Origin of the sequence: Streptomyces anulatus, from assembly GCF_000721175.1 — a bacterium.
Taxonomy (GTDB): Bacteria; Actinomycetota; Actinomycetes; order Streptomycetales; family Streptomycetaceae; genus Streptomyces; species Streptomyces anulatus_C.
Map to the genome: position 1 here is coordinate 1 of NZ_JOEZ01000024.1, position 56,501 is coordinate 56,501.

The 56,501-nt window shown below is 71.3% G+C and carries 54 protein-coding genes (1 of these 54 running past the window's edge); 7 read left to right on the forward strand and 47 right to left on the reverse strand.

All coding sequences use genetic code 11. From position 1 onward, the window contains the following. Positions 1 to 33: 33 nt before the first annotated feature. The 9 genes from IG90_RS0125965 to rpsB form a co-directional block, all read right to left on the reverse strand. Positions 34 to 1,104 (reverse strand): ABC transporter ATP-binding protein, encoded by a 1,071-nt coding sequence (locus IG90_RS0125965; protein ID WP_051860255.1) that lies wholly within the window; start codon positions 1,102 to 1,104, stop codon positions 34 to 36. A 5-nt stretch (positions 1,105 to 1,109) separates the two neighbouring features. Next, positions 1,110 to 2,735, reverse strand: coding sequence for an ABC transporter permease (locus IG90_RS0125970; protein WP_030589303.1), 1,626 nt, complete (start codon positions 2,733 to 2,735; stop codon positions 1,110 to 1,112). Positions 2,736 to 2,818: 83 nt separating this feature from the next. After that, entirely contained in the window at positions 2,819 to 3,916 is a 1,098-nt protein-coding gene (locus IG90_RS0125975) for a thiamine ABC transporter substrate-binding protein (RefSeq protein ID WP_030589306.1), read from the reverse strand. Between the two features lie 299 nt (positions 3,917 to 4,215). Then, positions 4,216 to 5,322 carry a dual-specificity RNA methyltransferase RlmN gene (gene rlmN / locus IG90_RS0125980; protein WP_030589309.1) on the reverse strand — a complete coding sequence of 369 codons (1,107 nt, stop codon included), beginning with the start codon at positions 5,320 to 5,322 and terminating at the stop codon, positions 4,216 to 4,218. Positions 5,323 to 5,424: 102 nt separating this feature from the next. Further along, positions 5,425 to 6,510, reverse strand: coding sequence for a phosphatidate cytidylyltransferase (locus IG90_RS0125985; RefSeq protein WP_030589312.1), 1,086 nt, complete (start codon positions 6,508 to 6,510; stop codon positions 5,425 to 5,427). Further along, entirely contained in the window at positions 6,510 to 7,067 is a 558-nt protein-coding gene (gene frr / locus IG90_RS0125990; protein WP_030589315.1) for a ribosome recycling factor, read from the reverse strand. The genes IG90_RS0125985 and frr overlap by 1 nt, the downstream gene beginning before the upstream one ends. Positions 7,068 to 7,188: 121 nt before the next feature. Continuing rightward, the gene (gene pyrH, locus IG90_RS0125995; RefSeq protein WP_030589318.1) at positions 7,189 to 7,965 is read right to left on the reverse strand and encodes a UMP kinase; all 777 of its coding nucleotides are present in this window, start codon (positions 7,963 to 7,965) and stop codon (positions 7,189 to 7,191) included. Positions 7,966 to 8,126: 161 nt separating this feature from the next. Next, positions 8,127 to 8,963, reverse strand: coding sequence for a translation elongation factor Ts (gene tsf / locus IG90_RS0126000; protein WP_030589321.1), 837 nt, complete (start codon positions 8,961 to 8,963; stop codon positions 8,127 to 8,129). 99 nt (positions 8,964 to 9,062) lie between these two features. Beyond that, entirely contained in the window at positions 9,063 to 10,004 is a 942-nt protein-coding gene (rpsB, locus tag IG90_RS0126005; protein WP_030589323.1) for a 30S ribosomal protein S2, read from the reverse strand. Positions 10,005 to 10,326: 322 nt separating this feature from the next. On the opposite strand from rpsB, the gene IG90_RS0126010 reads away from it, so the two are divergent. Beyond that, complete coding sequence (locus tag IG90_RS0126010; RefSeq protein ID WP_030589326.1) at positions 10,327 to 10,989, forward strand: murein hydrolase activator EnvC family protein; 663 nt, start codon at positions 10,327 to 10,329, stop codon at positions 10,987 to 10,989. Here the strand turns inward: IG90_RS0126010 and IG90_RS0126015 are convergent. The 17 genes from IG90_RS0126015 to IG90_RS0126095 all read right to left on the reverse strand — a co-directional run bounded on the left by IG90_RS0126015 (position 10,979) and on the right by IG90_RS0126095 (position 23,907). Then, positions 10,979 to 11,536, reverse strand: coding sequence for a TetR/AcrR family transcriptional regulator (locus IG90_RS0126015; RefSeq protein WP_030589330.1), 558 nt, complete (start codon positions 11,534 to 11,536; stop codon positions 10,979 to 10,981). The two genes, IG90_RS0126010 and IG90_RS0126015, sit on opposite strands and share 11 nt — an antisense overlap. Positions 11,537 to 11,641: 105 nt before the next feature. Next, positions 11,642 to 12,478, reverse strand: coding sequence for an RNA polymerase sigma factor WhiG (gene whiG / locus IG90_RS0126020; RefSeq protein WP_030085080.1), 837 nt, complete (start codon positions 12,476 to 12,478; stop codon positions 11,642 to 11,644). Positions 12,479 to 12,732: 254 nt separating this feature from the next. Next, positions 12,733 to 13,845: a DNA-processing protein DprA gene (gene dprA / locus IG90_RS0126025; RefSeq protein ID WP_030589334.1), complete on the reverse strand. Its 1,113-nt coding sequence runs from the start codon at positions 13,843 to 13,845 to the stop codon at positions 12,733 to 12,735. A 128-nt stretch (positions 13,846 to 13,973) separates the two neighbouring features. Further along, complete coding sequence (locus IG90_RS0126030; RefSeq protein ID WP_030589337.1) at positions 13,974 to 15,593, reverse strand: YifB family Mg chelatase-like AAA ATPase; 1,620 nt, start codon at positions 15,591 to 15,593, stop codon at positions 13,974 to 13,976. Further along, on the reverse strand, positions 15,593 to 15,952 hold the full coding sequence (locus IG90_RS0126035) for a YraN family protein (RefSeq protein ID WP_030589340.1): 360 nt from the start codon (positions 15,950 to 15,952) through the stop codon (positions 15,593 to 15,595). The genes IG90_RS0126030 and IG90_RS0126035 overlap by 1 nt, the downstream gene beginning before the upstream one ends. A 161-nt stretch (positions 15,953 to 16,113) precedes the next feature. Further along, a complete protein-coding gene (locus IG90_RS0126040; protein WP_003965949.1) occupies positions 16,114 to 16,422 on the reverse strand; it encodes a DUF2469 domain-containing protein in 309 nt (102 codons plus the stop codon). Positions 16,423 to 16,487: 65 nt separating this feature from the next. Then, entirely contained in the window at positions 16,488 to 16,976 is a 489-nt protein-coding gene (locus IG90_RS0126045; protein ID WP_030589343.1) for an NUDIX hydrolase, read from the reverse strand. After that, a complete protein-coding gene (lepB, locus tag IG90_RS0126050; RefSeq protein WP_030589346.1) occupies positions 16,973 to 17,728 on the reverse strand; it encodes a signal peptidase I in 756 nt (251 codons plus the stop codon). The genes IG90_RS0126045 and lepB (IG90_RS0126050) overlap by 4 nt, the downstream gene beginning before the upstream one ends. 50 nt (positions 17,729 to 17,778) lie before the next feature. Further along, positions 17,779 to 18,675: a signal peptidase I gene (gene lepB, locus IG90_RS0126055; protein WP_030589349.1), complete on the reverse strand. Its 897-nt coding sequence runs from the start codon at positions 18,673 to 18,675 to the stop codon at positions 17,779 to 17,781. Continuing rightward, positions 18,578 to 19,654 carry a signal peptidase I gene (lepB, locus tag IG90_RS0126060; protein WP_030589352.1) on the reverse strand — a complete coding sequence of 359 codons (1,077 nt, stop codon included), beginning with the start codon at positions 19,652 to 19,654 and terminating at the stop codon, positions 18,578 to 18,580. Before lepB (IG90_RS0126060) ends, lepB (IG90_RS0126055) begins: the two co-directional genes overlap by 98 nt. Beyond that, positions 19,647 to 20,417 (reverse strand): signal peptidase I, encoded by a 771-nt coding sequence (gene lepB, locus IG90_RS0126065; protein ID WP_030589355.1) that lies wholly within the window; start codon positions 20,415 to 20,417, stop codon positions 19,647 to 19,649. Before lepB (IG90_RS0126065) ends, lepB (IG90_RS0126060) begins: the two co-directional genes overlap by 8 nt. A gap of 45 nt (positions 20,418 to 20,462) precedes the next feature. Beyond that, a complete protein-coding gene (rplS, locus tag IG90_RS0126070) occupies positions 20,463 to 20,813 on the reverse strand; it encodes a 50S ribosomal protein L19 (RefSeq protein WP_030589358.1) in 351 nt (116 codons plus the stop codon). Positions 20,814 to 20,943: 130 nt separating this feature from the next. After that, on the reverse strand, positions 20,944 to 21,765 hold the full coding sequence (gene trmD, locus IG90_RS0126075; protein WP_030589361.1) for a tRNA (guanosine(37)-N1)-methyltransferase TrmD: 822 nt from the start codon (positions 21,763 to 21,765) through the stop codon (positions 20,944 to 20,946). After that, positions 21,765 to 22,352: a ribosome maturation factor RimM gene (rimM, locus tag IG90_RS0126080; protein WP_030589362.1), complete on the reverse strand. Its 588-nt coding sequence runs from the start codon at positions 22,350 to 22,352 to the stop codon at positions 21,765 to 21,767. The genes trmD and rimM overlap by 1 nt, the downstream gene beginning before the upstream one ends. Positions 22,353 to 22,476: 124 nt before the next feature. Then, positions 22,477 to 22,716, reverse strand: coding sequence for an RNA-binding protein (locus IG90_RS0126085; RefSeq protein ID WP_003965959.1), 240 nt, complete (start codon positions 22,714 to 22,716; stop codon positions 22,477 to 22,479). 2 nt (positions 22,717 to 22,718) lie between these two features. Further along, positions 22,719 to 23,159, reverse strand: coding sequence for a 30S ribosomal protein S16 (rpsP, locus tag IG90_RS0126090; protein WP_018960735.1), 441 nt, complete (start codon positions 23,157 to 23,159; stop codon positions 22,719 to 22,721). A 157-nt stretch (positions 23,160 to 23,316) separates the two neighbouring features. Beyond that, positions 23,317 to 23,907 (reverse strand): hypothetical protein, encoded by a 591-nt coding sequence (locus tag IG90_RS0126095; RefSeq protein WP_030587823.1) that lies wholly within the window; start codon positions 23,905 to 23,907, stop codon positions 23,317 to 23,319. A 452-nt stretch (positions 23,908 to 24,359) separates the two neighbouring features. Between IG90_RS0126095 and IG90_RS0126100 the strand changes: the two genes are divergently transcribed. Further along, positions 24,360 to 25,244, forward strand: coding sequence for a methyltransferase domain-containing protein (locus IG90_RS0126100; RefSeq protein WP_030589365.1), 885 nt, complete (start codon positions 24,360 to 24,362; stop codon positions 25,242 to 25,244). An 82-nt stretch (positions 25,245 to 25,326) separates the two neighbouring features. Here the strand turns inward: IG90_RS0126100 and ffh are convergent, their stop codons facing one another. The 5 genes from ffh to nsdA all read right to left on the reverse strand — a co-directional run bounded on the left by ffh (position 25,327) and on the right by nsdA (position 33,342). Continuing rightward, on the reverse strand, positions 25,327 to 26,874 hold the full coding sequence (gene ffh / locus IG90_RS0126105; protein ID WP_030589367.1) for a signal recognition particle protein: 1,548 nt from the start codon (positions 26,872 to 26,874) through the stop codon (positions 25,327 to 25,329). A gap of 131 nt (positions 26,875 to 27,005) precedes the next feature. Then, positions 27,006 to 29,465 carry a [protein-PII] uridylyltransferase gene (locus tag IG90_RS0126110; protein WP_030589369.1) on the reverse strand — a complete coding sequence of 820 codons (2,460 nt, stop codon included), beginning with the start codon at positions 29,463 to 29,465 and terminating at the stop codon, positions 27,006 to 27,008. A 29-nt stretch (positions 29,466 to 29,494) separates the two neighbouring features. Next, positions 29,495 to 29,833, reverse strand: coding sequence for a P-II family nitrogen regulator (locus IG90_RS0126115; protein ID WP_003965965.1), 339 nt, complete (start codon positions 29,831 to 29,833; stop codon positions 29,495 to 29,497). After that, positions 29,830 to 31,182 (reverse strand): ammonium transporter, encoded by a 1,353-nt coding sequence (locus tag IG90_RS0126120; protein ID WP_030589371.1) that lies wholly within the window; start codon positions 31,180 to 31,182, stop codon positions 29,830 to 29,832. Before IG90_RS0126120 ends, IG90_RS0126115 begins: the two co-directional genes overlap by 4 nt. 684 nt (positions 31,183 to 31,866) lie before the next feature. Continuing rightward, positions 31,867 to 33,342 (reverse strand): transcriptional repressor NsdA, encoded by a 1,476-nt coding sequence (gene nsdA / locus IG90_RS0126125; RefSeq protein WP_030589374.1) that lies wholly within the window; start codon positions 33,340 to 33,342, stop codon positions 31,867 to 31,869. Positions 33,343 to 33,767: 425 nt separating this feature from the next. Here nsdA and IG90_RS0126130 point away from each other — a divergent pair, with 425 nt between their 5' ends. Further along, complete coding sequence (locus tag IG90_RS0126130; RefSeq protein WP_030589376.1) at positions 33,768 to 34,415, forward strand: bifunctional DNA primase/polymerase; 648 nt, start codon at positions 33,768 to 33,770, stop codon at positions 34,413 to 34,415. Positions 34,416 to 34,492: 77 nt separating this feature from the next. Here IG90_RS0126130 and ftsY read toward each other — a convergent pair whose 3' ends face one another. Further along, positions 34,493 to 35,701, reverse strand: a complete 1,209-nt coding sequence (gene ftsY, locus IG90_RS0126135) for a signal recognition particle-docking protein FtsY (RefSeq protein ID WP_030589378.1) — start codon at positions 35,699 to 35,701, stop codon at positions 34,493 to 34,495. Between the two features lie 192 nt (positions 35,702 to 35,893). Between ftsY and IG90_RS0126140 the strand changes: the two genes are divergently transcribed. Next, on the forward strand, positions 35,894 to 36,871 hold the full coding sequence (locus IG90_RS0126140) for an LLM class flavin-dependent oxidoreductase (protein WP_030589380.1): 978 nt from the start codon (positions 35,894 to 35,896) through the stop codon (positions 36,869 to 36,871). 40 nt (positions 36,872 to 36,911) lie between these two features. Here IG90_RS0126140 and IG90_RS0126145 read toward each other — a convergent pair whose 3' ends face one another. From IG90_RS0126145 to IG90_RS39770, 4 genes are all read right to left on the reverse strand, one after another. After that, the gene (locus IG90_RS0126145; protein WP_030589382.1) at positions 36,912 to 38,330 is read right to left on the reverse strand and encodes a sugar porter family MFS transporter; all 1,419 of its coding nucleotides are present in this window, start codon (positions 38,328 to 38,330) and stop codon (positions 36,912 to 36,914) included. A 205-nt stretch (positions 38,331 to 38,535) separates the two neighbouring features. Then, a complete protein-coding gene (locus IG90_RS0126150; protein WP_030589385.1) occupies positions 38,536 to 42,276 on the reverse strand; it encodes an AAA family ATPase in 3,741 nt (1,246 codons plus the stop codon). 323 nt (positions 42,277 to 42,599) lie between these two features. Next, complete coding sequence (locus tag IG90_RS0126155) at positions 42,600 to 42,812, reverse strand: hypothetical protein (RefSeq protein WP_003965973.1); 213 nt, start codon at positions 42,810 to 42,812, stop codon at positions 42,600 to 42,602. A 437-nt stretch (positions 42,813 to 43,249) separates the two neighbouring features. Beyond that, a complete protein-coding gene (locus IG90_RS39770; RefSeq protein ID WP_003965974.1) occupies positions 43,250 to 43,531 on the reverse strand; it encodes an acylphosphatase in 282 nt (93 codons plus the stop codon). Between the two features lie 220 nt (positions 43,532 to 43,751). On the opposite strand from IG90_RS39770, the gene IG90_RS0126165 reads away from it, so the two are divergent. After that, the gene (locus IG90_RS0126165) at positions 43,752 to 44,744 is read left to right on the forward strand and encodes a CAP domain-containing protein (protein ID WP_030589390.1); all 993 of its coding nucleotides are present in this window, start codon (positions 43,752 to 43,754) and stop codon (positions 44,742 to 44,744) included. Between the two features lie 86 nt (positions 44,745 to 44,830). Continuing rightward, complete coding sequence (locus tag IG90_RS0126170) at positions 44,831 to 45,217, forward strand: winged helix-turn-helix transcriptional regulator (RefSeq protein ID WP_030589393.1); 387 nt, start codon at positions 44,831 to 44,833, stop codon at positions 45,215 to 45,217. Here the strand turns inward: IG90_RS0126170 and mutM are convergent. The 9 genes from mutM to IG90_RS0126215 form a co-directional block, all read right to left on the reverse strand. Continuing rightward, positions 45,190 to 46,050, reverse strand: coding sequence for a bifunctional DNA-formamidopyrimidine glycosylase/DNA-(apurinic or apyrimidinic site) lyase (gene mutM, locus IG90_RS0126175; RefSeq protein WP_030589396.1), 861 nt, complete (start codon positions 46,048 to 46,050; stop codon positions 45,190 to 45,192). The two genes, IG90_RS0126170 and mutM, sit on opposite strands and share 28 nt — an antisense overlap. A gap of 151 nt (positions 46,051 to 46,201) precedes the next feature. Next, positions 46,202 to 47,026: a ribonuclease III gene (gene rnc / locus IG90_RS0126180; RefSeq protein ID WP_030589399.1), complete on the reverse strand. Its 825-nt coding sequence runs from the start codon at positions 47,024 to 47,026 to the stop codon at positions 46,202 to 46,204. Between the two features lie 19 nt (positions 47,027 to 47,045). Continuing rightward, positions 47,046 to 47,219 (reverse strand): 50S ribosomal protein L32, encoded by a 174-nt coding sequence (rpmF, locus tag IG90_RS0126185; RefSeq protein WP_003965982.1) that lies wholly within the window; start codon positions 47,217 to 47,219, stop codon positions 47,046 to 47,048. A 2-nt stretch (positions 47,220 to 47,221) separates the two neighbouring features. Beyond that, positions 47,222 to 47,797, reverse strand: a complete 576-nt coding sequence (locus IG90_RS0126190) for a YceD family protein (RefSeq protein WP_233436080.1) — start codon at positions 47,795 to 47,797, stop codon at positions 47,222 to 47,224. A 255-nt stretch (positions 47,798 to 48,052) separates the two neighbouring features. After that, entirely contained in the window at positions 48,053 to 49,171 is a 1,119-nt protein-coding gene (locus IG90_RS0126195; protein WP_030589404.1) for a F0F1 ATP synthase subunit B, read from the reverse strand. 99 nt (positions 49,172 to 49,270) lie between these two features. Beyond that, positions 49,271 to 49,750, reverse strand: coding sequence for a pantetheine-phosphate adenylyltransferase (gene coaD, locus IG90_RS0126200; RefSeq protein WP_206433952.1), 480 nt, complete (start codon positions 49,748 to 49,750; stop codon positions 49,271 to 49,273). A 26-nt stretch (positions 49,751 to 49,776) separates the two neighbouring features. Beyond that, positions 49,777 to 50,361 carry a 16S rRNA (guanine(966)-N(2))-methyltransferase RsmD gene (gene rsmD / locus IG90_RS0126205; protein ID WP_030589410.1) on the reverse strand — a complete coding sequence of 195 codons (585 nt, stop codon included), beginning with the start codon at positions 50,359 to 50,361 and terminating at the stop codon, positions 49,777 to 49,779. Between the two features lie 140 nt (positions 50,362 to 50,501). Then, complete coding sequence (gene recG, locus IG90_RS0126210) at positions 50,502 to 52,724, reverse strand: ATP-dependent DNA helicase RecG (RefSeq protein WP_206433891.1); 2,223 nt, start codon at positions 52,722 to 52,724, stop codon at positions 50,502 to 50,504. Between the two features lie 57 nt (positions 52,725 to 52,781). Further along, on the reverse strand, positions 52,782 to 54,524 hold the full coding sequence (locus IG90_RS0126215) for a DAK2 domain-containing protein (protein ID WP_030589417.1): 1,743 nt from the start codon (positions 54,522 to 54,524) through the stop codon (positions 52,782 to 52,784). A gap of 258 nt (positions 54,525 to 54,782) precedes the next feature. Between IG90_RS0126215 and rpmB the strand changes: the two genes are divergently transcribed. Continuing rightward, positions 54,783 to 54,968: a 50S ribosomal protein L28 gene (rpmB, locus tag IG90_RS0126220; RefSeq protein ID WP_003965989.1), complete on the forward strand. Its 186-nt coding sequence runs from the start codon at positions 54,783 to 54,785 to the stop codon at positions 54,966 to 54,968. A gap of 74 nt (positions 54,969 to 55,042) precedes the next feature. Here the strand turns inward: rpmB and thiD are convergent, their stop codons facing one another. Continuing rightward, complete coding sequence (thiD, locus tag IG90_RS0126225; protein WP_030589420.1) at positions 55,043 to 55,852, reverse strand: bifunctional hydroxymethylpyrimidine kinase/phosphomethylpyrimidine kinase; 810 nt, start codon at positions 55,850 to 55,852, stop codon at positions 55,043 to 55,045. A 17-nt stretch (positions 55,853 to 55,869) separates the two neighbouring features. Then, positions 55,870 to 56,501: the 3' portion of a thiamine-phosphate kinase gene (locus IG90_RS0126230; protein WP_030589423.1), read on the reverse strand. 349 nt of this gene lie beyond the right edge of the window; the window shows 632 of its 981 coding nt (coding positions 350–981); the start codon falls outside the window, past its right edge; the stop codon is at positions 55,870 to 55,872.

The window sequence follows — 56,501 nt, forward strand, 5'->3', positions numbered from 1 at the left end:
GATGTCGCAATCCACACCGAACCCGGAAGGCCCTCACTCGTTCAAGATCCCTAAGCCGTGGGATCCGTCACCAACCTCCATGGACAGAACACCTAGCACCACCGTCTCCGCCGCGTCGAAGCGGACGCCCACGACCGCGCCCTCGTCCGGGGTGTCCCGCAGGGCGCATTCGGCCTCCAGCACCGGCGCGTTCTCGGGCAGCAGGCGTACGGTCACGTGGTTCCCCCGGAAGGTGCGGACGCCGACCGTGCAGCGCAGGCCGTCCTCCGGGGCGCCGATCAGGACGCCGGCGGGCCGGACGAGCAGATCGACCTCGCCCTGCGGGGAGCCGTCGGGCACCGGGACCTTGCCCCAGGCGGTGGCGGCGGCCTGTCCGGTCACGGTCGCCGCGGTGACGTTGTCGAAGCCGAGGAACCGGGCGACGAACGCGGAGGCGGGGCGCTGCCAGACGTTCAGCGGGCTGCCCTCCTGCGCGATCCGGCCGCCCCGCATCACGACGACCTGATCGGCGAGCGCGAACGCCTCGCCCTGGTCGTGCGTGACGGCCAGCACGGTCGTGCCCAACTCCTGGAAGAGCGTGCGCAGCTCGACGACGAGCCGTTCGCGGAGGCTGCGGTCGAGCTGGCCGAGCGGCTCGTCCAGCATCAGGAGCTTCGGGCGCGGGGCGAGGGCCCGGGCCAGGGCGACGCGCTGCTGCTCGCCGCCGGACAGCGCGGCGACGGCGCGGCGTTCGGCCCCGGGCAGACCGACCAGCTCCAGCAGTTCGTGGACCCGGTGCTCGGCCTCGGCCCGTCCTGCGCCGTGCATCCGGAGCCCGAAGGCGACATTGGCGCCGACATCACGGTGCGGGAAGAGCTGGTGGTCCTGGAACATCAGCCCGAGCCCGCGCCGGTGGACCGGGACGCCCGCCTGGTCCCGGCCCGCCAGCAGGACCCGGCCGCCGTCCATGGGCTGGAGTCCGGCGACGGCCCGGAGCAGGGTGGACTTCCCGCTGCCGCTGGGACCGAGCAGGCAGACGATCCGGTGGTCGGCGACCTCCAGGTCCACCGCGTCCAGCGCCGTCCGCCCGCCGAACCGTACGGTGGCTGCCTGCAAGCTCAGCATGTCGTTCAGAACTCCCCGGATCGGTCGGTGCGGATACGTTCGAGGAGCAGCAGCGACACCGCGCACACCAGCATCAGGATCGTGCTGAGGGCCATCGCCTGCCCGTAGTTGAGCTCCCCCGACCGGCCCAGCAGCCGGGCCACGGCCACCGGCAGGGTCGGGTTGTCCGGCCGCGCGATGAAGACCGTCGCGCCGAACTCCCCGAGGGAGACGGCGAAGGCGAAGCCCGCCGCGACCAGCAACGCCCTTCGCACCAACGGTAGATCGACCTCCCGCCAGGCCCGCAGTGGCGAGGCCCCCAGCACGGCGGCGGCCTCCCGCAGCCGGTCGTCGACCGCGCGCAGCACGGGCAGCATGGTCCGTACGACGAAGGGGACACCGACCAGTGCCTGGGCCAGCGGGACCAGGATCCAGGAGGTCCGCAGGTCGAGCGGCGGCTTGTCCAGGGTGATCAGGAAGCCGAAGCCGACGGTGACGGCGGACACTCCGAGCGGCAGCATCAGCAGCGCGTCGAAGCCCCGGACCAGCCGTCCCGCCCGCCGGGTCAGGGCCGCCGCCGCGAGCCCGCCGACGACGAGGGCGATGAGCGTCGCGACGAGCGCGTACCGCAGGGAGTTGCCGACGGCCTCCAGCGGCGGGACCAGGAAGGTGGAGGAGCCGCCGGACCCGGCCGACTGGAGGGCCCGGTAGTACCCGAAGCCGTACCCCCGGGCGCCGTCGGCTCCGTCGAGGGAACGCTCCACCAGCACCCCGAGCGGCAGCAGGATCAACAGCAGTGCCGTGAGCAGGACACCGCCGAGCAGCGCCCACTGTCCGGGGCCGCGGGGCCGGCGGGAGGTCTGCGCCGGGTCGACGAGCTTCAGCGCCCGCTCCCGGCGGCGTACGGTCGCGGCGTGCACGGCGAGGATCCCGCCGACCGCGGCGAACTGCACCAGGGTCAGCACGGCGGCCGTCGGCAGGTCCAGCAGTTGCGCGGTCTGCCGGTAGATCTCCACCTCCAGGGTGGAGTACGCCGGTCCGCCGAGGATCTGCACGACGCCGAAGGAGGTGAAGGTGAAGAGGAAGACCATCAGCGCGGCGGCGGCGACGGCCGGGGCGAGCGCGGGCAGCGTCACCCGGCGGAAGGCGGCGAACCGTCCGGCGCCGAGCACCCGGGCGGCCTCCTCCTGCCGGGGGTCCAGCTGGGACCAGAGCCCGCCCACCGTGCGTACGACAACGGCGTAGTTGAAGAAGACATGGGCCAGCAGGATCGCCCACACGGTCGTGTCGAGGCGGACGCCCCACAGCTCGTCGAGGAGCCCGCTGCGTCCGAGCAACGCCAGGAACGCGGTGCCGACGACGACGGTCGGCAGCACGAACGGCACGGTGACGACTGCCCGCAGCACCTGCTTGCCCGGGAAGTCGAACCGGGCGAAGACATACGCGCCGGGCAGGGCGATCAGCAGAGTGAGCGCGGTCGAGGCGAGGGCCTGCCAGGTCGTGAACCAGAGGACGTCGAGGATGTCCGGGCGGGCCAGTACCTCGCTGATCCGCCCGAACTGCCAGTCGCCCTCAGCCTTCAGCCCGCGGCCGACGATCGCGGTCACGGGATAGGCGAAGAACAGCGCGAAGAACGCGACGGGCACGGCCATCAGGCCGAGCCGCACAGCGGCCTGGCGCCGCCCGGACCCGCCACCGGCGGTCCGGACGGCCTCGGCTGCCTTCGCCTCCGGGTCTACTTCAGGACCAGCGACTGCCACGACCGGATCCACTGCTCACGGTTGGCGGTGATCTTCTCGGGCGCGACGGTGGGCGGCGCCTCGACGCTCTCGCCGAACTTCGTGAACAGCTCCGGCAGCTTCGCGTCCTTCACGACCGGGTTCACGAACATGTTCAGCGGCATGTCCTCCTGGAACGTCTTGCTGATCAGGAAGTCCAGCAGCGCCTTGCCGCCCGGCTCGTTCTTCGCCCCGGTCAGCAGCCCCGCGTACTCGGTCTGCCGGAAGCAGGTGCCGGTGGCGACCCCGGTGGGGGCCTCCTTCGGCTGCGGGTCGGCGTAGAGCACCTCGACGGGCGGGCTGGAGGCGTAACTGACGACCAGCGGCCGGTCCGCGTTGGCCTTCCTGCCGCCCGCGGAGCCGGAGAACTCCTCGTTGTACGCCTGCTCCCAGCCGTCGACGACCTTGACGCCGTTGGCCTTCAGCTTCTTCCAGTACGCCTCGTAGCCGTCCTCGCCCCGGGCGGCGATGGTGCCGAGGAGGAAGCCCAGACCGGGCGAGGAACTCGCGGCGTTCTCGGTGACCAGGAGGTTCTTGTACGCGGGCTTCAGCAGGTCCTCGAAGGTCTTCGGCGGCGCGAGCTTCTTGTCGGCGAAGTACTTCTTGTCGTAGTTGACGCAGATGTCGCCGGTGTCGACGGGCGTCACCCGGTGCTTCTCGTCCGTCTGCGTGTCCGCCGCGACCGTGTCCAGGCCCTTGGCCTCGTACGCGGTGAACAGACCGTTGTCGAGGGCGCGGGAGAGCAGGGTGTTGTCGACGCCGAAGAAGACGTCGCCGCGCGGGGAGCCCTTGGTCAGGATCTCCTGGTTGAGCGCGGCCCCGGCATCGCCGCTCTTGAGGATCTCGACGGTGTAGCCGGTCTCCTTCGTGAACGCCTTCAGCACCTTGTCCGAGACGCTGAAGGAGTCGTGACTGACCAGGGTCACGGTCTTGGATCCGCTGCCCTTGGACGCCCCGGAGCCCGACGGGCCGTCGTCGCTTCCGCAGCCCGCGAGCACGGTGACGCCGAGAGCGGCGGCGAGCGCGGTCGCCGCGTACTTCGTGGTGGTGTTCATGTGATTCCTCCTGGAGGTGACCAGGAAGAGACGCGGCCCCGCCCGCTGTCCGGCGAACCGGAAGAGGGCAGGGCGCAACAGCTTGAGTAAGGTCCGAACTTCCTACCCGGAATGACCCGGGCGAGGTTCAGAGGGTCTGCGGCCAACCTGTCCTTGGTGCCGCACTCTCAGCGCTGTGGCGCTCCCCTGTCGGAATATGAAGTTGATTTCGGCCCAGGCTACACCGGCGGTTTTCGGCCGGGCGAGGTGAGGTCACCAGGCCCGGTGCGGTCGTCGGTGCTTGTCCGGTCGCCGGTCTCTCAGCGCTCGGAGGCCGCCAGCTGCCCGCAGGCCCCGTCGATCTCCTGGCCACGGGTGTCCCGGACGGTGACGGGCACGCCATGGGCCGCGATGGCGTCGACGAACGCCTTCTCGTCCTCGGGCCGGGAGGCGGTCCACTTGGAACCGGGTGTGGGGTTCAGCGGGATCAGGTTGACGTGCACCCGCTTGCCCTTGAGCAGCCGGCCGAGCAGGTCGCCGCGCCAGGCCTGGTCGTTGATGTCCCGGATCAGGGCGTACTCGATGGAGATCCGGCGGCCGGACTTCTCCGCGTACTCCCAGGCGGCGTCGAGCACCTCTCGGACGTTCCACCGGGTGTTGACGGGGACCAGGGTGTCGCGCAGCTCGTCGTCCGGGGCGTGCAGCGAGACGGCGAGGCGGCACTTGAAGCCCTCGTCGGCGAAGCGCAGCATGGCCGGGACGAGACCCACGGTGGAGACGGTGATCCCGCGCTGCGAGAGGCCGAGGCCGTCCGGCTCCGGGTCGGTGAGCCGGCGGATCGCGCCGACGACGCGGTTGTAGTTGGCGAGCGGCTCGCCCATACCCATGAAGACGATGTTGGACAGCCGCGCGGGGCCGCCGGGCACCTCGCCGTCGCGCAGCGCGCGCATGCCGTCGACGATCTGGTGCACGATCTCGGCGGTCGACAGGTTGCGGTCGAGGCCGGCCTGCCCGGTGGCGCAGAAGGGGCAGTTCATCCCGCAGCCGGCCTGCGAGGAGATGCACATCGTGACGCGCTCCGGATAGCGCATCAGGACGGACTCGACGAGCGTCCCGTCGTGCAGCTTCCACAGGGTCTTGCGCGTGGTGTCGTCGTCGCAGCTGATGTGCCGGATCACGGACATCAGCTCGGGGAACAGTGCCTCGGCGAGCTTCTCCCGCGACGCAGCCGGGATGTTGGTCCACTCGGCCGGGTCGTGCGCGTACCGCGCGAAGTAGTGCTGCGAGAGCTGCTGGGCGCGGAACGGCTTCTCACCGGTCGCGGCGACCGCTTCCTTGCGCTCGGCGGGCGTGAGGTCGGCGATGTGCCGCGGCGGCTTCTTGGCTCCGCGGGGCGCGACGAAAGTGAGTTCTCCGGGCTTAGGCATGGTTCATCCAGTGTGGCAGACAGACGGGTGAGGGCCCGCCGCCCTGTGGACGACGGACCCTCACTCGTAGAACGTGCAGGTGAGAAGGGGGGCCAGGCCCGCTCAGCCGGAGCCCACGAACAGCACCAGCAGCAGCCATACGACCGGTGCGGTCGGCAGGAGCGAGTCCAGCCGGTCCATGATGCCGCCGTGACCGGGGAGCAGGGTGCCCATGTCCTTGATCCCGAGGTCCCGCTTGATCATGGACTCGCCCAGGTCGCCGAGGGTGGCGCTGGCGGCGACCGCGAAGCCGAGCAGCAGACCCTGCCACCAGGCGCCGCCGTCGATCAGGAACTCCATGCACAGCGCGCCGGCGACCATCGCGAAGCCCACGGCTCCGAACAGGCCCTCGCGGGTCTTGCCGGGGCTGATGCGCGGGGCCAGCTTGTGCTTGCCGAAGCGCCAGCCGACCGCGTAGGCCCCCGTGTCGCTGACCACGGTGAGGACGAGGAAGGTCAGGACCCGCCACGCCCCGTCGTCCGCCGTCAGCAGCAGGGCGACGAAGGTGGCCAGGAAGGGTACGTAGAACGCCGCGAAGACCCCGGCCGTGACGTCCTTGAGATACCCGTCCGGCGGCTCGGTCATCCGCCAGACCAGCACCGCGAGGGCGGTCAGGGCCATCGCGGTCCAGGCCCCCTCGGGCCCCCGTGCGTAGCCGGCGACGACCATCGCCGCTCCGCCGACGGCCAGCGGCACCAGGGGCGCCTTGATGCCCTTGCTTTCCTGGAGGCGGGAGGTGAGCTCCCACAGGCCGACGACGACGGCGATCACTATGACGCCGACGAAGACGGCCTTCACGATGAACAGCGAGAGGCCGATGACGGCGCCGAGACCCACGCCGACCCCTATGGCGGCGCGCAGATCACGCCCCGCACGCTTCTTCTGCGGCGGTGGCGGCAGCGGGGTGGACATGGGCTCCTGCGGCATCTCGTCACGGAACAGGGGGCCGCTCACGTGAGCGGCAGCCCTGTCCCGGTCGTCGCGGTCGACTGCGTCTCTACCTGCGTCGGGAACGTCCGGCACGTTGGGCATGGGCCGAGTCTGCTGGGCGTCACGCACATCGTGGGCAGGACCCGCCGGGGCAGCGCTCAACTCGGGCGTGCCCCAGTAACCGGCTCCTTGCGGGGCACCCCAGGAAGAGTCGTTCATCAGACTTCGAGCAGCTCGGCTTCCTTGTGCTTGAGCAGCTCGTCCACCTGCGTGACGTACTTCGCGGTGGTGTCGTCGAGCTCCTTCTCGGCGCGGCGCACCTCGTCCTCGCCGGACTCCTTGTCCTTGACGAGCTTGTCGAGGGTCTCCTTGGCCTTGCGGCGGATGGAGCGGATCGAGATCTTGGAGTCCTCGGCCTTGGTCTTGGCGACCTTGATGTACTCCTTGCGGCGGTCCTGGGTGAGCTCGGGGAACGTCACCCGGATGATATTGCCGTCGTTGCTCGGGTTGACGCCGAGGTCGGAGTCGCGGATCGCCTGCTCGATGTTGCGCAGCGCGGTCTTGTCGAACGGCGTCACGACGGCCATCCGCGCCTCGGGAACCGAGAACGAGGCCAGCTGGTTGATCGGGGTCAGCGCGCCGTAGTAGTCGGCGACGATCTTGTTGAACATCGCCGGGTGCGCGCGGCCGGTACGGATCGCGGCGAAGTCCTCTTTCGCGACGACAACGGCCTTCTCCATCTTCTCCTCGGCCTCGAGGAGGATTTCTTCGATCACCACGTGCTCCTGCGTGTCTTGGGTGGGCCCGGCGTCGTCATCGCCGGGCCCTCGGGTCCTGCGTCGCGTCCTCACCTGCACGGTGTCCGACCGGCAGGCCGTTGTCCATCCTGGGGGGCCGTCAGGCCCGGGTGCTCTCGTCGCTGACGAGCGTGCCGATCTTCTCACCCTTGACCGCGCGAGCGATATTGCCCTCGGCTGTCAGCTCGAAGACGAGGATCGGGAGCTGGTTGTCACGGCAGAGCGTGATGGCGGTGGCGTCGGCGACCTTCAGGTCGCGGGTGATCACCTCGCCATACTCCAGCGCGTCGAACTTCACCGCGTCGGGGTTGGTCTTCGGATCGGAGTCGTAGACCCCGTCCACGCCGTTCTTCCCCATGAGCAGCGCCTCGGCGTCGATCTCCAGGGCGCGCTGGGCGGCGGTGGTGTCGGTGGAGAAGTACGGCATGCCCATACCGGCACCGAAGATCACCACGCGCCCCTTCTCCAGGTGCCGTACGGCACGGAGCGGGATGTACGGCTCGGCGACCTGGCCCATGGTGATGGCGGTCTGGACGCGCGAGTCGATGCCCTCCTTCTCCAGGAAGTCCTGGAGTGCGAGGCAGTTCATGACGGTGCCGAGCATGCCCATGTAGTCGGACCGGGCCCGGTCCATGCCGCGCTGCTGGAGCTCGGCACCACGGAAGAAGTTGCCTCCCCCGATGACCACCGCGATCTGGGCGCCGTCGCGTACGACGGCGGCGATCTCGCGGGCGATGGTGTGCACGACGTCGGGGTCGACGCCGAGGCCGCCGCCACCGGCGAACGCCTCACCGGAGAGCTTCAGCATGAAGCGCCCGGAACCCTTGTCGTCGTCATGCTTGTCGTCGGCCTGAATGGCGTCCGCGCCCTTGTCCATGGAAATTCTCCTCGTGCACATACGAAGAAGGCCATTGCCGGTGGGTCTGGTGTCCCTACAGCGGCAATGGCCTCCTCGTCAGATCTGCGGTCGTCCGGCGTGGGTGCGGCCGTCGACTGCACCAGACCCTATCGGGTCCGGTGCTGTTCGCCCGGACGGACTCAGATGCCGACCTTGATGCGCGAGAAGCGCTTCAGGGTGACACCGGCCTCGTCCAGGACCTTCTGAACCGACTTCTTGGCGTCCAGCGCGTACGGCTGGCCGAGGAGGGTGGCCTCCTTGAAGAAGCCGTTGACGCGACCCTCGACGATCTTCGGGAGCGCGGCCTCGGGCTTGCCCTCGGCGCGCGTGGTCTCCTCGGCGACGCGGCGCTCGGCCTCGACGACCTCGGCCGGGACGTCCTCGCGGGACAGGTACTTCGGGGCGAAGGCGGCGATGTGCTGCGCGATGCCCTTGGCCAGCTCGGCGTCGGCCTTGTCCAGCTCGACCAGAACACCGATCTGCGGGGGCAGGTCGGGCATGGTGCGGTGCATGTACACGGAGACGAAGGCGCCGGTGAACTGCGCGAAGCGGTCCAGGACGATCTTCTCGCCGAGGTTGGCGTTGGCCTCGTCGACGTACGCCTGGACGGTCTTGCCGGCCTCGATCTCGGAGGCGAGCAGCGCGTCGATGTCGGCCGGGGAGGTCGCGGCGACGTGAGCGGCGAGCGTGTTGGCGACGGCCTGGAACTTCTCGCCCTTGGCGACGAAGTCCGTCTCGCACTTCAGCTCGAGGATGACGCCGGACGTCTGGTCCTCGGAGACGAGGGAGACGACGGCACCGTTCTCGGCAGAACGGCCCTCGCGCTTGGCGACGCCCTTCTGGCCCTTGATACGGAGCGCCTCGACGGCCTTGTCGACGTTGCCGTCGGCCTCGTCGAGCGCCTTCTTGCAGTCCATCATGCCGGCGCCGGTGAGCTCGCGGAGCTTCTTGACGTCAGCGGCGGTGTAGTTCGCCATGAGTCTGTATGTCTCTCTCGAAGTCTGAAAGATCTACGGGTGAACGGCGGGGGCGACGCTTGTGGCGTCGGCCCCCGCCGTCAGTAGCCGTGACGGGTGTCAGGCCTGCTCGGCGTTCGCGTCGGCGGCCGGGGCGTCGGCGGCCGGAGCCTCGACAGCGGCCTCGGCGACGGCCTCGGCCGGCGTCTGGGCGTCGGCCTCGGCGTCCTTCTCGGTCTCGACGGAGGACTGGACCTCGGCGGCAGCCGCGGTCTCGTCCTTCTTGTCGCCCTCGAGCAGGTCGCGCTCCCACTCGGCGAGGGGCTCGCCGGCGGCCTTCTCGCCCGGCTTCGAGTCACCGGTGGCGGCACCGGAGCGGGCGATGAGGCCCTCGGCGACGGCGTCGGCGATCACGCGGGTGAGCAGGGTGACGGAGCGGATCGCGTCGTCGTTGCCCGGGATCTTGTAGTCGACCTCGTCGGGGTCGCAGTTGGTGTCGAGGATCGCGACGACCGGGATGTGGAGCTTGCGCGCCTCACCGACGGCGATGTGCTCCTTCTTGGTGTCGACGATCCAGACGGCGCTGGGCACCTTCTGCATCTCGCGGATACCACCGAGGGTCTTCTCCAGCTTGGCCTTCTCGCGCGAGAGGACCAGGAGCTCCTTCTTGGTGAGGCCGGAGGCGGCCACGTCCTCGAAGTCGATGAGCTCGAGCTCCTTCAGACGCTGAAGGCGCTTGTAGACGGTGGAGAAGTTGGTGAGCATGCCACCGAGCCAACGCTGGTTGACGTACGGCATGCCGACGCGCGTCGCCTGCTCGGCGATGGCCTCCTGGGCCTGCTTCTTCGTACCCACGAACATGATGGAGCCGCCGTGGGCGACGGTCTCCTTGACGAACTCGTAGGCGCGGTCGATGTACGACAGCGACTGGAGCAGGTCGATGATGTAGATGCCGTTGCGCTCGGTGAAGATGAAGCGCTTCATCTTCGGGTTCCAGCGACGGGTCTGGTGACCGAAGTGGACGCCGCTTTCCAGCAGCTCCCGCATCGTGACGACGGCCATGGCCGTACTCCTTGAGGTGCTCGGTTATCGCGACCGCAGGTTTGCGCTCGCGCCTGACGCCCCGACGCGCCGTGCCACGAGGGACCGAGGAGCGCGGCCACCTCCGAGAAGAGGGAGGTGGCGGGGCGTGCGAAGTCGACCCGGTGACCCGGATCGCCGTAAGAAGTGTACGGGACCGTCTGAGTGCCGGGTGACCGCGATGTCCACAACCAGGTGGCGGCGACGTCCACGGCCGTGTGGCCGCGATGTCCACAACCGGCGAGTAGTCCACAGGAACGGTCCGTGATCCCCGGAATCCTGGCCTCCGGGACATCGTGGCAGCATGCGCCATCAGCCCGGTCCACGCCGCTCCCCCGCCCTCCGCACCCTGCTCCTGTTGCTCCTGATGCCCCCGCTGCTCGCGCTGTGCGGGCAGCTCCCGGCCGGGAGGCCGGCGCCGGGCGGGGCCGTCGCCGTGCCGACCGGGGCCGTGGCGTCCTCACCGGGGCCGGGAGCGGACACCGATGCCGACGGTGGCGGCCGGAGCTGGCCGCTGGCGGGGAGACCCGCGGTGTTACGGGCCTGGGAGCCGCCCGCCGGTCCGTACGGGCCCGGCCATCGCGGCGCGGACCTCGCGGCGGGGCCGGGCGCGCGGGTGCTGGCGGCCGCCGACGGCCGGGTGTCGTTCGCGGGGCGGGTGGCGGGGCGCGGGGTGCTGGCCATCAAGCTGGCCGGCAGCGGTTCGCCACCGCTGCGCACCACGTACGAACCGGTGCGGGCACTGGTCGAGGAGGGCGCGAGCGTGCGGGCCGGGCAGCCGGTCGGAGTGCTGGAGGAGGGGCCGTTCCACTGCGCGGAGGGCTGTCTGCACTGGGGGCTACGGCGCGGGGAGGATTATCTGGACCCACTCTCACTGCTGCCGCCCGCACTGCTGCGGAGGGGGCCCTCGCGGCTGCTGCCGGTGTTCGGAGTGCCGGAGCCGGACGCCGTCCGGGTCAGCCGCTGACACCGCGCAGGACCATCGCGACGACGGTGTCCGCGATGACGCCCGGCTCCTCCGCGACGCCCAGTTCGATACGGCGCACGGCGGCGTCGACCGAACCCTGCAGGAGCATGGCGGCCAGCCTCGGCTGCGTGTTGCCGAGGTCGCCCAGCGCTTCGACGATCATGGCGATCAGCCCGCCGTGCGCGGCCCGGATCTTCTCCCGGGCGCCGGCGTCCAGCTCGCTCGCGGAGATCGCGACGACCGCGCGGTGGCGGCGGTCCCCGACGAGGTCGAGCTGCCGGCGGACATACGCCTCGATCTTCGCCTCGGGCGTCTCGGCGCGCTGCATGGCGTTCTCGACCTCGGCCGCCCAGACGGGGAAGTCGACGGCGCACAGCTCCTCGACGACGGCGGCACGGGAGCGGAAGTACTCGTACACGGAGGACCGGGCGAGGCCCGTGCGCTCGGCGAGTGCGGGGAAGGTCAACGCCTCCGTACCGCCCTCGGACAGCAGGGAGCGCGCGGCGTCCAGGAGGGCGCCGCGCTGCATGGTCCGGTGCTCGGCCACGGAGGCCGCTCGAATCCTGGGCACCCGTCCACTCTACGGCGGCGGACGTGCGAGGGAAGGGTACGGCCGCCGACCGGATGGCCGGAGAGGGCCGGAAAGAGGACGTCAGCGGCCCGCGTCGGCCAGCTTTGCCCGGAGCTGCAGGACGGACTTGGTGTGGATCTGGCTGACCCGGCTCTCGGTCACCCCGAGGACGTTGCCGATCTCCGCGAGGGTGAGGCCCTCGTAGTAGTAGAGGGTCACCACGGTCTTCTCGCGGTCAGGGAGGGTGTTGATGGCCCGCGCGAGCAGTCTTCTCAGCTCGCGGTCCTCGGCGACCTCCACCGGATTGTCGGCGGCGGTGTCCTCCAGGGTGTCCATCAGGCTCAGCCGGTCGCCGCCCTCGCCGCCGACGTGCAGCAACTCCTCCAGGGCGACCACGTTCGCCAGCGACAACTGGCTGAAAACAGCGTGCAGTTCCTCCAGCGCAATGCCCATCTCCGAGGCGACCTCGGCCTCCGACGGCGTACGCCGGAACCGTGCCTCCAGCGTGGCGTACGCGCGCTCCACGTTCCGCGCCTTCTGTCGCACGGACCGCGGGATCCAGTCCAGGGCCCGGAGTTCGTCGATCATCGCGCCGCGGATGCGGGTGATCGCGTACGTCTCGAACTTGATGGCCCGTTCGATGTCGAACTTCTCGATGGCGTCGATGAGTCCGAAGACCCCGGAGGAGACGAAGTCGGCCTGCTCGACGTTGGACGGCAGCCCCACGCTCACCCTGCCCGCGACGTACTTCACGAGCGGCGAGTAGTGCAGGATCAGCTGCTCCCGCAGCCGCTCGTCGCCCGTGGTCTTGTAGGAGCGCCACAACTCGTCGAGGGAGGAGGGGGCGGGAGGGCGCACAGTGCCACGCGCAACCGGTGGTACTGCCGCGCGGTCAGACCCGGAGGTGTGCTGGGGCATGTGGTGCCTTGAGCCGTTCTGCCGTGAAGTGCTGGGGGACTTTTGTCTGGGGCGGAATCCTTGTGAGCGTAGCGTGACTGCGGCGTCGCAGTCCGCGCAGGACGGGAGATCCAGGCCGCGTGATCGCGTGTCGCCGTTCACGCTGTCCGAGCCCGCCGGAGGTCGGGGCCACCGCCGTGGGCGCGGGTCCCGGACAGGTCACCGATCGATCGTGCGAGGTCATCGGCCTTACCTTTTCACCCGAATGCTCCAGGTCAAGTACCGCCTCGCCGCGCGTTGTCGTTGCGTGCCGGAGGAAGCGCCAACCGCCAGCCGTCGCCTTCGCGTTCGACGAACCCCAGTGAGTGCAGTTCGTACAGTCGGCCGAGCGTTTCGTCGGCCGACGTCCCCGCGGTGCGGGCGAGGTCACGGGGGTGGGTGACGCCGTGGTACGGGAGCGCTTCGAGGACCCTCGCGGTGACCGCGTCCAGCTGGTCCCTGGGCAGCACCGGGCCGCGGCGGACCGGCGGGAGGTCGCCGATGTCCCCGACCAGCTCGACGACTTCGTCGGCGTCGGTGACGAGCACACCCTCACCGCGCAACAGCTCGTGGACCCCTGCCGACAGCCCGCTGGTGGCGGGTCCGGGCACCCCCATCGTGAAGCGGCCGAGCCGTTGCGCCTGGCGGGCGGTGACCAGCGAGCCGCTGCGGTATTCGGCCTCGACCACGACCGTTCCCCTGGTCAGTGCGGCGATGACGCGGTTGCGCAGGATGAATCTGCTGCGGGTGGGGTGGGAGGACGGCGGCAACTCGGCGACGAGGAGTCCCTGTTGTGTCAGCCGCCCGAGCAGCTCGGCGTGCCCGCGCGGGTAGGCGACGTCGACACCGCAGGCCAGCACCGCCGTCGTCGCTCCGCCCGCGGCCAGCGCGCCGCGGTGGGCGGCCCCGTCCACCCCGAACGCCGCCCCCGAGACCACCACCCAGCCGCGCTCCGCGAGCCCGGAGCAGAGGGTCGCCGCCATGTGTGCCCCGTACGGGGTGCAGGCCCTCGCGCCGACCACCGCGACCGAGCGCAGGGACCACAGCCGCAGGTCGGGCCGCCCCCGCACCCAGAGCCCGACGGGCCGCGCGTCGCCCAGGTCGTCCAGCTGGCTCGGCCACTCCCGGTCCCCCGGGCAGACGAAGCGCCCGCCCACCGCGGCGACCGCGGCCAGGTCCCGCCCCGGCTCCGCGGCGGCCGCACGCAGCCGGTAGCCCTCGAGCCGTGCGGCGGTCATCCCCGGCAGCTTCGCGGCGGACCCGTCCTCGGCGGTGAGCCTCCGCATGAGTTCGACCGGCCCGGTCCGCCGGAGCCAACGCCCGGCCCGCTCGTCCCCCGGCTCGAACACCCGCGTCAACGCGGCTCTGGCTTCCCGCTCCCGGTCCCGACTCCCGTCCTGGTCGCCGTTGCGGTCCTCGACCCAGTCGCCATCCGGGTCAGTTCCCGGCCCGTGCCGCCGGTCCCCCGTCAGCCCGGTCACCGCTCTCCCGCCCCCATCGGCACCCCGCGCTGGATCCCCGTCCGCAGCTCCAGGGCCACCATCACGTCGGAGGCGTCCGGGCGGTCGGCGCCCCGTAGGTCCGCCACGGTCCACGCCACCCGCAGCACCCGGTCCAGGCCCCGGGCCGTGAGCATCCCGCGTTCCAGGTCCCGCTCCGCCGCCGCCAGCGCCCCCGGGGCCGCGAGCAGCCGGGTCCGCAGCTCATGGCCGGGCACCTCGCTGTTCGTGGTCCACGGGGTGCCGGCCAGCCGCTCGGCCGCCCGCGCCCTGGCGTCCCGTACCCGCGCGGCGACGACGGCCGTCGACTCACCCCGGCTGCCCTGCCCCAGGAGGTCCGCGCGGTCGACCGGCTCCACCTCGACCCGGAGGTCCACCCGGTCGAGCAGGGGCCCGGACAGGCGCGCCTGATAGCGGCGGACCACCGAGGGCGGGCACTCGCAGCCCGCGCCGGTGAGCGAGTGCCGCCCGCAGGGGCATGGATTGGCGGCCAGCACCATCAGGAACCGGGCGGGCAGCCGCACCACCCCCGCCGCCCGCGCGACCACCACGTGTCCGGACTCCAGCGGCTGGCGCAGCGCGTCCAGCGCCTTCGCCGAGAACTCCGGGGCCTCGTCCAGGAAGAGCACCCCGCGGTGGGCCAGGGACACCGCTCCGGGCCGCGGCATCCCGTTGCCCCCGCCGACCAGGGACTGCATGGTCGCCGAGTGGTGCGGGGCGCAGTAGGGCGCCCGGGAGACGAGCGGTTCACCCGGGGGGAGGATGCCCGCCACGGAGTGGACCGCCGTCACTTCGAGGGATTCCTGCCGGGTCAGCGGCGGCAGGACCGCCGACAGCCGCTCGGCCAGCATGGTCTTGCCCGCGCCCGGCGGACCCGAGAACAGCAGATGGTGTCCTCCGGCCGCGGCCACCTCCAGGGCCTGGCGCGGGCGCGGCTGCCCCGCGACGTCCACCAGGTCCGGGCGGTGTCCGTCGCCCCGCGCGGCCGGGGCGAGCCCGGTGCCGAGGCCCGTGCCGGGGATCATGAGGCCGGCCAGTATGGCGTCGGGGCGTCCCTGCCCGCCGACGGGCTCATCGGGCACCGGTTCGTCGCACAGGAAGGCGATGAGCTGGCGCAGGCTCCGGACGCCGAGGACGGAGACCCCCGGCACCAGGGCCGCCTCCCCGGCCGTCTGCTCGGGGACGACGACCTGCTCGTACCCCGCTTCGGCCGCCGCGAGGACGGCGGGCAGCACGCCCCGTACCGGGCGCACCCGGCCGTCCAGACCCAGTTCGCCGATCATCACGACATCGGCGATCGTTGCGGGGTCGATCCGCTCCGCCGCCCCGAGGACCGCACAGGCGACGGCGAGATCGAAGCCCGAGCCGCTCTTCGGCACGGAGGCCGGTGAGAGCCCGACCGTGAGCTTCTTCTGCGGCCACTCGGCCCCGGAATTGACCACGGCGGCCCGCACCCGGTCCCGGCTCTCGACCAGGCTCTTGTCCGGCAGTCCGACCAGGGTGAAGGCCGCCACCCCCGGCTCCAGGTCCGCCTGGACCTCCACCACCACGCCCTCCACGCCGACCAGCGCCACGGAACAGGCTCGCGCGAAGCCCATCAGGACACCCCCCGGGCGTGCTCGGTGACCGGGGCTCCGCGCCGGGGCACGGTCACCCCGATCAGGTCGATGCGGACCCCGCCGGGCGGTGGCCCGCCGTGCCGGTCGAGCCAGATCTCGGCGAGCCGTCGCAGCCGGTCCGCCTTGACCGGGCCGACCGCCGCCATGGGGTGTTCGAACTCATGTGACCTGCGCGTCTTCACCTCGCAGAAGACGAGGGCGTCGCCGTCCCTGGCCACGATGTCGATCTCTCCGGCGCGGCAGCGCCAGTTGCGCTCGACCACCGCCATCCCGGCTTCGGCCAGCAGTCGCGCCGCCAGATCCTCGCCGTACCGCCCGAGTGCCCCCCGTGCGTTCATATCGGCACCACCTCCGGCACCGACTCTGACCCGGCCCGCCCGAAGATGTGGATCTTGGTGGACAACTCCGCGGATGTGGAAAACCCGGCCACCCACACGGGTGACCGGGTCGCTCACTGCAACGCGCGGATCGGCGGTCCGGCGCCGGGGGCCGCGCGGGGTCAGCCTCCCGGAAGTTCCAGATCGCTCTTGTTGAGCTCTTCGATGTTGACGTCCTTGAAGGTCAGCACGCGGACCTGCTTGACGAACCTCGCGGGCCGGTACATGTCCCAGACCCAGGCGTCCGCCATGGACACCTCGAAGAAAACCTCGCCCTGGACGGAGTGCACCTGCATCTCGTAGTCGTTGGTGAGGTAGAAGCGCCGTTCGGTCTCGATCACATATTTGAACAGACCGACGACATCGCGGTACTCCCGGTAGAGCTTCAGCTCCATCTCGGTCTCGTACTTCTCGAGGTCCTCGGCGCTCATGGCATGTTTCCCCTTCAGCCGTGCGTGTCCCCCATTGTGCGTCAGCCTCCGGCGCCCCTGGACGATTAGACGATTTCGGGGGCCAGAACCAGCGGATCACGCGGGGGACCCTCGTCGAGAAGCGTGCGCAGCAGCTCGGCGAGTCTGGTCGGGTACACCGTCTCACGCGTCGCGAGCAGTTCGGCGGAAGTCCACCACCTCAGACCGGCGACGCTGCGCAGCTCCAGGTCGGTGAGGCCCTGCGGGGCGGTGGCGGTCTGTGCCGTACGGGCCAGGAAGTACCACTCGTCCTGGTCCCAGCGCCGTCCGTCGAACGGGAACGAACAGATCCGGGTCCAGAGCAGCGGGCCCAGCTCGATGTCGGTGATCCCGGTCTCCTCGGCGAGCTCGCGGCGGGCCGCCTGCTCCCGGGTCTCATCGCCTTCGAGGCCGCCGCCCGGGGTGAACCACCAGGTCTCGGCCGGGTCGTCCGGCTCGTGGCCGTGCAGCAGCAGAACACGGTCGTCGGGGTCCAGGAGGATCACCCGGGCGACCTGGCGTGCCCCGGAGGTCACCGGACCCCTCCGGCGACCGTCCTGCGGCGGGCGAGGCGCGCCGCCACGGGCCCGGACACCGCTCCGCCGAGGATCAGCACGACGCCCACCAGGATCGCGCCCAGCTGGAGCGGCAGCGGCCCGGCGGCGGACACCCCGCCGGGCAGCGCGGCGAACGAGGCGGGCCGGTCGATCATGCCGTTCATCGGCCAGGCCACCGCGTCCACCCGGGCCTGCACGGCGCTCAGCGGTACGGAGCCACCGCCGGCGTCCTGGAGGTGGACCCGGGAATCCAGGGAGGTGGCCCGTTCGTCGCCGAGCAGGAAGATCTGGCCCTTGGGCACGGTGGCGGAGAAGTCCTGGGGCGAGGCGGGCTCCTCCTTGCCCGGGGCGGCGATGCTCCGGTCGAGGTAGGGCTCGTCGACGGGGGTCCCGTTGACGGTGAGCCGCCCTTCCTTGCCGCAGCAGGCCACCTTGTCGCCGCCGATCCCGACGACGCGCTTCACCATGGGGACGGCACCCCAGGTCTGGTCGGTGAAGACCACCACGTCACCGCGCCGGACGTCGGTGCCGTCTATCCGCTCGGCGAGCACCCGGTCACCGGGGTTCACCGTCGGGGCCATGGAGTCGGTCGGGACGGTGTACGGCTGGTAGACCACCGCCGCCCAGACGAAACCGCCGAGGAAGAGCACGCAGCCGACGGCCACGGCCAAGCCCGACACCATGGCGCCGAGCCGGCCGTGGTCGTCTTCCTTGCGTCCTGTACCGCTCATCCCAGCGCTCCCCCGTCGGAGATCGACAATCGCTGATCCGAGTCGGCACCCTACCCGGCGGTACGCCCGGCGGTCAGCCTCCGGCGGCGCCACAACACGATGGGCACCGCTCCGGCTACGCCCAGTGCCGCCGGCGCCATCGCGGCGGCCGAGTTCAGACCGGGCTGGTCGAAGGTGTCCGGGACCGGGAGGGTCGCCCAGCGGCCCAGCGGCCAGGCGACGACGACGGCGCGGCCGACGACCTCGTCCGTGGAGACCGTGCCCTCTCCCGGGAGCTCCTGGTGGTAGCGCGAGTCCAGGGAGTTCTGCCGGTGGTCGCCCATGACGAAGATCCGGCCGTCCGGCACCTTGATCGGGCCGAAGGGCTTGTCGTTGCACGGGGTGTTCCCCGGGAAGATGAACGACTTCTCGTCCAGGCTCTTCCCGTTGACCGTGACCGGACCGTTCTCCTTGCACTCCACGGTGTCGCCGCCGATCGCGATGACCCGCTTGATCAGGTCCTTCTCCTCGGAGGACGGCATCAGGCCGATGAAGCTCAGGAACTTCTGCACCGCGTTGGGCTCCGGGGTCACGGTGTCCTCCAGCCAGCCGCCCGGGTCGTGGAAGACCACGACCTCGCCGCGCTCCGGCTCCGAGCCGAACCACGGGGTCAGCTTGTCGACCAGCACCCGGTCGCCCCGCTGCAGAGTGTTCTGCATGGAGTCCGAGGGGATCGAGAACGCCTGGACCAGGAACGTCTTGATCAGCAGCGCCAGAACCAGGGCGATGCCGACGAGGAGCGGCAGCTCCAGCCAGAAGGAGCGTTGCCTTCTGGGAGGCCTTCCACCGTCGTCGCCCGGGGTTCCGCCCTCACCCTCCGGCGGGTCCGCCGCCGCGCCCGCGGGAGACTCGTCGCGCTCCGGACGGTCCTCGGGTTCGTCGTGTCCGGATCGTGCGCCGACCGCCAAATCCCCCACATCCACTCCTCAATACGTGCCACGGCCCGCGCCCGATCCGGTGCAGGCCCACCACTCCCATAACGAGCGGGAGTTCCGCAGGGGTCGGGAGCCGGACCATTCCATCGCGATCCGGAGGTGCCACACTATTCGACGGCGCTGGAACCGCTGCCTCCGACGAACGCGCGTCCGGGACCGCGGTGAAGGCGTCGCGCTGCTCCAGGGTGCTCCAGTGGCCGAACGGCCAGGCGATCACGACGGCCCGCCCCACGACCTCTTCCTCGGAGACCGTGCCCCGGTCGGGTTCGTCGAGGTGGAAGCGGGAGTCGGCGGAGTCGGACCGGTGGTCCCCCATCACGAACAGCCGACCCTCGGGGACCTTCACCTCGAACGAGATGGTCGAGGGCCGGTCGTCGGGGTGGAGGTACGTCTCGGCCAGCGGTACGCCGTTCACGGTGACCCTGCCGTCCTCGCCGCAGCACTTCACGGTGTCGCCGCCGACCGCGATGACCCGCTTGATCAGATCCTGCTCGTCGTCGGACGGCAGCAGCCCGATGAAGGTCAGCAGCCCGGTGACCTGCTTGACGCCGATCGGCGGGTCCTTCTTCTGCCCGGGGTTCTCCTGCTGGAGCCAGCCTCCGGGGTCCTTGAACACCACGACGTCGCCGCGCTGCGGCTTCGATCCGAACCACGGGGTCAGTTTGTCCACGAGGACCCGGTCGCCGATCCGGATGGTCTGTTCCATCGACCCGGACGGAATCACGAACGCCTGGACCAGGAACGTCTTCAGGACGAGCGCGATCAGCAGCGCCACGACGACGAGGACGGGTATCTCCTTCACCGCGGACCTGCGGCGCTTGCGCCGGACCTTCCTGGCGAGCCGGCGGCGTTCCGCCCGGGTGGGCAGCGGGCGCGGCCTGGTGGGCCTGGTCCCGGTCGGCAGGGACGCGGCGGGATCGGGTGCGCCGCGCGGACGTCCGCGGTTACCCATGCGCCGCGCCAGGCGCCCGTACGCCACCGAAGGAGCCGGTCCCCTCCAGCGAGCCCGTCCGGGCCGGCGGCCAGCCCAGCCAGTCCACCCGTCCGGTCACCCGCTCGACGGGGACCATCCCGCCGCCGGGCGATCCGAGGTGGTCCCGGGAGTCGCTGGAGCGGCTGCGGTGGTCGCCCATCATCCACAGCGCGCCGGCGGTCACCACGATGTCGAAGGGCGCCCGGGAAGCGGTGTCACCGGGGTACAGATAAGGCTCGTCCACCGTCACACCGTTGACCGCGAGCCTCCCCCGCGCGTCGCAGCAGACGACCCGGTCGCCGCCCACGCCCACCACCCGCTTCACGAAGTCGGTGTCGACGGGCTCCGCGAGCCCCAGGGAGGCCGCCGCCCCGCGCACCAGACCGGTCAGGGGGTTCGCGTCGAGGTCCTCCCGGACGAACGAGCCGGTGCCGTCGAAGACCACCACGTCGCCGCGCTCGGGCTCGGCGCCGAAGCGGTACGCCAGCTTGTTGACGAGGACCCGGTCACCGACCTGCAGCGTGGGTTCCATCGAGCGGCTGGGGATCAGGAAGGGCTGGACCACGTAGGAGCTGAACAGCAGCAGGGCGACGGTGGCCAGGACCGCCCCGGCGAACACCCGCCGCCAGGACAGCACGGAGGCGAGGCGCTCCCGCGTACGCGAAAAGCGCGACCCCTCCCCGGACCCCGCGTCGGGTTCCGGGGAGCGGTCGCGCTCCGAGTGCTGTGCTTGCGTGTCCATCGCGGCCGAAGCTTATCCGGCCGCCCTGTGGACGCGGGCGGCAGCTCAGTTGTCGCGCTTCTCCTTGATCTTCGCGGCCTTGCCGCGCAGCTCACGGAGGAAGTACAGCTTGGCGCGACGGACGTCACCGCGGGTGACGAGCTCGATCTTCTCGAAGATCGGGCTGTGCACCGGGAAGGTGCGCTCGACGCCGACGCTGAAGGAGACCTTGCGGACCGTGAAGGTCTCGCTGACGCCCGAGCCCTGGCGGCGGATGACAATGCCCTTGAACTGCTGGATACGGGAGCGGTTGCCCTCGATCACGCGCACGTGGACGTTGACGGTGTCACCGGCGCGGAACGCCGGGAGGTCCGTACGGACGGAGGCGGCGTTGACGCCATCGAGCAGGGAGGTCATGGTTTCTGCTTTCTTCGCCGATGCCACAGGTCATCGACGGGATGTCGTTGAAGAGTTCGGAGTGCTGATCGCGCCGGGCGGGCGTCTTTCCCCCTGTGGCAGGGGCGCACACCGGACGTACAGCAGCGGCCTATTGTTCCACGGCGGTGGGCCTGCGCCAAAATCGGCCGCCGGGCTCCGGCGCGAAGCCGAGGATGGAGAGGATCTCGCGGTCCTTCTTGTCGAAGACGCTCGCCTCGCACCGCTCGATCAGGTCGGGCCGGTTGAGGGCGGTGCGGGCGAAGGCCTGGTCCCGCCGCCAGCGGGCGATCTTGCCGTGGTGGCCGCTGAGCAGGACGTCCGGGATGGACCGGCCGCGCCACTCGGGCGGTTTGGTGTAGACGGGCCCCTCCAGGAGGTTCGCCATCGCGCCGGGGGCGAAGGAGTCGTCCCGGTGGGACTCGGCGTTGCCGAGGACGCCGGGCAGCAGCCGGGCCACGGCCTCCGTGATCACCAGGACGGCCGCTTCCCCGCCGGCCAGTACGTAGTCCCCGATGGAGACCTCGACGACCCGCAGCCGGGTGGCGTACTCGTCGATCACCCGGCGGTCGATGCCCTCGTACCGCGCCGGGGTGAAGACCAGCCAGGGCTCGGCGGAGAGCTCGACGGCCAGTTCCTGGGTGAACGGGCGGCCGCTGGGTGTGGGCACGACGAGCACCGGGGAGTGCGCCCCGGCCTCGTAGCCGTCGGCCAGGGCCTCGTCCAGCGCCTCACCCCAGGGCTCGGTCTTCATGACCATGCCGGGTCCGCCGCCGTAGGGGGTGTCGTCGACCGTGTTGTGCCGGTCGTACGTCCACTCCCGCAGGTCATGGACGTGGACGTCCAGCACGCCGCGGGCGCGGGCCTTGCCGACGAGGGAGACGTTCAGCGGTTCCAGGTACTCCGGAAAGATCGTGACGACGTCGAGCCGCATCAGCCGCCGCCCTTCGGCGCCTCGTCCGCGTCCCCGGGGACCCCTTCCTCGTCGCGCGAGGAGGCGACCACGGCCTCGCTCTCGTCGATCAGGCCGGGCGGCGGGGTGATGACCACGCGCTGCTCCTCCAGGTCGATCTCCGTGACGATCTCCTCCACGAAGGGGATCATCACCTCGGAGCCGTCGGGGCGCTCCACGATGAACAGGTCCTGCGAGGGCAGGTGGGAGATCTCGGTGATCCGGCCGATCCCGGTGCCATCGGTGAGCACCACGTCGAGGTCGATCAGCTGGTGGTCGTAGAACTCGTCCTCGTCCTCGGGGAGCTCCTCCGGGTCCACCTCGGCGATCAGCAGGGTGTTGCGCAGGGCCTCGGCGCCGCTGCGGTCGCGCACGCCCTCGAAGCGCAGCAGGAGCCGACCGCTGTGGACCCTGCCGGTCTCGATCGTCAGCGGACCCGTCTCCGCCGGTTCGGTGGCCAGGACGGCGCCAGGTCCGAGCCGCAGCTCCGGCTCGTCCGTTCGTACCTCGACGGTGACCTCGCCCTTGATGCCGTGGGCGCGGCCGATCCGCGCGACTACCAACTGCACGCTGTTCTCCGATTGATGGGGTGCGGGACGCCGGCCGGTCGCGGAAACGTCCGGGCGGCCGACGACAAAGGCCGGGGACGGCCCGAAGGCCCTCCCCGGCCCTGGCCGGTGTTCAACTCGCTTATCAGCGAACCTGGTCCACATCGACGAGGTCGACGCGGATCCCACGGCCGCCGATGGCACCCACGACCGTACGCAGAGCGCGAGCGGTGCGGCCGTTACGGCCGATCACCTTACCGAGGTCGTCGGGGTGGACCCGGACCTCCAGCACGCGTCCGCGACGCAGGGTGCGCTCGGCAACCTGCACGTCGTCGGGGTTGTCGACGATGCCCTTCACGAGGTGCTCGAGAGCCTCCTCGAGCATGCTCAGGCCTCGGTCGACTCGGTGGACGCGGGGGCCTCAGCCGCCTCGTCCGCCTTCTTGTCGGACTTCTTGGCCTTGGGGGTGATGGCCTCACCCTTGGCCTCGTCGCCGTCCGAGGTCAGCGCCTCGAACAGCGCGCGCTTGTCAGCCTTGGGCTCCGGCTGCAGCAGCGGCGCGGGGGCCGGGAGGCCCTTGTGGGCCTGCCAGTCACCGGTGAGCTTCAGGATCGCGAGGACCGGCTCGGTCGGCTGGGCGCCGACGGACAGCCAGTACTGCGCGCGCTCTGCGTTGACCTCGATGCGCGAGGGGTTCTGCACCGGGTGGTACAGGCCGATCTCCTCGATGGCCCGGCCATCACGGCGGGTACGGGAGTCGGCGACGACGATGCGGTAGTGAGGCGAACGGATCTTGCCCAGACGCTTCAGCTTGATCTTGACTGCCACGGAAGTGGTGTCTCCTGGTCTATGACGTGGTTGGGCACAACAAGATGCCACGTGGGGTTGCGGTACTCGGAGTGCCCGATGGACGCGTCAGCCGGAGGAGAGAGGGGTCCTGTGCGACTGTCGAGTACAGCTAGCCATTGTGCCACACGCCATCGGCTCACCCCACCGCGACCGCTTCCGGGATCCGGAACGGCTTGCCGCAGCCACCGCAGACGATCGGCGCCTGCGCCAGGACCGACGGGACGACGCGGACGTTGCGTCCGCAGTCGCAGACGGCCTTGACCCGCACACCGCCCCCGGAGGAACCGTGCCGGGCGGCAGGTCCACGGAAGGAGCGCTTGGTGTCGGCGGCGGTGGCGACGGTGTGCGCCTTGAGGGCGCGCTGCAGCCGTTCGGTGGTCGGACGGTACCGGCGCTTGGCCTCCGGATTCAGCGTGACCAGCGAGAATCCGCTGCTGGGGTGGGGTTCCTCGGCATGATCGAGGCCCAGCTCCTCGGCGATCGCGAGGAAGCGTCGGTTGTGGTAGCGGCCGGCGCGGGAGGTGTCTCGGACTCCTCTCGCGGCGGCGATGCCGTGGACTGCCTCATGGAGCAGTCGCTCGAAGGAGAGCTCGGCGCCACAGGCGGACGAGGACTCTCCGATCAGGGACTCGGGCGCGGCAAGATCGGGCAGCTCGGGGTGGTACCGCTGAATGTCGGCCCACGCCTGTGCCAGCTCTGCGGCAAGTACAGGTGGTGTCGTGCTCACGTCGTGACAACGAGCCCGAGGGCCCCGGTGTTCCTATTCCGGGGCATCCCAAATAATTTGCACGTACCAGTCAGTTGCCGTTGATGCGTCCGGACGAGGGCGGGTACGCAGATCTGCGGAGAAGACGCACAGCTCGCACCAAGGTGGTGCACAGCGTGCGGTACGCCCGGCGCTTCGGATGTGAGGTGCGCGGGCGGCTCGCGGTCCTGACGAATCCGCCCGAGAGACTACCCGCCGCCGCGCTCGACGTGCCCGGCGCGGGGTGTCGGGTAAGACTGGGTCGGAGAGCAGACGTGGGACGGGGCGCACGACCGGTGCACGCAAGCACTGCTCCACAACCCCTGGACGGAACGGCGGATGCGCAGTTCTCTGGCTACGGGGGTGCGGAACACACGCACACGGGGGCGTCCACTCGGGCACGACCGACCTCTTGGCGGATTGGGGCACTTTCCATGACACCAACGCTCGTCCGGAACCAGCCGGCCGCGGATGCCTCCGCGCCGGTGGACGCCGGTACCCGCGCACGCGACTGGGCCGAGATCCAGGAACGCATGCTCGCGCCCCTGTACGAGGCGGTGTACGACCGCTTGGAAGTCGGGGCCGCCACCCGGATGCTGTCCCTCGGCTGCGGCTCGGGCCTCGCGATGCTCGTCGCGGCGGCCCGGGGGGCGCACGTCACGGGTGTGGACTCCGACCGGGAACGTCTGGCGCTGGCCCGCGCGCGGCTGCTGCCCGACGGTGGCTGGGACGACGCGCCCGCGCACTCCCCGCATCCGGCCCGCCGTCGGGCCCGGCTGCTGGAGGACGGACGGCCCGCGCCCGCCGGCGCGGACGGCGCTCCGTACAACCTGATCACGGTCTTCGAGCCGATCGGCTGCGCCGCCGGGGACTCCGAGGGGCTGGTGCCGGCGCTGCGGTCGGCTGTGCCGCTGGCCGTCCGGGGCGCCGCGGTGGTACTGACCGGCTGGGGTCCGCCGGAGCGGTGCGCCACGGCGGCGGTGCTGCGGGTGGCCGCACGGCTGGCGGAGTCCGCGCGTCCGTCGCGTGAAGAGCCCGGCAGGTGGCGGCCCACGCTCCGGGACGATCTGGAGGACGTGGCGGCACGGGCCGGGCTGAAGCCGGACGGTTCGGGGCGGGTGTCCTGCCCGTTCGGCTACGCGGACGTGAGCAGCGCGGTGCGCGGGCTGCTGTCCACCGGGCTCTTCGACGCCGCCGTACGGGCCACGGACCGCTCCCAGGTGGAGAAGGAGGTCGCGGAGGCCCTGCATCCGCACCGGCGGCAGGACGGCACGGTATGGATGCCGAACGTCTTCCGCTACCTGGTCTGCGTGACCTGAGCGGCCCGCGTCAGGACGTACGTACAGGACATACGTAAGGGGCGCCCTTGAAGGCGGGCGCCCCTTACGCGTGCTGCTCGGGTCACATGAACTTCTTGAACTCGTCCGGCAGCTCGAAGTTCTTGTCCTCCTGTGCGGGCAGACCGAACGCGCCGCCCTGGGCCGCCTGCTCGCGGCGCTCCGCGGCGGCGGCCTCCTCGGCCTTGCGCTTCATGGGGTTGCCGCTCTTGCGCTTGCCCTTGGCCTGCTTGACCTGCTTCTTCTGGCGGCCGGGACCGCCACCCATGCCGGGCATCCCCGGCATCCCGGGCATGCCACCGCCCTGGGCCATCTTCGACATCATCTTGCGGGCCTCGAAGAAGCGCTCCACCAGACTCTTGACCGCGGAGACCTCGACGCCCGAACCCTTGGCGATACGGGCCCGGCGCGAGCCGTTGATCAGCGTCGGCTCGGCGCGCTCCTTCGGGGTCATCGACTTGATGATCGCGGCGGTTCGGTCGATGTCGCGCTCGTCGATGTTGTTGATCTGATCCTTGATCTGCCCCATGCCGGGCAGCATCCCGAGCAGCTTGGAGATGGAGCCCATCTTGCGGACCTGCTCCATCTGGGCCAGGAAGTCGTCGAGCGTGAAGTCCTTGCCGCCCTTGCTCGACTGCAGCTTCGAGGCCATTTTGGCGGCCTCTTCCTGGCTGAACGTCTTCTCCGCCTGCTCGATCAGGGTGAGCAGGTCACCCATGTCGAGGATGCGGGAGGCCATCCGGTCCGGGTGGAACGCGTCGAAGTCCTCCAGCTTCTCGCCGTTCGACGCGAACATGACCTGCTTGCCCGTGACATGGGCGATCGACAGGGCGGCGCCACCGCGGGCGTCGCCGTCGAGCTTGGAGAGCACCACGCCGTCGAAGCCGACGCCGTCGCGGAAGGCCTCGGCGGTGTTGACCGCGTCCTGACCGATCATCGCGTCGACGACGAAGAGGATCTCGTCGGGGCTGACGGCGTCGCGGATGTCCGCGGCCTGCTGCATCAGCTCCTGGTCGATGCCGAGGCGTCCTGCGGTGTCGACGATGACGATGTCATGGACCTTGGCCTTGGCGAACTCGATGGAGTCCTTGGCGACCTGGACCGGGTCGCCGACGCCGTTGCCCGGCTCGGGGGCGTACACCGCGACGCCGGCGCGCTCGGCGACGACGCTCAGCTGGTTGACGGCGTTGGGACGCTGGAGGTCACAGGCGACGAGCAGCGGGGAGTGGCCCTGGCCCTTGAGCCAGAGGCCGAGCTTTCCGGCCAGCGTCGTCTTACCGGCGCCCTGGAGGCCGGCGAGCATGATCACGGTGGGCGCGGTCTTCGCGAACCGCAGCCGCCGGGTCTCACCGCCGAGGATGGAGACGAGCTCCTCGTTGACGATCTTGACGACCTGCTGGGCGGGGTTCAGCGCCTGGGAGACCTCGGAGCCGCGCGCCCGCTCCTTCACCTTGGCGATGAAGGCCCGGACCACGGGCAGGGCGACGTCGGCTTCCAGCAGGGCGATACGGATCTCGCGTGCCGTGGCGTCGATGTCCGCCTCGGACAAGCGGCCCTTGCCCCGGAGGTTCTTGAAAGTCGCGCTAAGGCGGTCGGAGAGAGTATCGAACACGGCGCTCGTCGGTCCTCAGGGTCGGGGGCGGGGCAGGTCAGTCGCCCTCCAGGGTATCCGTCCGCCGGAGAACACCAAGCCCTCGCCCGGATACGGAGCCGAGCGAGGGCCTGGAGATGCTGTCGTACGCGTCAGCCGAGGGCCTTCTCGACCTCCCTGGCGACCTCGGCGGCCCGGGCCGGGGTCAGGGGTTCGCCGTCGGTACCGGTGACGTAGAAGGCGTCCACGGCGTTGGCGCCGAGGGTGGAGGCATGGGCGCTCCGCACCCGTACCGCGCTCTGTTCCAGGGCCCGGCCGATGCGGTGCAGCAGGCCCGGGGCGTCCTGGGCGCGGACCTCGATGACGGTGGCGCGGCGGGAGCCCGCGGCGGCCACGGTCACCCGGGGCGGTGGGGCCTTCACTCCGCGCCGGCGCGGGTAGGCGGCCTCCCGCTCGGCGAGGCGGGCCCGGATGTCCAGGGAGCCGTCGAGGGCGCGTACGAGGTCGGCGCGGAGGCGGGCGGCCTGCGGGAGGGACCCGTACTCGGCGGCGACCCGCCAGCTGAGCAGCAGCAGGTCCGCCCGCTCCCCCAGCTCGTTGGGGAGCTCCACCGCGCGCAGGTCGGCGGCACGCACGGTGAGCCGGTGCAGGGCGAGGACTCCGGCGGCGGCGGGCAGGACGCCGGGGCGGTCGGGCAGGGCGATGAGGAGCTCCACGCCGACGGGTTCCACTTCGCCGTCCCCGGCGGGCTCCTCGGACTGGGTGTGCAGGGCGAGGACGGGTTCGCCGGTGCGCAGGGCCTCGATGGCGAGGCGTTCGTGCTCGACGCCGGGCGCGGTCTCCTCGGGCTCCTCGGGAAGCTCTCCGGCGAGGACGGCGGCGACGCGCTTGACCAGGTCGGTGACGAGGGAGGCGCGCCAGGAGCTCCAGGCTGCGGGCCCGGTGGCGAGCGCGTCGGCCTCGGTGAGGGCGTGCAGCAGTTCCAGGGTGGAGGCGCTGGAGACGGCTTCGGCCACCGACCGCACGGTGGCGGGGTCGTCGAGGTCGCGCCGGGTGGCGGTCTCGACGAGCAGCAGATGGTGGCGTACGAGGGTGGCGATGACGCCCACGTCGTGCTTGTCGAAGCCGATGCGGGTGGCCATGTCCCGGGCGATGACCTCGCCGGCCACGGAGTGGTCGCCGGGCCAGCCCTTGCCGATGTCGTGGAGGAGGGCGGCGACCAGGAGGAGGTCGGGGCGGTGGACGCGGCGGGTGAGGGAGGCGGCGCGGACGGCGGTCTCCACGAGGTGCCGGTCGACGGTCCAGGTGTGGACGGCGTTGCGCTGGGGGCGGCAGTGGACGCGTTCCCAGTCGGGCAGCAGCCGGGTGATGATCCCTTCCGCTTCGAGCGCCTCCCAGACGCCGACGGTGGCCTCGCCCGCGCCGAGCAACGTGACGAGTTCCTCGCGGGCCTCGGGGGGCCATGGAACCGGCAGCGGCTGGGCGGTGGTCGCCAGGTGGCGGACGAGGTGGCGGGAGAGCGGGAGTCCGGCCTCGGCGGCGGCAGCGGCGGCGCGCAGGGTGAGGACCGGGTCGCGTTCGGGGCGGGCGGCGCGGGCGAGGACCACTTCGCCGTCCGCGTCCACCACGCCGTCGGCGAGCGGGGTGCGTTCGGGGGCGGGCCTGGAGCCGAGGCCGCCGCTGAGCATGGCGCGGAGCTTCGGGCGGACCGAGCGGGCGCGCAGGACGCGGTTGACCTCGCGCCAGGTGACGTCGGTGGCGTACGAGACGGTGCGGGCGGCCTCGTAGACCTTGCGCAGCAGTACGTCGGCGTCGAGGAGGCCGAGGGCTTGGGCGACCTGGTCCTGTTCCTGGAGGGCGAGCCGGTCGGTGGCGCGCCCGGTGGTGAGGTGGAGGGCGTCGCGGGCGTCCAGGAGGGTGCGGCGGGCCTGGTCAAGCCCTTCGCGGGGGGCGTCGGCGACCCAGGACGCGGCCACCGCGCGCAGGGCGGTCGCGTCGCGGAGGCCGCCGCGGGCCTCCTTGAGGTCGGGTTCCAGCAGGAACTGGAGCTCGCCCATCCGTTCCGCGCGTTCCTGGCAGAGCTCGTGGAGGGCGGGGAGGCGTCCGGGGGCCTGGTTGCGCCAGTCGGCGAGGATCGCGGTGCGCAGGGAGGTGACGAGGCCGAGGTCGCCGGCGACCGGGCGGGCGTCCAGCAGGCCGAGCTGGACCTTGAGGTCCTCGCCGGCCGTTCTCCGGGCCTCGCCGGGGGTGCGTACGGAGTGGTCGAGGGCCAGGCCCAGGTCCCACACCGGGTACCAGATGCCGTCGGCGAGGGCTGCGAGGGCCGCCGGGCCGGCGCTGCCGTCGTGCAGGAGGAGCAGGTCGAGGTCGCTGCGCGGGGAGAGCTCGCCGCGGCCGTAGCCGCCGACGGCGACGAGGGCGGCGCCCCGCACTCCGGCGCGTGTCGCGGCGGCGGTGAACAGGCCGGTGAGCCATTCGTCGGTGAGGTGGGCGAGGGCCGCACGGCGCGGCGGCCCGGACCGCGCCTCCTGCTGGAGGAGGCGCAGCCGGGCCGCCGCATAGCCGCTGGGTCCCGAGCCTTCGGTTCCGGTGGTCACTTCGCTACTCGTCACCCAGCTGCCTTCCGTTTGCGGGCCGTCGGTCAGAGGGCGTCCGGGCCGCGCTCGCCGGTGCGTACGCGGACGGCGGTCTCGACCGGGACGCTCCAGACCTTCCCGTCCCCGATCTTGCCGGTCCGGGCGGCCTTGACGACGACCTCGATGAGCTGTTCGGCGTCCTCGTCCTCGACGAGGACCTCGATGCGGATCTTGGGCACCAGGTCGACGGTGTACTCGGCGCCCCGGTAGACCTCGGTGTGGCCGCGCTGCCGCCCGTAACCGCTGGCTTCGGTGACGGTGAGCCCCTGGACGCCGAAGGCCTGGAGGGCCTCCTTGATCTCGTCCAGCCGGTGGGGCTTCACGACCGCGGTGATGAGCTTCATGCGTCCACCTTCTTTGCCTTCGGTGCTGCCGTCGGGTCCGTCGCGGGGGCGGTGCTGCGGGAGACCGTGCCGCCGCCGGCGCCGCTGAAGTCGTAGGCCGTCTCGGCGTGCTCGACCTGGTCGATGCCGGAGATCTCGTCGTCCTCGGAGACCCGCATCCCGATCGTCTTGTGGAGCAGGAGGGCGATGAGGGCGGAGACGACCAGAGAGTACGCGAGGACGGCGACGACGCCGACGACCTGCTTGCCGAGCTGTTCGAGGCCGCCGCCGTAGAAGAGGCCCTTGGCGTCGGACTGGACGCCGCCGGTGGCGAAGAAGCCGACCAGGATGGAGCCGATGATGCCGCCGACGAGGTGGACGCCGATGACGTCGAGGGAGTCGTCGTAGCCGAACTTGTACTTCAGGCCGACCGCCATGGCGCACAGGACACCGGCGATGGCGCCGACCGCGATCGCGCCGAGCGGGCTGACGGAACCACCCGCGGGGGTGATGGCGACGAGTCCGGCGACCGCGCCGGAAGCGGCGCCCAGGGTGGTGAAGGAGCCGTGGCGCAGCTTCTCGTAGACGAGCCAGCCGAGGACGGCCGCGGCGGTGGCGACCTGGGTGTTCAGGAACATGACCGCGCCGACGCCGTCGTCGTTGCCGAGCCAGGATCCGGCGTTGAAGCCGAACCAGCCGAACCACAGGAGGGCCGCGCCGAGCATGACGAGCGGCAGGCTGTGCGGCCGCATCGGGTCCTTCTTGAAGCCGACGCGTTTGCCGATGACCAGGATGACGCCGAGGGCGGCGGCGCCGGCGTTGATGTGGACGGCCGTACCGCCGGCGAAGTCGATCACGCCCATCTCGAAGAGCCAGCCGCCCGCGCCCCAGACCCAGTGGGCGACGGGGAAGTAGACGACGCTGACCCACAGGACGATGAACACCGCCCAGGCCGTGAACTTCACCCGGTCGGCCAGGGCGCCGCTGATCAGGGCCGGTGTGAGGACGGCGAACATCAGCTGGAAGACGGCGAAGACGTACACCGGGATGGTGTAGCCGTCCCAGAGCTCGGTGACACCGATGTTGCTGAGGCCGACGTAGTCGGAGCTCCAGCCGATGACCGAGCCGACGTCGGAGCCGAAGGCGAGGCTGAATCCGTAGAGCACCCACAGGATCGTGACGATCCCGAGGCTGATGAAGCTCATCATCAGCATGTTGAGGGTGCTCTTGACGCGGACCATGCCTCCGTAGAAGAAGGCCAGGCCGGGGGTCATGAGCATCACCAGGGCCGAGCAGATGAGCATGAACCCGGTGTTGGCGGCAGACAGCTCGGGGGCGTCTGCGGCAAGCGTCGTGATGCCTGGGGGCATCTGCGTCTCCTCGTCGTCGGTGCGGCCGCGGCGTGCGGGGGAATGCTGCGGGACCACTGGGGAAAAGGTGCGGGCCGGTTATGAGCCATGAGGTTGGCCGAGCACCGTTTCCGGGGATGCCGCACGATGTTTCGCGAGCGTGACGAAGCGGGATCGCGTGTTACGGCCGAATGAATCCGGGGTGGCGCGTCCGGTGCCCTGCCCAGGGTCTTTCGTTCGGATCAGGCCGGATCAGGGAGCGGGGTCCGGTGCGTGCAGCTGCAAGGCGGAGGAGGGAGTCACTGCGGAGCATTGGCGACTGACGACAACGCCGCAGATGCACGCACCGGACCCCGCGAGCCCGGCCTGGTCCGCACGAGAGGCCCTAGTGCCGCGTCAGCCAAGGTTTGCCCGGTGAGGAGCGGCGTCAGGTGCGTGCTCTCGGCGCGCCGGCCGGAAGCCCTCGTACTGGACGTACTCGGGCTTTCGGCCGGTGCGGCGAGAGTGCGTGCCCGGCGTCGCGACGGGGCGAACCTTGGCTGACGCGGCACTAGCATGCAGCGCACGCCGCATACGGTGCGGTTGAAACGCCCAGGGGCCGGAAGACACGAAACCGGCCACGGCGACCCTCCGTGTGACCAGGCGATGGGGGAGCCGGGTCGGGCTGCAGGAAAGGGGCGCCGCGGCCGGAGCCGGGGGTGCCGGTCAGACCGCTTCGGCGGTCTCCGGCAGCTGCTCGTGGAGCAGCTCGGTGAGCCGGGCGACGTCGGCGACATCGCCGAAGTCCCTGGCAGCGGTGTCGACGGTCTTGCGCAGGCGGGTGTTCACCCGTTCGGAGCGGACCTTCTTGGCGATCCTCAGGGCGCGGGTGGCGAGCACGGTGGACTCCTCGGGCTCGCGCTGGAGGAGGTGGACGGTGGCCATGCCGATGAGGTTGAGCGCGTAGGAGCGCTGGTGCTCGTCGTCCTCGCCGAACAGCTCGACGGCCTTGTCCATGACGGGCTGGGCGAGCGAGGCGTAGGTGGGGCTGCGGCCGGCTACATAGGCCAGGTCGCGGTAGGAGTGGGCGTTCTCGCCGTTCAGCTCGGCCTCGGAGAAGAAGCGGATCCAGTCGGGCTCGGGCTCGCCGTCGAGACCGGCGTCCAGGAAGGTGTCCTCGGCCATCCGGACGGCCCGCTTGCACTTGCTGGGCTGGCCCATGTTGGCGTAGGCGCGGGCCTCCATCGCATACAGCATGGCCTGCGTACGGGAGGTGGCGCAGTCGCGGCTGCCGTACTGCGCGAGGTGGATCAGCTCCAGGGCGTCGTCGGGGCGGCCCAGGTGGATCATCTGGCGGCTCATGCTGGAGAGGATGTAGCTGCCGAGCGGCTTGTCCCCGGCCTCCTTGGCGGCGTGCAGGGCGAGCACGAAGTACTTCTGGGCGGTGGGCTGGAGGCCGACGTCGTAGCTCATCCAGCCCGCCAGCTCGGCCAGTTCGGCGGCGCAGCGGAAGAGCCGCTTGGCGGTGGGCCCGGGCTGGGGCTCCTGGAGCAGGTCGGTGACCTCGTGCAGCTGCCCGACGACGGCCTTGCGGCGCAGTCCGCCGCCGCACTGGGCGTCCCACTGCCGGAACATCGCGGTGGTCGACTCCAGCAGGTCCAGCTCGGGCCGGGAGAGCCGGGAGGGGCGGTGGGCGGCGGCCGGGGCCTCCGGCTCGCCGGGGCTCTGGGCGGGGGCGGGCACCAGCCAGCGCTGCATCGGCTCGATGAGGGCGGGCCCCGCGGCCAACGCCAGCGAGCTGCCGAGGAAGCCGCGCCGGGCGAGCATCAGGTCGCTGCGGGAGAACTCGCTGAGCAGGGCGACGGTCTGGGGGCCGGCCCACGGCAGGTCGACACCGGCCACCGAGGGTGACTGGTGGGCGGTGCGCAGCCCGAGCTGCTCGACGGCGACGACGGCGCCGAAGCGCTCCGAGAACAGTTCGGAGAGGATGCGCGGGATCGGCTCCCGCGGCTGCTCCCCGTCGAGCCAGCGCCGTACCCGGGAGGTGTCGGTGCTGATGTGGTGGGCGCCCATCTGCCGCGCCCGCCGGTTCACCTGGCGCGCCAGCTCACCCTTGGACCAGCCACTGCGTACGAACCATGACCCCAACTGCCCGTTGGGGCGCTTTCCGGCATCCGTACCGCCTGCGCCGCCGCCACTCACTGGAACGCCCCCATCCCGCTGAAACCTCATCGCGCGAACCAATATCAGAATGTCGTGCATCGGTGCTGTCCGTAGGGGAGTTGAACACCCTCGAACAGGAAATCGGGTTGCCCATGGCATACCCGTGGGTGCACATGCTCCCAGGGTTCGTGTACCGACGGTAATCCTACGATCACCCCTCCCGCGAGGGGGATTGAGGAAACGCCACCATTCGCCACCCCTTCGAATGAACCCGACTGCCGCCGGGCGCGCTTGACTTGACCGACCAGGACCGGGGGCGAGCGGACGGAAGCACTCGGGGGCGCGCACACCGTGTCGCACCCCTTTGCGCTACCGCGCACGCCACTCGATCGAGTTTCAGCGACGGAGGGTTACCCGAGGACGCGGGTCGTAACCACCGGCGAGCCGGACCCGTTGGAGGGGGCATGGGCTTCACGATCGGCGGCATCCGGGAGATGCGATCCGGTGCGCGGCGACGCCACCGCGGCACCGCGGGCACGGCGGTGGCCGAGTACACAGGGCTGTGGGGCTGGGCGGTGACACCCGGAGCGCGGGCCGAGGCCGGCTCCTGCTCGTGCGGCGAGACGGCCTGCCCGGCGCCGGGAGCCCACCCGCTGGGCTTCGCCCGGGAGGTCCCTGCGGGCACCGGCCTGGACCGCGCGTCGGACGCCTGGGCCGAGACACCGGGAGCGGCGATGCTGCTGCCGGTGGGCCGCTCCTTCGACATCCTGGAGGTCGCGGAGCAGGCCGGGCGGCGAGCACTGGTGCGGATGGAGCGGATGGGGCTGCCGTCGGGGCCGGTCGCGGTGACGCCGACCGGGCGGGCGCAGTTCTTCGTCGCACCCGGGGCCGCCACCGAGCTGCCCGAGCTGCTCTACCGGATGGGCTGGGACGACGCCGCCCTCGACCTGCGCGCTCTCGGTCCGGGGACGCACATCACCGCCCCGCCCTCCGACCTCGGCGGCCTCGGCCCGGTCCGCTGGCTGCGGCCCCCGGCGCTGGACACGGCGGCCGCTCCCCCGCAGGCGCGGCTGCTGCTGGGGACGCTGGCGTACGTCTGCCACCGCTCCTAAGGGCACGGAAACGGCGGACGGGCGGCAGGCTCCTCGCAGGAGCCGCCGCCCGTCCGCCGTTCGCGACACAGGGTGGGTCAGTCGCCGATCAGGGCGTCCACGAAGGCGCCCGGCTCGAACGGGGCGAGGTCGTCCGCCCCTTCGCCGAGGCCGATCAGCTTGACCGGTACGCCGAGCTCACGCTGGACCGCGATGACGATGCCGCCCTTGGCGGTGCCGTCGAGCTTGGTCAGGACGATTCCGGTGATGTCCACGACCTCCGCGAACACGCGGGCCTGGACGAGGCCGTTCTGTCCGGTGGTTGCGTCGAGGACGAGCAGGATCTCGTCCAGCGGGCCGTGCTTCTCCACGACGCGCTTGACCTTGCCGAGCTCGTCCATGAGACCGGTCTTGGTGTGCAGCCGGCCGGCGGTGTCGATGAGGACGACGTCCGCGCCCTCGGCGATGCCTTCCTTGACCGCGTCGTAGGCGATCGACGCCGGGTCGCCGCCCTCGGGCCCGCGGACCGTGCGGGCGCCGACGCGCTCGCCCCAGGTCTGGAGCTGGTCGGCGGCGGCAGCGCGGAAGGTGTCGGCCGCGCCGAGCACCACGCTGCGGCCGTCGGCGACGAGCACCCGGGCCAGCTTGCCGGTGGTGGTGGTCTTGCCGGTGCCGTTGACGCCGACGACCATCACGACGCCGGGGGTCTCGGCGCCGCCCTCGGTCTTGACCTCGCGGTCGAAGTCCGGGCCGAGCAGGGTGATCAGCTCCTCGCGGAGCAGGGTGCGCAGGTCCTCAGGGGTGCGGGTGCCGAGCACGCGGACGCGCTCGCGGAGCCGCTCGACCAGTTCCTGGGTGGGGGCGACGCCGACGTCGGCGGTCAGGAGGGTGTCCTCGATCTCCTCCCAGGTGTCCTCGTCGAGGTTGTCCCGGGAGAGCAGGGTGAGGAGCCCCTTGCCCAGGGAGTTCTGCGAGCGGGCCAGCCGGGCCCGCAGGCGGACGAGCCGGCCGGCGGTGGGCTCGGGGATCTCCAGCGCGGGCGGCGCGGGGGCCTCGGCGACCGGGGCCTCCTCCACGGGCGCGGTGGCGTCCGGGAGGCCGACTTCGTCGATGGTGCGCCGCGCTTCGTCGCGCGGCGTCTCGGCCTCCTCGCCGACCTGCGGTTCGGCGGGAGGAGTGATGGTCGGCGTGCTCGGCGGCGGGGGCGGCAGCTTCTTCTTGCGGCTGCCGACCACGAGTCCGCCGACCAGGCCGACAGCGACCAGGGCGATGACTACAGCGAGGATGACGATTTCGACGAGTTCCATAACCCGTCCAGTATCGGCCACGGTCGCGCCGCGGGCGCGGCCCCTGCTGACCCCTCGGCGAGCCATCGAGGCCATATGCACCTTTTGGCGGTAATCCGAACACCGACCCCTACACTTCTGACGCAACGTCAGCTACGGTGCCGCCGCCCGCCAGATTGCCCGCCTGCCCGCCTCGGCGAAGGGACGCCTCCGATGGCCTTCACAGTGGTCCGGCTCAATCTCGTCGACCCCGAAGCCGGACCCGTAGCGCTCTCGGCCCGCTATCGCGCCGCCCTGGAGATGGCGGCGTACGCCGACGAGCACGGTGTCGACACGGTGCAGACCGAGGAGCACCACGGGGTGGCGAACTCCTGGCTGCCCTCCCCGTTCACCTTCGCCGGAGCGGTCTTCGGGGCCACCCGCCGGATCGCGGTGACCGTTTCGGCGATCATCGGGCCGCTGCACGATCCGCTGCGCCTCGCGGAGGACATCGCGGTGCTGGACCTGCTGAGCGCGGGCCGGCTGGTGACGGTCGCGGGGATCGGCTACCGCCCTGAGGAGTACGAGCGGGCCGGGGTCGAGTGGCGGCGGCGCGGCAGGCTCCAGGACGAGCTGCTGGAGACGCTGCTGGCGGCGTGGACCGGGGAGCCGTTCACGTACCGGGGCCGTACGGTACGCGTCACCCCGCGCCCGTACACGCGGCCGCACCCGATGCTGCTGGTCGGCGGCAGCTCGCGGGCGGCGGCGCGGCGGGCGGCTCGGCTGGGGCTGCCGTTGTTCCCGAGCGCGCATCTGCCGGAGCTGGAGGCGTACTACCACGGGCAGCGCGCGGAGCACGGGACGGAGGGCTTCTGCATGATGCCCGCGGCCGAGACGCCACTGCTGCACGTGTCCGAGGACCCGGACCGTACGTGGGCCGAGTACGGCGAGCACTTCCTGCACGAGGCGCGGACGTACGCCTCCTGGCAGTCCGAGGACATCCGCTCGGCGGTGCGCTCGTCGGCGGCGACGGTGGCGGAGCTGCGCGAGGAGGGGGTGTACCGGATCGTCACGCCGGACGGCCTGAAGGCACTGGAAGCCCGGAGCCTGGTGCTGCATCCGCTGTGCGGCGGGATGCCGGTGGAGGAGGGATGGCGGAGTCTGCGGCTGTTCTGCGAGGCCCTGGAAAGGCCGACGGCCCCGGCTCGGTGAGCCGGGGCCGCGCGGTTCGAAGAGAGGGGCAGCGGGGAATTCAGCCCATCTCTTCCAACGCCTTGCCCTTGGTCTCCTTCACGAACTTCAGCACGAAGGGGATCGAGAGCACGGCGAAGCAGGCGTAGATGACGTACGTCCCCGAGAGGTTCCAGTCGGCGAGGCTGGGGAAGCTGGCGGTGATCGCCCAGTTGGCGATCCACTGCGCGAAGACGGCGACGCCGAGGGCGGCGGCGCGCAGGCGGTTCGGGAACATCTCGCCCAGGAAGACCCAGACGACGACACCCCACGACAGGGCGAAGAAGAGCACGAAGGTGTGGGCGGCGATGAGTGCCACCACGCCCTGCGTCTCGGGCAGCTTGCCGTCGACCAGGTCGGCGGAGAAGGCCCAGGCCTCGACGGCGAGCGCGAGCGCCATGCCGACGGAGCCGACGAGGGCGAGCGGCCTGCGGCCCACGCGGTCCACCAGCACCATCGCGATCACCGTGCCGATGATGTTGATGATCGAGGTGGTGAACGAGTAGAAGAACGAGTCGGTCGGGTCGACGCCGACGGACTGCCACAGCGTCGCCGAGTAGTAGAACGCGACGTTGATGCCGACGAGCTGCTGGAACATCGACAGGCCGATACCGACCCAGACGATGGGGAGGAAGAAGAAGCGGCTGCCGAGCAGGTCCTTGAAGGAGGCCTTGTGCTCGCGGTGCATGGCGGTCTCGATCTCGGCCACCCGGGCGTCGAGGTCGACGTTCTTCCCTTCGACCTCTTCGAGGATCTTGCGGGCCTCGGCCTTCTTGCCGACCGAGATGAGGAAGCGCGGGGACTCGGGGATGGCGAAGGACAGCAGCCCGTACAGGACGGCCGGGACGACCATCACGCCGAGCATCCACTGCCAGGCCTCCAGGCCCAGGATCTCGCCGCGCTGGTCGCCGTCGGCGATCTGCAGGACGGCGTAGTTGACCAGCTGGGAGATGGCGATGCCGATGACGATCGCGGCCTGCTGGAAGGAGCCGAGCCGGCCGCGGTAGGCGGGCGGGGAGACCTCGGCGATGTAGGCCGGGCCGATCACGGAGGCCATGCCGATGGCGAAGCCGCCGATGATGCGCCACATCGCCAGGTCCCAGAGGGCGAACGGCAGTGCGGAGCCGATCGCGCTGGCCGTGAAGAGCACCGAGGCGATCTGCATGCAGCGGATGCGGCCGATCCGGTCCGCGATCCGGCCGGCGGTGGCGGCGCCGATCGCACAGCCGATCAGCGCGATGGCGATGACCTGGGCGAGCGTGCCGGAGCCGATGTCGTACCGGTCGCGGATCGCCTCGACGGCCCCGTTGATGACGGAGCTGTCGTAGCCGAAGAGGAAGCCGCCCATCGCCGCGGCCGCGGTGATGAAGATGACATGGCCGAGGTGGTCCGGATGGGCCGCTCGGGCCCCGGACGCGGGTCCGTTCGCTGTGCTGGTCACGTGAACTCCTGATGCCTGGCCGCAAGTCAGACGTGGGGGGTGAGCCTTCCCAGTGGGGCACAACATCCGGCCCGCCACCACTTGAAGGCGAAATCAACTTTGCAGAGGTTATGCGTTCAGGAAGCGAAGTCAAACAGCGGGTCCACGCCCGTGCACCCAGGAGCAGACAAAAGGTGCGTTGAACCTCTGATGATTCGGTCCGGAGTCAGCGCAGCCGCTGGCTGATGACCTTCGAGACGCCGTCGCCCTGCATGGACACGCCGTACAGCGCGTCGGCGACCTCCATCGTCCGCTTCTGGTGCGTGATCACGATCAGCTGGGAGCTCTCCTGGAGTTCCTCCATGATCCGGATCAGCCGCTGCAGGTTGGTGTCGTCGAGCGCGGCCTCGACCTCGTCCATCACATAGAACGGACTGGGCCGGGCCTTGAAGATCGAGACCAGCAGCGCAACCGCCGTCAGGGACCGCTCGCCGCCCGACAGCAGGGAGAGCCGCTTCACCTTCTTGCCCGGCGGGCGCGCCTCGACGTCCACTCCGGTGGCGAGCATGTTGTCCGGGTCGGTCAGGATGAGCCGCCCCTCGCCGCCGGGGAAGAGCCGCGAGAAGACGCCCTCGAACTCCCGGGCGGTGTCCCGGTAGGCCTCCGTGAAGACCTGCTCGACCCGCTCGTCGACCTCCTTGATGACCTGGAGCAGATCGGCCCGGGTCTTCTTCAGGTCTTCAAGCTGCTCGGACAGGAACTTGTGCCGTTCCTCCAGCGCCGAGAACTCCTCAAGGGCGAGCGGATTCACCTTCCCGAGTTGCTGGTACGCCCGTTCGGCCGACCGCAGCCGCTTCTCCTGCTCGGCACGCAGATACGCCTTCGGCTGGTTACGGGGATGCTCCGGGTCCTCCGGAAGCTCCTCGCCCTCCGCGGCGGGCGAGGGCGGCACGAGCTGGTCCGGCCCGTACTCGGAGACCAGCCCCGCGGGCTCCACGCCCAGCTCCTCCAGGGCCTTCGTCTCCAGCTGCTCGATCCGCAGCCGCTTCTCCGCGCCCAGCACCTCGCCCCGGTGGACCGAGTCGGTGAGCTTGTCCAGCTCCCCCTTCAGCGCGCGGCCCCGCTCGCGCTCGACGGCCAGCTCGCGCTCCCGCTCGCCCTTCGCCGCCTCGGCCGACGTCCGCTCCTGGTCGGCCCGTACGAGGGACACCTCGACGTGCGCCAGCAGCTGACGGGCCCCCGATGCCACGGCGGTGGCGACCTCGGCCTCGTACCGCAGCCGGGCCCGGCGCTGTTCGGCACGGGTGCGCGCCTCCCGTTCGGCGCGGGCGGCCCGGTCCAGCGAATCGGCGCGCCCTGCCAGCGCCTTGACCCGCTCCTCGTGCGTACGGGCCTGGAGCCGGGCCTCCATCTCGGTCTGGCGGGCGTTGGCCCCGTCGGCGGCGAGCCGGTCCCGCACGGACGTGTCGGGCTCCTCCTCGGCCGGAGCCTCCTCGGCGACCAGCAGCCGTTCGGCCAGTTCCCCGGCCTCCTCCGTCGCCCGCTCCAGGGCCTCCTGGGCGCGGGCCGCGGACGCGGTCATGCGCTCGGCCTCGCCCGCCGCACCCCTGGCCTGCCCGGCGAGCCGGCCGAGCTGCTGGGCGAAGCCGGACTTCTCCCGCTCGGCCGCCCGGCGGCGCTCCCCCAGCTCCTCGACGAGCGCGGTCCGCTCCGCGCGCCGCTCCCCCGCCCGCCGCTGGGCCCCCGCGAGCTCCTCGCACCGTACGGCGAGGTCGGCCAGTTCGGCGGCGGCCTCGTCGACGGAGGCCTGCACCTCCAGGAGGCTGGGCGCCCCGGCCGACCCACCGTGCGCGAAGTGGGCGGAGAGCACGTCCCCTTCACCGGTCACCGCGGTCAGCCCGGGGTGCGCGGCGACCAGTCCCTCCGCGTCCTCCAGCGTCCCGACGACCACCATGTCCTGTACGAGGCGGCGTACGGCCCCGACCAGCGCGGCGGGCCCTCGCACGAGGTCGGCGACGGCGGGCGCGGCGAGGGCGGTGGCCGTCCCGGCGCGGCCGTTCGGGAGGACGGCGCCGTCCGGACCGCCGTGCTGCGCGGCGGGCTCCGGGTCCGTGCCACCCTGCGCCGCCGACTCGGGTTCCGTGCCACCCTGCGCGGGCAGCACGGCGGGCGCGGGATGCGCAGCCTCCTCCCGTACGTGCACCTGCTCCGGTACGTGGTGGGGCCGGGGGTCGGCGGAGCTGCTGGGGTCCGCGCCCAGCAGCATCGCCGCGCGCCCCGCGTCCCGTTCGCGCAGCAGCCGGATCGCGTCGGCGGCCGTGGCCGGGTCCGTGACGGCCACCGCGTCCGCCGCCGTGCCGAGGGCGGCCGCGACCGGGATCTCGTACCCGGGCTCGACGGTGAGCAGTTCGGCGGCCGGGCCGAGGAGTCCGGCCAGCCGGTCCCGGGCCCCGAGCAGCGCGCCGGTGCCGTCCTTGCGGCGCAGCCCCAGGGCCAGTGCCTCGTGCCGGGCCGCCACGGCGGCGCGCCTGCGCTCGGCGGCCGTGGCCTCCTCGCGGGCCGTGCTGTGGGCGGCCTGAGCCTCGGCGAGGGCCCGCTTGGCCTCCTCGTGCCGTGCGGCCAGCTCCTCGTCGTCCGCGTCCAGTCCGTCGACCTCGGCCTTGAGCTGCTCGTACTCCTCCTGGGCGCGCACCGCGCGCTCCTGCGCCTCGTCGCGCGCGGCGGCCAGCCGGTCGATCTCGGCCTGTGCCGAACCGGCCCGGCTGCGGGCCGCGTTGACCTGGCCGTTGAGCCGGGCGAGCCCTTCGCGCCGGTCCGCGATGGCGCGGGCGGCGTCCTTGAGCCGACGCTCCTCCGCGACCAGTTCGCGTTCCAGGTCGGCACGGTGGGCGACGGTGTCCTCCAGCGCGTGTTCGGCCGCCTCCAGGGCCGCCGTCAGCTCCGCCTCCTGCTCGCGGATCCGGGCGGCCTCGCGCTCCAGGTCCTCGGGGTCGCGACCCCGGCGCTCATCGGCGGGCGCCTCGGAGGCGCTGCGGACCCGCGCGTCGGCCAGCGAGATCGTGCCGCGGACCCGCTCGGCCAGCTGCGACAGGTCGTACCAGGTCTGCTGGGCTCGCTGGAGCCGGGGCGCGAGCCGGCGCACCTCGCCCTCCAGCTCGGCCTCCCGGGCCAGCGCCGTCCTCAGCTCCGCCTCGGCCGCGTCCTTGCGCTTCTTCAGTTCCGCCTCGTCGGCGATCTCGTCGCGCAGCGCGTCCCGCAGGGTCACCAGGTCGTCCGCGAGGAGCCGGAGCCGGGCATCGCGCAGGTCGGCCTGGATGACGGCGGCCCGGCGGGCCACGGCCGCCTGCCGGCCGAGCGGTTTGAGCTGGCGGCGCAGCTCGTCGGTGAGGTCCTGGACCCGGGCCAGGTTGGCGCCCATCGCGTCCAGCTTCCGCAGCGCCTTCTCTTTCCGCTTGCGGTGCTTGAGCACGCCCGCGGCCTCCTCGATGAAGGCCCGGCGGCCCATCGGGTCGGCGTGCAGCACGGAGTCCAGCTGGCCCTGTCCGACGATGACGTGCATCTCACGGCCGATACCGGAGTCGGAGAGGAGTTCCTGGATGTCGAGCAGCCGGCAGGTGTCGCCATTGATCTGGTATTCGCTGCCGCCATTGCGGAACATGATCCGAGTGATCGTCACTTCCGCGTACTCGATGGGCAATGCGCCGTCGGAATTGTCGATGGTCAACGACACTTCGGCGCGGCCGAGCGGGGGCCGCCCGGTGGTCCCGGCGAAGATCACGTCTTCCATCTTGCCGCCGCGCAGGGATTTGGCGCCCTGTTCCCCCATGACCCAGGACAGCGCGTCCACCACATTGGACTTTCCGGATCCATTGGGACCGACGACGCAGGTGATCCCCGGTTCGAACCGCAGGGTGGTGGCGGACGCGAACGATTTGAAACCACGCAGGGTCAGGGCCTTGAGGTGCACGCCGCCGGACTCTACCTTTCGCTCTCGGTTTCGCTGATGAAGGTGCAGGGCACATCAGACGTTAAGCGAAGGCCGGTACGTCCGGGGTGGGGGCCGGGCAAAGAAAAAGGGACGCCGAAGCGTCCCTGTGAATCTTGCTGGTGTCGCTCTGTGAATCCAGCTACGGCCCTGCGCGGTGCATCGCAGAACAACCGGACAACGACGCCCCCGGTGCTGCGGGGACCCCGGTGTTCGGGGACGGCGATCCGTGACGCAGGACGAATCAGAGGTGTTCCGAGGCTACTGAGCGTGCCCGGCCCGACCGGCCCGAAGGGCCGTCATGGTCAGGTCAGCGCAGGCTCGCCCTGGGGTACGTCGATGTCGATGCTGTCAAGCAGCGACTCCTGGTGCTGGGCGGCGGCGTTGAGCGCGTCGTTCTCGTCCTGGATCCGGTTGAGCTCGGATTCCAGGTCCTGGACGCGCTGCTGGAGCCGTCGCATCTCGGCGAGGAGTCGCGGGTCGGAACCGCCGACGTAACCGAGAAGCGCCTTTGCCATGATGGATGGTCCTCCACAATGAGTGACCGACCGATGCGGTGTGGGTCGTCAGGGGATCGCACCCGCGGTGCTCGGCAGGGCTCTGTCACCACTGCGGTTCTGCTGCTTATCAGCTCTACCGAACAGCTAAGGTGCGCGGGGTTTTCAGCGTCTCACCAAAAAGTTTGACGGTCAACACGATCACACCCTGTGTACCCGGGTGTCCCGGGGTCGCGCGGCCGGACGATCATGCGGCGCGACTCTCCTGCGGGACCCCGAGGGGTGCGCGGATCTTCGTCAATGCCGCAGCCTTGCACGACATCCCGTATCTGGCAACCATCGGCCGCCGCCGGGTCCCGTCGCAGGTCATTTCGGGTGCGGGGCCCGGGCCGGCGTTCCGGTGACCGTTCGGCGCACGGCGTTCACCGAGCGGATCCGATGGGCCGCGCGGGGCGGGATCAACGGATGGCGAATCCGTCGTATCCACCGCGCGGGGTGTCCCAGATCTCAGTGACTCCGTCCACGCGCCCGGGTGTGTCGTCGGACCGCAGCCAGTCCAGCAGACGGTGGCAATTGTCACGTGGCCCTTCGGCCACGATCTGCACCCTGCCGTCGTCGAGATTGAGTGCGAAGCCGATGAGACCCCCGATCTCCAAAGCATTTGCCCTGGTGAACCAGCGGAAGCCTACTTGCTGTACTCGGCCGCGTACCCAGACGACGAGGCGCGCTTCTTCGTTCATGCCCGAACGCTAACCGGCCAATTGCACTCGAAGCACGTCGCCCCCTTTGACCCATGGGCTACAGTCCCGTCGCAACAGTCTCACTCGATCGAGTGAGCATCGGACGCGTGTCGACGGAAAGTCGATCAAGCGGCATTCGCTCCGCGTGCGACCGAATTCGATCAACGGGGCAGTCGAGTGACGCCGCAACGGCGTCCGGAGTATCAGGAAGGCACAGCGCATGGGACGCCACCGACGATCCGCCGCAGGCCCCGCCGCTGAAGAACCCGCGGCCGGGGCCGCTTCCCGGCACCGGGGTACGCGCCGGAAGAAGTCCGCCGTGCCGATCCGCACCGGGCTCCTCGGCGTCTCGGCGGCCGTGGCCGTCGGCGCGGTCGCCGTCGCCTCCGGCCTGCTCCCCGGCGGTGACACCTACACCTCGGGCAACACCACCGCCGCCGACCAGGTGCGCTCCGGTGGCGCTCCGGACCTGCTGACGCAGGGCGGCAGCTCCACCGCGCCGGCCGACCGGTCCTCCTCACCGACCAGCCGGGGCAGCGAGCGCCCGGAGGCGCCGAGCAAGAGCCCGTCGAAGACTCCGTCCAAGACGTCCTCCAAGACGCCCTCCAAGACGTCCTCCAAAACGCCCTCCGCCTCGGCCTCGCCCTCGAAGACCCCGTCGAAGCCGGCCGCGCCCTCCACGTCGAAGAAGCCGGCCGCCACCCCTTCCGAGAAGTCGAAGGCCCCCACCCCGGCCCCGGAGAAGAGCTCCGCCCCGGCGAGCAGGACCCCGGCGCCGCCCAAGACTTCCGCCGCCCCGCCGCCGCCCAGCAAGAAGCCGAGCCCTTCCCCCACCGACGCCTCCGCACGCACCGAGGTGCTGGCGCTGGTGAACCAGGAGCGTGCGAAGGCCGGCTGCTCCCCGCTGTCCACCAGCGCCCCGCTGACCTCGCTCGCGCAGAACTTCAGCGAGGACATGGCGGCCCGCGGCTTCTTCGACCACACGGACCCGGACGGCGACACTCCCTGGGACCGGGCCGCGCAGGCCGGTGTCCAGGGGCTCGGCGCGGAGAACATCGCCCGCGGCCAGGCGGACGCCCAGGCCGTCATGACGGCCTGGATGAACAGCGAAGGCCACCGGGCGAACATTCTCAACTGCGACTACAAGACCATCGGCATCGGCGTCCACGAGGGCTCCGGCGGCCCGTGGTGGGTCCAGAACTTCGGCTTCTGACCGGAGCGGTCCGGACCGTCCACCGGCCACCTACTCCCGCACAGCGCTCCCTCGGGGTGAGCACTGCGCGGGAGTAAGCTTTTGGTATGGCCAGCGATACGGACAGCCTCGCGTTCGACGTCTTCTCCCGTCAGTGCCCCTCGCGCTCGACGCTGGAGCATGTCACCGGGCGTTGGGGCGGTCTGACGCTCGGCGCCCTGTACGAGGAGAGCCTCCGCTTCAACGAGCTGCGCCGCCGGGTCGACGGGGTCAGCGAGAAGATGCTCTCCCAGACCCTGCACGCGCTGGAACGCGACGGGCTCGTCCTGCGGGAGGCCCAGCCGGTCAACCCGCCGCGCGTGGACTACGAGCTCACCCCGCTCGGCCGCGAGGTCACCGAGAAGCTCCTCGGGCTGATCCACCTCGTGGAGGGGCGGATGGGCGACGTGCTCTCCGCCCGTGCGCGTTACGACGAGGCGCGCGGCGGTCGCTGACAGCGCGGGCAGTAGTAGCTGGAGCGGTTCATCCAGGCGCGGCGGCGCATCGGAGTGCCGCACCGGTGGCAGGGCTCTCCCTCCCGGCCGTACGCGTCGAGCGAGCGGTCGAAGTAGCCGGACTCGCCGTTCACGTTGACGTACAGGCTGTCGAAGCTGGTGCCGCCCTGGGCGAGCGCCGCGTTCATGACGTCTCGGGCGTGGCCGAGCAGCTCGGCGGACTTGGGACGGGTCAGGGTCGCGGTGGGCCGGTCGTAGTGCAGCTTGGCGCGCCAGAGCGCCTCGTCCGCGTAGATGTTGCCGACGCCGCTGATCAGCGACTGGTCGAGCAGGGCACGCTTGACCGTCGTACGGCGCAGGCGCAGCGCGGTGTGGAACGCGGCGTCGTCGAAGAGCGGGTCGAGGGGGTCCCGGGCGATGTGCGCGATGGTGTCCGGCAGGCCGTCGGGGGTGTTGTCGTGCAGCGAGAGCCCGCCGAAGGTGCGCTGGTCGACGAAGCGCAGCTCGGTGCCGAGCGCGTCGTCGAACCGCATCCGGATCCGCAGGTGCTTCTCGTCGGGCGCGTCAGCGGGCTGCACCAGCAGCTGTCCGCTCATGCCGAGGTGGCCTAGGAGCGAGGCGGAGGCCTCGTCGATCGGCACCCAGAGGTACTTGCCGCGGCGCATCGCCGCCCCGAAGCGGACTCCGCGCAGCCGGGCGGCGAAGTCGACGCCGCCCGCGAGGTGCCGGCGGACCGAGCGCGGGTGCAGGACCTCGACCTCGCTGACGGTGCGGCCGCTGACCCAGCGCTCGAGGCCCCGGCGTACGACTTCGACCTCGGGCAGCTCAGGCACGATGCACTACTCCAGACACGACGACGGCGGTACGGGAGCGGGTCCACCGAGGACCGCTCCCCGGGACGTACGGGAGAGCCGTGTACGGGCTCCCCGGGACAGGGGAGAACCCCCCGGTGCGCATGGCACCGAGGGGTTCCCGCTTCGCGCTTCAGGCCGGAGCGGCGTCCGTGTTCGGCAACGGATCGGCAGGGGTGTCGGCGGCCCCTCCGTCGGCCGCGGACTTCTCCGCGGCCTGCCGTGCCTCTGCGGCGGCGCTGATCTCGCGCCAGGCGGACTCGGCCGCCTGCTGCTCCGCTTCCTTCTTGCTACGGCCGGTGCCGGTGCCGTACGAGACACCACCGACGCGAGCGGCAGCAGTGAAGGTCTTCTCGTGATCCGGGCCGGTCTCCGTGACGAGGTACTCGGGGACTCCGAGGCTCTCGCTCGCGGTGAGCTCCTGGAGGCTGGTCTTCCAGTCCAGGCCGGCGCCGAGGTTCGAGGACCTGTCGATCAGCGGGTCGAAGAGCCGGTGGACCAGCTCCGAGGCCGCGCTGAGGCCCTGGTCGAGATAGACCGCGCCGATCACTGCTTCCAGTGTGTCGGCGAGGATGGAAGCCTTGTCCCGGCCACCCGTGCCCTCTTCACCGCGGCCGAGCCGGATGAAGGAGCCGAGTTCGAGGCCGCGGCCCACTTCCGCAAGTGCACGCGAGTTGACCACCGCGGCCCGCAACTTGGCCAGCTGGCCTTCGGGCAGGTCGGGGTGGGTGCGGTACAGCGTGTCCGTGACCACCAGTCCGAGCACCGAATCCCCGAGGAATTCGAGCCGCTCGTTGGTGGGCAGACCGCCGTTCTCGTATGCGTACGAACGATGGGTCAGCGCACGCACCAGAAGGGCGGACTCGAGGTGATACCCGAGCCGCCCTTCCAGAAGCGTGTGGGACGAGGCTGTGTTGACGTTGTCTGCCTGCTTCTTGGCGCTGGACAACTCAGACATCGGGCCTCTCACCAGCCGCTCAGACCTCGAGGACCTGGCGCTTGTTGTAGGTGCCGCAGCTCGGGCACGCAATGTGCTGGAGCTTGGGCTCCTGGCAACGCTCGCACGAAACCAGGGTGGGGACCGCAGCCTTCCACTGCGACCGGCGGTGGCGCGTGTTGCTGCGCGACATCTTCCGCTTCGGAACAGCCACGGCTACTTCTCCTGCTTCTCGTCGACGCCCGGTTCGGCGCCGCCCATGTTGTCCTTCTCGCCGTCCTGAACGGTCTCGGCGAGTCCTTGCAGTGCCGCCCAACGAATGTCGAGGGCATCGTGGTGGTGGTCCGGATTCTCGTCCAGCCTGATTCCGCATTCGGAACACAGACCGGCGCAGGTCTCCTTGCACACCGGCTGCATGGGCAGTGCGAGCACTACCGCGTCACGCAGCATTGACTCGAGGTCGAACAAGCCGTCCTCGAGGAAGAACCTGTCCTCGTCGTCCTCGGCGTCGTCGGCCGGTTCCGCCGCACTGCTGCGGCCCCGGTCATCGGCGTCAGGGTACGAGAACATTTCCTGGAAATCCGCGTCGACCTCTACGGTCAGCGGCTCCAGACACCTTACGCACTCCCCCTCGGCGGTTGCACGGGCGGTGCCTGTGACAAGCACCCCCTCCATGACCGATTCGAGGCGGAGATCCAGCTCCACGGGCGCGCCTTCCGGCACGCCGATGACGCCGTCGATGCCCAGGACCGGTGAACCGGGTGCGTCCACCGAGCGGGTCAGCCGCTTCATGGCACCGGGACGCCGACCCAGCTCGTGCGTATCGAACACGAGAGGGTTTCGGTGGTCGAGGTGGCCGTTCAGGGCTTTTCCTGCTTTCGAATCATGGGAGTCGTACTGCCAAGGGAAGGCCGTCTGCGGTCCGGAATCAGATCGTCCCGATCCGTGGACGAAACGGGCAGCCGAGATCGCGGACCTATGTGCGACCGAGGATTCAGGATACTGGACGGACCGCTCAGCACCCAATCGGGGCGGCCCGCCCCGGGGTCAGCGGCCCTGTTCGTACCGGCGCAGCTGTTCCAGGTCGATCATGCTGGTGTCGAAGAGGCTGGTCTCGTCCAGCGCGCCCCCGCCCTGCTGGTCGGGCGCCTGGGCCTGCGACTGCTGCTGCTGCTGCTGCTGCTGCTGCTGCCAACCGTAGTCCGGCTGGGTATCCGGCAACGGCGGGTACCCGTTCGGGTCGTAGCTTCCCTGCTGCTGGTACGCCGCGTACGGGTCGGGCTGCTGCTGGTAGCCGTACGCGTCCTGGACGCCCTGCTGGAGCGGCTGCTCCTGGTAGCCGTACGTCGCCTGCGCGTACTGCGGCTCGCCCTGCGGCTGCGCGGGGTACTGGGGCTGCTGCGGCTGCCGGGGTGCCTGCTGAGGTTCCGGGGCGAGCTCGGCGAGGCCGGCCAGGTAGTCGGCGTCGCTGGTGTGGCCCTGGCCGCCGGCGGCGTCCTGGGCGGCCATGTGCGCACCGAGGTCGTCACTGGCGACCCGGCCGTGCAGCTTCTGCCGGCCTCGGCCGACCGCCTCCAAGGTCCCCGCGAGAACGGCCTCGAAGGCGCCGAACTTGGCGTCGACGTAGGCGTCGGCCCGCTGCCTCAGGGTCTCCGGGTCGGCGCTGCGCTCGGGGGCCTCGGCGAAGTCGGGGTCCTGGTAGCCCTGCTCGTCCAGGCCCTGACCGCGGCCGAGGAGCTTCTCGCGGCCCCGGTCCACGGAGCCGATGGTCTTGGTGAGGACGACCTCGAAGTTCGCGAGTTTGCTGTCGACGTAGTCGTCGGCCTCGGCGCGGACCTCCTCGGCCTCGCGGCGGGCCTCGGACAGGATCCGGTCGGCCTCGCTCTGCGCCTGGCGGGCGATCTCGGTCTCGGAGATCAGGGAGCCGCGCTGGGCGTGGGCGGACTCGATGATCCGCTCGGCCTCCTGCCGGGCCTGCTCGGCGAGCTGCTCATGGCCGCCGATCAGCTCCTGCGCCTGGGCGAGGGAGCCGGGCAGGGCCTGGCGCACCTCTTCGAGCATGGCGAGCAGCTCGGCGCGGTTGACCACGCACGAGGCCGACATGGGCATGGATCGGGCGCTCCCGACCGCTTCGACGATCTCGTCGAGCTTCTTCTGCACGTCCACCGTGTGCTCGCCACTCTCTGCTGCTCTGTTGGAGACGGACGGGACGACTGTAAGGCCAGGCAGCCGCCGCCCGACACCTGGTGACGGCCCGTCAGCGACTCAGCGCCGGCCGAGGCGCTCCACGAGTGCCTCGTGGACGGTCGGCGGCAGCAGGTGGGAGACGTCGCCGCCCCAGGTCGCCACCTCCTTGACCAGCGAGGACGACAGGAAGCTGTACGTCGGGTTGGTCGGCACGAAGAGTGTCTCGACGCCCGAGAGGCCGTTGTTCATCTGGGCCATCTGCAGCTCGTAGTCGAAGTCGCTGACGGCCCGCAGGCCCTTCACGATCGCCGGGATCTCCCGCTGCTTGCAGAAGTCGACCAGCAGACCGTGGAAGGACTCCACCTCGACGTTGCCGAAGTCGGCGGTGACCTCGCGGATCAGCTCGATCCGCTCGTCCACGGTGAACAGCCCCTTCTTGGACTGGTTGATCATCACCGCCACGTGCACCACGTCGTACAGCTTCGAGGCTCGGCCAATGATGTCGAGATGTCCGTTGGTGATGGGGTCGAACGACCCCGGACAGACGGCGCGGCGCACTGTGATTCCCTCGCTCTCCGGTCCGGTCATCGTGCGTCTTCGCACGTAGCGGCGGCGCGACCGTACCAAAGCGTTCCCTCGCCGTAGCGACGGGCCCGCAGTGGCTCGAATCCGGCGGGCCAGCCGAATTCTCCGCCCCGGGTGCTGCGTTCCACCGTGACGAGCACATCGGCTGTGAGCCACCCCTGAGCACGGAGTGTGAGCAGGATCTCGCGTAGATCGTCGTCGGTGACGGCGTACGGCGGGTCCAGGAAGACGATGTCGTACGGCTCCGAGGGCGCCGGTCCTGTCACGATCTGCTCGGCTCTGCCGGTACGGACCTCGGCGCCGGGGAGCCCGAGCGTCCGGACGTTGTCGCGGACGGTGCGGACCGCCTTCGGGTCGGCCTCGACGAGCAGGGCGTGGACCGCGCCGCGGGAGAGCGCTTCGAGGCCGACGGCCCCGGATCCGGCGTACAGATCGGCGACCCTGGCCCCCTCCAGGGTGCCGAGCAGCGCCTCCCAGGTGGAGAAGAGGCCCTCGCGCGCACGGTCGGAGGTGGGGCGGGTGCCGGTGCCGGGCGGGACGGCCAGGCGGCGTCCGCCGGCCGAGCCGGCGATCACGCGGGTCATGGGTGTGGGGTCCTCGGGGTCGTGGACGTACGGCGCACGGGGCCGTCGGCGGTCGGTAACGCGCGCTGTGCGCGTGCCGTGCGTCCACGATATGGCGTACGGCCCGCAGCGGCCCGACCGGCCGGACGCCCCCTGTGCACTCACCCCTTGTCGAGATACTCCTCACGGTCCTTGTCCAGAAGGGCGGCCAGCGCCGTGCGCAGCTCCGGCAGGTGCTCCAGCTCCGGGTCGGCGGCGACGACCGCCACGGCCTCCTCGCGGGCGGCGGCGATCACTTCCTCGTCGTCGATGACGGTGAGCATCCGCAGCGAGGAGCGCACTCCGGACTGGGCCTGGCCCAGCACATCTCCCTCGCGGCGCTGTTCGAGGTCGATGCGGGAGAGCTCGAAGCCGTCGAGAGTGGCGGCGACGGCGGAGAGCCGGGCGCGGGCGGGGCTCGCCTCGTGGGCCTCGCTGACCAGCAGGCAGAGCCCGGGGGCGGAGCCACGGCCGACGCGGCCGCGCAGCTGGTGGAGCTGGGAGACGCCGAAGCGGTCGGCGTCCATGATCACCATCGCGGTGGCGTTCGGGACGTTGACCCCGACCTCGATGACGGTGGTGGCGACCAGGACGTGCACGTTCCCGGCGGCGAACCGGCGCATGACGTCGTCCTTCTCGTCGGGGTGCATCCTGCCGTGCAGCACCTCGACGCTCAGCCCGGCCAGCGCCCCCTTGCGCAGCTCGTCGGCGATCTCCAGGACGGCGAGCGGCGGCCGCTTCTCGGGGTCCTCGTCGGGGGCCGGCTTCTTGGCCTTCGTCTTCTTCCCGCCCTTGCCCTCCGGCTCCTCCGCTTCGTCGCCGATGCGGGGGCAGACGACGTACGCCTGGTGGCCGTTCTCCACCTCCTCGCGTACGCGCTCCCAGGCGCGGGCGAGGAAGTGGGGCTTGTCCTTGGCGGGGACGACATGGCTGGCGATCGGGGAGCGGCCGGCCGGGAGCTGGTCCAGGACGGAGGTCTCCAGGTCTCCGAAGACCGTCATCGCGACCGTACGGGGGATGGGGGTGGCTGTCATGACGAGGAGGTGGGGCGGCTGCTTCCCCTTGGAGCGCAGGGCGTCGCGCTGCTCCACGCCGAAGCGGTGCTGCTCGTCCACGACGACCAGGCCAAGGTCGTGGAACCGCACCTTGTCCTCGATGAGCGCGTGGGTGCCGATGACGATCCCGGCCTCGCCGGTGACCAGGTCGAGCAACGCCTGGCGGCGGGCGGCCATGCCCATGGAGCCGGTGAGCAGGACGACCTTGGTGCCCCGGTCCGAGCCGCCCAGCATGCCGCCCTCGGCCAGCTCGCCCATCATCTCGGTGATCGAGCGGTGGTGCTGCTGGGCGAGGACCTCGGTGGGGGCGAGCATCGCGGCCTGGCCGCCCGCGTCGACCACGGTGAGCATGGCCCGCAGGGCCACCATCGTCTTGCCCGACCCCACCTCTCCCTGGAGGAGGCGGTGCATCGGGTGCTCGGTGGCCAGGTCGTCGAAGATCTCCTTGCTGACCTTCTCCTGGCCCTCGGTGAGGGTGAAGGGCAGCTTGGCGTCGAAGGCGTCCAGCAGGCCGGCCGCGACGGGGCGGCGGGCGACGGCGGGGAGCTGGGTGTCGGCGTACCGGCGGCGGGCGAGGGCGACCTGGAGGACGAACGCCTCGTCCCACTTGAGCCGGGCCCTGGCGTCCTCGACGTCCGCCTTCGTCTGCGGCCGGTGCACCTTCAGCAGGGCCTCGGGCAGCGGGGTGAAGCCCCGGCCCTCGCGCAGGGAGGCGGGCAGCGGGTCCACCGCGTCCTGCGCGCTGGGCAGGACGGCGTCCACGGCCTTGGCGATCCGCCAGGAGTCGAGCTGCTTGCAGGCGGGGTAGATCGGCAGCAGCCGTCCGGCGAAGGCGTCCACGGCCTCGGTCGCCTCGTCGGCGTCGGAGGCGTCGAGCAGTTGGTACGTGGGGTGGGCCAGCTGCATCTTGCGGTTGAAGACGGAGACCTTGCCCGCGAACATCGCCTGGCGGCCCGGGAGCAGCTCCTTGTGCGGCTTGTGGACGCCGTGGCCGAAGAAGACGAGCTGGAGGCGGCCGCTGCCGTCGGTCAGGGTGACCTCCAGGCGTTTGCCCCGGCCGTTGTTGAACATCAGGACGCGGGCGTCGGCGACCTGGGCGACGACCGTGACGTGCTCGTCCAGCGGGAGGTCGGCCAGCGCGGTCAGCTTGCCGCGCTCCTCGTACCGCCGCGGGTAGTGGTGCAGCAGATCACCGACCGTGTGCAGGTCGAGGTGTTCGGCCATCACCTTCGCGGTGGCTCCGCCGAGCAGCTTCAGAAGAGGTTCATCGAACGAGGACACGCGATCCATTGCACACCACGGCACTGACAGCTGTCCGCCGGGCGCGACGGTGGCGGGGAGTCTCGACTACTCGACGCCGATCAGCAGGGGTGCGCGCTGGTGCCCGCCCCGGTAGACCACGGTGTCCACGGCGAGGTGCCCCTCACGCACGTGTGCCTCCAGCGCGTCGGCCAGCGAGTCGGGGACGTCCTCGCCGAGGACGAGGGTGACCAGTTCGCCGCCGGCGGCCAGCATCCGGTCGAGGACGGTGCGGGCGGTGGCCGGGACGTCGGCGCCGATCACGGCCACGTCGCCGTCGATCAGACCGAGGATGTCGCCGGCCTGGCAGATCCCGGCCATGGTCCACGACTGGCGTTCCGCGACGGCCAGTTCGGCGTAGCGGGTGGCGCCGGCGGCGGCGGTCATGGCGACCACGTCCTCGTCGAAGCCCCGGTCGGGCTCGTGGACGGCGAGGGCGGCGATGCCCTGGACGGCGGCCCGGGTGGGGACGAGCGCGACCCGGACCCCCTCGGTCCTGGCCTGTTCGGCCGCGGCGGCGGCGGTGTGGCGCAGGGCGGCGTCGTTGGGCAGGAGCACCACCTCGCGGGCGTGGGCGCGGCGGATGGCGTCGACCAGTTCGCCGCTGGCGGGCGGTTCGCCGGGGCGGGCGATGACGGTGGTGGCGCCGGCCTCGGTGCAGAGCCCGGCCAGTCCGTCGCCGGGGACCACGACGACGACGGCGCGCTGGGCGGGTTCGGCCTGGACGCGGAGGTCGTGGCCGCTCTCGGTGGCGAAGTGCGTGATCCGGATCCGGTACGGCCGCCCGGCCTCGACTCCCGCCTCCACGGCGGCCCCGGCGTCGTCGACGTGGACGTGGACGTGCCAGAGCCCGTCGCCGCCGACCACGACCAGGGAGTCTCCGAGGGCGTCGAGCCGGGTGCGCAGCCGGGCCACCTGTTCGTCCCGGGCCTCCAGGAGGTAGATCACCTCGAACGCGGGCCCGGCGCCCCCGTCCTCGGGGCAGTCGAGCGGGCCCTCCCCCAGCAGGACGCCGTCTCCGGGAACACCGCCCGCCGGGAAGCCTCCCTCCGGAACGCCCTCGACCGGGGTGCCGCCCACCGGAAGCCCCACCACCGACCCGCCGTCCACGGGCACGGGTGTCCTCCCGGGGCCGGTGCGGGGTCCTCGTGCCGGAGCCTGCCCGGTCACGGTCTCCACCAGCGCGCCCAGGACCGCCACCAGCCCCCGGCCCCCGGCGTCGACCACGCCCGCCCGGCCGAGGACGGCGAGTTGCTCCGGGGTCCTGGCGAGGGCCGCGAGCGCCCCCGCGTACGCGGCGTTCACGACGGCCCGCAGGTCGGGGTCCTCGCCCCGGGCTGCCTCGGCGGCCTGGGCGGCGACGGTGAGCACGGTGCCTTCGACGGGGTGGGCGACGGCCTGCCGGGCGGCGTCGGCGGCGCTCGTGAGGGCCAGGCGCAGGTGGGCCGCGTCGCCGCCGTCGGCGAGCACCCCGGCCATGCCGCGCAGCAGCTGGGCCAGGATCGTGCCGGAGTTTCCGCGGGCGCCGATCAGGGCGCCGTGCGCCATGGCGCGTACGGCGTCGGCGGTGGCGGGTGCGGTGGCGCCGGTCTCGTGCGCGGCGAACACCGCTTCGACGGCGGCGGCGGCGGACTCGACGGTCAGGTAGAGGTTGGTGCCGGTGTCCCCGTCGGCGACGGGGTAGACGTTGATCGCGTCGATCTCCGCGCGCTCCCGGCCCAGGGCCTCCAAGGCCAGTGAGCACCACGTGCGCACCGCGACGGCGTCCAGATCGTCGGGGAGCTGCGGCACCGATGGTCCTCCTCGATCGGCCGTGGCAACGGGCTGCACCGCAGGTTAGCCCGGTCGCCGGGGTCCCGGCCCGGACAGGGGTGGCGGGAGGGCGGGCGGCCGACCCGTGGTAGTTTCGTATCTCCGAAGCAGGCGTTGTATGCTGCTCCGGTTGCCCGATGAGAGTCGGGCCCATTCCTCCGGTACCGCCACTTCAGTCAAATGAATCCGGCGCGCCGGAATTCACTGTAAGTGCATCTGAAGTCTTTGGAGTGACCCGTGGCTGCCAACTGCGACGTTTGCGGCAAGGGGCCGAGCTTCGGCAACAGCATTTCGCACTCGCACCGCCGTACGTCCCGTCGCTGGAATCCCAACATCCAGCGCGTGCGTGCCGTGGTCGGTCGGACGCCGAAGCGGCTCAACGTCTGCACCTCGTGCATCAAGGCCGGCAAGGTCGCGCGCTGACGTCCCCGTCGTAGCGCAGCCTTCCGGTTGCCCAAAAAGCCGGTCCACCTCGGTGGACCGGCTTTTTGCCGTGCTCAGACGGCCGCCCGGGTCAGCCAGCCGTGGTCGACCGGGCCGATGCCGCCGCCGAGCGGGAAGCCGGCCCCGATCGCGCCGGTGACGTACGTCTTCGCGCCTCGTACCGCCGTGGGCACATCCTGGCCGAGCGCGAGCCCGGAGGCGATGGCGGAGGCCAGGGTGCAGCCGGTGCCGTGGGTGTGGCGGTTGTCGTGGCGGGGGGCGCGCAGCCAGTGTTCCGCGCTCCCGTCGGTGAGCAGGTCCACCGCCTCACCGGGCAGGTGGCCGCCCTTGATCACGACCCAGCTCGGTCCGAAGGCGAGGATTTCCTCGGCGGCCCGGCGCATTCCGCTCTCGTCGGTGACCTGGACGCCGGTGAGCTGGGTCACCTCGTCGAGGTTCGGGGTGGCGACGGTCGCGAGGGGCAGCAGCTTCGTCCGTACGGAATCGAGGGCCTCGGCGGCGAGCAGCGCGTCGCCGTGCTTGGAGACGCCGACCGGATCGACGACGACGGGGGCGTCGGTTCCGGCGAGGAGTTCGGCGACGGTCTCCACCAGGACGGACGAGGCGAGCATTCCGGTCTTCACGGCCTGGACACCGATGTCGTCGACGACGCTGCGGTACTGAGCACGCACGGCCTCCGCCGGAAGCTCCCACGCGCCCTGGACGCCGAGGGAGTTCTGTGCGGTGACGGCGGTGAGCACGCTCATGCCGTGCACGCCGAGAGCGAGCATGGTCTTGAGATCGGCCTGGATCCCCGCACCGCCGCCGGAGTCGGATCCGGCGACGGTGAGCACGCGGGGCGGTACAGCGGTACGTATGGGCATACGCAGCAATCTAGTGCTCACGCGCGCGGCTGGGTGTCCTCGATGGAGCCGAAGTGGTCCCAGCCGCCGGTGCTGGTCCAGGGCGCTCCGTCGACGGTGACCTGGGGCAGCGCGGAGGGGTTGAGGACCTCGCCGATCACCTTCCAGCGGGCGGGCAGCTTCGCGTCGGGCGGGAAGGTCGCCACGATCGCGTGGTCCTCTCCTCCGGTGAGCACCCACTGGAGCGGGTCGACGCCGACGGCCTGGCCGATGTCGAACATCTGCGAGGGGATGTCGATGAGGCCGGAGCGCAGGTCGATGCGGACCTTGCTGGCCTCCGCGATGTGCCCGAGGTCCGCGACGAGTCCGTCGCTGACGTCGGTCATCGCGGTGGCGCCGAGTCCGGCGGCCGCCGGGCCCGCGTGGTACGGCGGTTCGGGACGGCGGTGGGCCTCGACGAAGGCGCGCGGCGAGCGGAAGCCGCGGGAGAGCACGGCGTATCCGGCGGCGGACCAGCCGAGCCAGCCGGTGACCGCGACGACGTCGCCGGGGCGGGCTCCGGCGCGGGTGACCGGTTCGTGGTTGCGCAGATCGCCGAGTGCGGTGATCGCCACGGTGATCGTGTCGCCGCCGACCACATCGCCGCCGACCACGGCCGCGCCCGCCACCT

Bases quoted from the DNA above. Each gene is read 5' to 3' on its own strand.
- lepB (WP_030589352.1), bottom strand. From the start codon at position 19,654: ATGGGTAACCGCGGACGTCCGCGCGGCGCACCCGATCCCGCCGCGTCC.
- lepB (WP_030589355.1), bottom strand. From the start codon at position 20,417: ATGGACACGCAAGCACAGCACTCGGAGCGCGACCGCTCCCCGGAACCC.
- trmD (WP_030589361.1), bottom strand. From the start codon at position 21,765: ATGCGGCTCGACGTCGTCACGATCTTTCCGGAGTACCTGGAACCGCTG.
- IG90_RS0126100 (WP_030589365.1), top strand. From the start codon at position 24,360: ATGACACCAACGCTCGTCCGGAACCAGCCGGCCGCGGATGCCTCCGCG.
- rsmD (WP_030589410.1), bottom strand. From the start codon at position 50,361: ATGACCCGCGTGATCGCCGGCTCGGCCGGCGGACGCCGCCTGGCCGTC.
- IG90_RS0125985 (WP_030589312.1), bottom strand. From the start codon at position 6,510: ATGAACGACTCTTCCTGGGGTGCCCCGCAAGGAGCCGGTTACTGGGGC.
- whiG (WP_030085080.1), bottom strand. From the start codon at position 12,478: ATGCCCCAGCACACCTCCGGGTCTGACCGCGCGGCAGTACCACCGGTT.
- rplS (WP_030589358.1), bottom strand. From the start codon at position 20,813: ATGACCTCCCTGCTCGATGGCGTCAACGCCGCCTCCGTCCGTACGGAC.
- tsf (WP_030589321.1), bottom strand. From the start codon at position 8,963: ATGGCGAACTACACCGCCGCTGACGTCAAGAAGCTCCGCGAGCTCACC.
- IG90_RS0126155 (WP_003965973.1), bottom strand. From the start codon at position 42,812: ATGGCAAAGGCGCTTCTCGGTTACGTCGGCGGTTCCGACCCGCGACTC.
- IG90_RS0126120 (WP_030589371.1), bottom strand. From the start codon at position 31,182: ATGCCCCCAGGCATCACGACGCTTGCCGCAGACGCCCCCGAGCTGTCT.
- IG90_RS0126170 (WP_030589393.1), top strand. From the start codon at position 44,831: ATGGCCAGCGATACGGACAGCCTCGCGTTCGACGTCTTCTCCCGTCAG.
- IG90_RS0125975 (WP_030589306.1), bottom strand. From the start codon at position 3,916: ATGAACACCACCACGAAGTACGCGGCGACCGCGCTCGCCGCCGCTCTC.
- IG90_RS0126030 (WP_030589337.1), bottom strand. From the start codon at position 15,593: ATGGGCTTCGCGCGAGCCTGTTCCGTGGCGCTGGTCGGCGTGGAGGGC.
- thiD (WP_030589420.1), bottom strand. From the start codon at position 55,852: ATGCCCATACGTACCGCTGTACCGCCCCGCGTGCTCACCGTCGCCGGA.
- IG90_RS0125970 (WP_030589303.1), bottom strand. From the start codon at position 2,735: ATGGCCGTGCCCGTCGCGTTCTTCGCGCTGTTCTTCGCCTATCCCGTG.
- lepB (WP_030589346.1), bottom strand. From the start codon at position 17,728: ATGAGCGGTACAGGACGCAAGGAAGACGACCACGGCCGGCTCGGCGCC.
- IG90_RS0126190 (WP_233436080.1), bottom strand. From the start codon at position 47,797: ATGAAGCGGCTGACCCGCTCGGTGGACGCACCCGGTTCACCGGTCCTG.
- IG90_RS0126130 (WP_030589376.1), top strand. From the start codon at position 33,768: ATGGGCTTCACGATCGGCGGCATCCGGGAGATGCGATCCGGTGCGCGG.
- IG90_RS0126115 (WP_003965965.1), bottom strand. From the start codon at position 29,833: ATGAAGCTCATCACCGCGGTCGTGAAGCCCCACCGGCTGGACGAGATC.
- IG90_RS0126035 (WP_030589340.1), bottom strand. From the start codon at position 15,952: ATGAACGCACGGGGGGCACTCGGGCGGTACGGCGAGGATCTGGCGGCG.
- IG90_RS39770 (WP_003965974.1), bottom strand. From the start codon at position 43,531: ATGAACGAAGAAGCGCGCCTCGTCGTCTGGGTACGCGGCCGAGTACAG.
- IG90_RS0126010 (WP_030589326.1), top strand. From the start codon at position 10,327: ATGCGCCATCAGCCCGGTCCACGCCGCTCCCCCGCCCTCCGCACCCTG.
- IG90_RS0126085 (WP_003965959.1), bottom strand. From the start codon at position 22,716: ATGCTCGAGGAGGCTCTCGAGCACCTCGTGAAGGGCATCGTCGACAAC.
- rpsB (WP_030589323.1), bottom strand. From the start codon at position 10,004: ATGGCCGTCGTCACGATGCGGGAGCTGCTGGAAAGCGGCGTCCACTTC.
- rnc (WP_030589399.1), bottom strand. From the start codon at position 47,026: ATGTCTGAGTTGTCCAGCGCCAAGAAGCAGGCAGACAACGTCAACACA.
- IG90_RS0126140 (WP_030589380.1), top strand. From the start codon at position 35,894: ATGGCCTTCACAGTGGTCCGGCTCAATCTCGTCGACCCCGAAGCCGGA.
- IG90_RS0126040 (WP_003965949.1), bottom strand. From the start codon at position 16,422: ATGAGCGCCGAGGACCTCGAGAAGTACGAGACCGAGATGGAGCTGAAG.
- IG90_RS0126165 (WP_030589390.1), top strand. From the start codon at position 43,752: ATGGGACGCCACCGACGATCCGCCGCAGGCCCCGCCGCTGAAGAACCC.
- pyrH (WP_030589318.1), bottom strand. From the start codon at position 7,965: ATGGACAAGGGCGCGGACGCCATTCAGGCCGACGACAAGCATGACGAC.
- recG (WP_206433891.1), bottom strand. From the start codon at position 52,724: ATGGATCGCGTGTCCTCGTTCGATGAACCTCTTCTGAAGCTGCTCGGC.
- IG90_RS0125965 (WP_051860255.1), bottom strand. From the start codon at position 1,104: ATGCTGAGCTTGCAGGCAGCCACCGTACGGTTCGGCGGGCGGACGGCG.
- ftsY (WP_030589378.1), bottom strand. From the start codon at position 35,701: ATGGAACTCGTCGAAATCGTCATCCTCGCTGTAGTCATCGCCCTGGTC.
- rlmN (WP_030589309.1), bottom strand. From the start codon at position 5,322: ATGCCTAAGCCCGGAGAACTCACTTTCGTCGCGCCCCGCGGAGCCAAG.